Annotated in this window: 53 protein-coding genes (1 of these 53 only partly in view); 37 read left to right on the top strand and 16 right to left on the bottom strand. The window is 68.3% G+C overall.

Features of this window, described 5'->3' with window-relative positions:
• The 3 genes in view from gspD to gspF are tightly spaced (at most 20 nt apart) and all read left to right on the top strand, a layout consistent with a single transcriptional unit that may run on beyond the window.
• Positions 1-2040 carry the 3' portion of a type II secretion system secretin GspD gene (gspD, locus tag AC1RQF_RS04090; protein WP_273999798.1) on the top strand. Its footprint begins 261 nt before the window's first position, so the window shows 2040 of its 2301 coding nt (coding positions 262-2301); the start codon falls outside the window, past its left edge; the stop codon is at positions 2038-2040.
• Between the two features lie 20 nt (positions 2041-2060).
• On the top strand, positions 2061-3554 hold the full coding sequence (gene gspE / locus AC1RQF_RS04085; protein ID WP_274004406.1) for a type II secretion system ATPase GspE: 1494 nt from the start codon (positions 2061-2063) through the stop codon (positions 3552-3554).
• A gap of 4 nt (positions 3555-3558) precedes the next feature.
• The gene (gene gspF, locus AC1RQF_RS04080; RefSeq protein WP_273999797.1) at positions 3559-4776 is read left to right on the top strand and encodes a type II secretion system inner membrane protein GspF; all 1218 of its coding nucleotides are present in this window, start codon (positions 3559-3561) and stop codon (positions 4774-4776) included.
• 50 nt (positions 4777-4826) lie between these two features.
• Here the strand turns inward: gspF and AC1RQF_RS04075 are convergent, their stop codons facing one another.
• The gene (locus AC1RQF_RS04075; protein ID WP_273999795.1) at positions 4827-5237 is read right to left on the bottom strand and encodes a type II secretion system protein N; all 411 of its coding nucleotides are present in this window, start codon (positions 5235-5237) and stop codon (positions 4827-4829) included.
• Between the two features lie 162 nt (positions 5238-5399).
• Here AC1RQF_RS04075 and gspG point away from each other — a divergent pair, with 162 nt between their 5' ends.
• Genes gspG through AC1RQF_RS04035 form a run of 8 tightly spaced genes read left to right on the top strand, consistent with a single transcriptional unit; the run spans position 5400 to position 11336 of the window.
• A complete protein-coding gene (gene gspG, locus AC1RQF_RS04070) occupies positions 5400-5852 on the top strand; it encodes a type II secretion system major pseudopilin GspG (protein WP_273999794.1) in 453 nt (150 codons plus the stop codon).
• Positions 5853-5905: 53 nt separating this feature from the next.
• Entirely contained in the window at positions 5906-6397 is a 492-nt protein-coding gene (locus AC1RQF_RS04065) for a GspH/FimT family pseudopilin (protein ID WP_273999792.1), read from the top strand.
• A complete protein-coding gene (gspI, locus tag AC1RQF_RS04060; RefSeq protein ID WP_273999791.1) occupies positions 6397-6810 on the top strand; it encodes a type II secretion system minor pseudopilin GspI in 414 nt (137 codons plus the stop codon). Before AC1RQF_RS04065 ends, gspI begins: the two co-directional genes overlap by 1 nt.
• Complete coding sequence (locus tag AC1RQF_RS04055; protein ID WP_273999790.1) at positions 6788-7462, top strand: PulJ/GspJ family protein; 675 nt, start codon at positions 6788-6790, stop codon at positions 7460-7462. The genes gspI and AC1RQF_RS04055 overlap by 23 nt, the downstream gene beginning before the upstream one ends.
• Position 7463: 1 nt before the next feature.
• Positions 7464-8588 carry a type II secretion system minor pseudopilin GspK gene (gene gspK, locus AC1RQF_RS04050; RefSeq protein WP_492871362.1) on the top strand — a complete coding sequence of 375 codons (1125 nt, stop codon included), beginning with the start codon at positions 7464-7466 and terminating at the stop codon, positions 8586-8588.
• A 24-nt stretch (positions 8589-8612) separates the two neighbouring features.
• Positions 8613-10007 (top strand): type II secretion system protein GspL, encoded by a 1395-nt coding sequence (gspL, locus tag AC1RQF_RS04045; RefSeq protein ID WP_492871361.1) that lies wholly within the window; start codon positions 8613-8615, stop codon positions 10005-10007.
• A complete protein-coding gene (locus tag AC1RQF_RS04040) occupies positions 10004-10510 on the top strand; it encodes a type II secretion system protein M (RefSeq protein ID WP_273999787.1) in 507 nt (168 codons plus the stop codon). The genes gspL and AC1RQF_RS04040 overlap by 4 nt, the downstream gene beginning before the upstream one ends.
• A 43-nt stretch (positions 10511-10553) precedes the next feature.
• Complete coding sequence (locus AC1RQF_RS04035; protein ID WP_273999786.1) at positions 10554-11336, top strand: type II secretion system protein N; 783 nt, start codon at positions 10554-10556, stop codon at positions 11334-11336.
• Positions 11337-11485: 149 nt separating this feature from the next.
• Here AC1RQF_RS04035 and AC1RQF_RS04030 read toward each other — a convergent pair whose 3' ends face one another.
• Both AC1RQF_RS04030 and AC1RQF_RS04025 read right to left on the bottom strand, forming a co-directional pair.
• Positions 11486-13018, bottom strand: a complete 1533-nt coding sequence (locus tag AC1RQF_RS04030) for an efflux transporter outer membrane subunit (protein ID WP_273999785.1) — start codon at positions 13016-13018, stop codon at positions 11486-11488.
• A gap of 208 nt (positions 13019-13226) precedes the next feature.
• On the bottom strand, positions 13227-13487 hold the full coding sequence (locus tag AC1RQF_RS04025; protein ID WP_273999784.1) for a multidrug ABC transporter ATPase: 261 nt from the start codon (positions 13485-13487) through the stop codon (positions 13227-13229).
• 194 nt (positions 13488-13681) lie between these two features.
• Here AC1RQF_RS04025 and AC1RQF_RS04020 point away from each other — a divergent pair, with 194 nt between their 5' ends.
• Together AC1RQF_RS04020 and AC1RQF_RS04015 are read left to right on the top strand one after the other, a co-directional pair.
• Complete coding sequence (locus AC1RQF_RS04020; protein WP_273999782.1) at positions 13682-14173, top strand: MarR family winged helix-turn-helix transcriptional regulator; 492 nt, start codon at positions 13682-13684, stop codon at positions 14171-14173.
• 127 nt (positions 14174-14300) lie between these two features.
• On the top strand, positions 14301-15857 hold the full coding sequence (locus AC1RQF_RS04015) for a DHA2 family efflux MFS transporter permease subunit (RefSeq protein ID WP_273999780.1): 1557 nt from the start codon (positions 14301-14303) through the stop codon (positions 15855-15857).
• Between the two features lie 10 nt (positions 15858-15867).
• On the opposite strand, the gene AC1RQF_RS04010 is transcribed toward AC1RQF_RS04015, so the two are convergent.
• Positions 15868-16791, bottom strand: a complete 924-nt coding sequence (locus AC1RQF_RS04010; RefSeq protein ID WP_273999779.1) for a LysR family transcriptional regulator — start codon at positions 16789-16791, stop codon at positions 15868-15870.
• A gap of 119 nt (positions 16792-16910) precedes the next feature.
• Here AC1RQF_RS04010 and AC1RQF_RS04005 point away from each other — a divergent pair, with 119 nt between their 5' ends.
• The 13 genes from AC1RQF_RS04005 (at position 16911) to AC1RQF_RS03945 (ending at position 30698) form a co-directional block, all read left to right on the top strand.
• On the top strand, positions 16911-17378 hold the full coding sequence (locus tag AC1RQF_RS04005; RefSeq protein WP_273999778.1) for a CidA/LrgA family protein: 468 nt from the start codon (positions 16911-16913) through the stop codon (positions 17376-17378).
• A gap of 13 nt (positions 17379-17391) precedes the next feature.
• Entirely contained in the window at positions 17392-18114 is a 723-nt protein-coding gene (locus AC1RQF_RS04000; protein WP_273999777.1) for an LrgB family protein, read from the top strand.
• A 114-nt stretch (positions 18115-18228) separates the two neighbouring features.
• Positions 18229-18765 carry a flagellar basal body-associated protein FliL gene (fliL, locus tag AC1RQF_RS03995; protein WP_273999776.1) on the top strand — a complete coding sequence of 179 codons (537 nt, stop codon included), beginning with the start codon at positions 18229-18231 and terminating at the stop codon, positions 18763-18765.
• Between the two features lie 22 nt (positions 18766-18787).
• The gene (fliM, locus tag AC1RQF_RS03990; protein WP_273999775.1) at positions 18788-19786 is read left to right on the top strand and encodes a flagellar motor switch protein FliM; all 999 of its coding nucleotides are present in this window, start codon (positions 18788-18790) and stop codon (positions 19784-19786) included.
• A complete protein-coding gene (fliN, locus tag AC1RQF_RS03985) occupies positions 19779-20258 on the top strand; it encodes a flagellar motor switch protein FliN (protein ID WP_273999774.1) in 480 nt (159 codons plus the stop codon). Before fliM ends, fliN begins: the two co-directional genes overlap by 8 nt.
• The gene (gene fliO / locus AC1RQF_RS03980; RefSeq protein WP_492871360.1) at positions 20255-20767 is read left to right on the top strand and encodes a flagellar biosynthetic protein FliO; all 513 of its coding nucleotides are present in this window, start codon (positions 20255-20257) and stop codon (positions 20765-20767) included. Before fliN ends, fliO begins: the two co-directional genes overlap by 4 nt.
• 68 nt (positions 20768-20835) lie before the next feature.
• Positions 20836-21597: a flagellar type III secretion system pore protein FliP gene (gene fliP, locus AC1RQF_RS03975; protein ID WP_273999771.1), complete on the top strand. Its 762-nt coding sequence runs from the start codon at positions 20836-20838 to the stop codon at positions 21595-21597.
• A gap of 11 nt (positions 21598-21608) precedes the next feature.
• A complete protein-coding gene (gene fliQ, locus AC1RQF_RS03970) occupies positions 21609-21881 on the top strand; it encodes a flagellar biosynthesis protein FliQ (protein ID WP_273999769.1) in 273 nt (90 codons plus the stop codon).
• A 22-nt stretch (positions 21882-21903) separates the two neighbouring features.
• Positions 21904-22686, top strand: coding sequence for a flagellar biosynthetic protein FliR (fliR, locus tag AC1RQF_RS03965; RefSeq protein WP_273999767.1), 783 nt, complete (start codon positions 21904-21906; stop codon positions 22684-22686).
• 373 nt (positions 22687-23059) lie between these two features.
• Positions 23060-25072 (top strand): site-specific DNA-methyltransferase, encoded by a 2013-nt coding sequence (locus AC1RQF_RS03960; protein ID WP_273999765.1) that lies wholly within the window; start codon positions 23060-23062, stop codon positions 25070-25072.
• 57 nt (positions 25073-25129) lie between these two features.
• The gene (locus tag AC1RQF_RS03955; RefSeq protein ID WP_492871359.1) at positions 25130-28159 is read left to right on the top strand and encodes a type III restriction-modification system endonuclease; all 3030 of its coding nucleotides are present in this window, start codon (positions 25130-25132) and stop codon (positions 28157-28159) included.
• 216 nt (positions 28160-28375) lie between these two features.
• Complete coding sequence (locus AC1RQF_RS03950; protein WP_273999763.1) at positions 28376-29470, top strand: porin; 1095 nt, start codon at positions 28376-28378, stop codon at positions 29468-29470.
• A gap of 238 nt (positions 29471-29708) precedes the next feature.
• On the top strand, positions 29709-30698 hold the full coding sequence (locus AC1RQF_RS03945; RefSeq protein ID WP_492871358.1) for an AraC-like ligand-binding domain-containing protein: 990 nt from the start codon (positions 29709-29711) through the stop codon (positions 30696-30698).
• On the opposite strand, the gene AC1RQF_RS03940 is transcribed toward AC1RQF_RS03945, so the two are convergent.
• From AC1RQF_RS03940 to AC1RQF_RS03895, 10 genes are read right to left on the bottom strand one after another with little or no spacing between them, the layout of a single operon-like run.
• Complete coding sequence (locus AC1RQF_RS03940) at positions 30671-31390, bottom strand: ABC transporter ATP-binding protein (RefSeq protein ID WP_273999761.1); 720 nt, start codon at positions 31388-31390, stop codon at positions 30671-30673. The genes AC1RQF_RS03945 and AC1RQF_RS03940 overlap by 28 nt on opposite strands.
• A complete protein-coding gene (locus AC1RQF_RS03935) occupies positions 31380-32102 on the bottom strand; it encodes an ABC transporter ATP-binding protein (RefSeq protein WP_492871357.1) in 723 nt (240 codons plus the stop codon). The genes AC1RQF_RS03940 and AC1RQF_RS03935 overlap by 11 nt, the downstream gene beginning before the upstream one ends.
• A complete protein-coding gene (locus tag AC1RQF_RS03930) occupies positions 32099-33151 on the bottom strand; it encodes a branched-chain amino acid ABC transporter permease (RefSeq protein WP_492871356.1) in 1053 nt (350 codons plus the stop codon). Before AC1RQF_RS03930 ends, AC1RQF_RS03935 begins: the two co-directional genes overlap by 4 nt.
• Positions 33148-34026, bottom strand: a complete 879-nt coding sequence (locus AC1RQF_RS03925; protein ID WP_492871355.1) for a branched-chain amino acid ABC transporter permease — start codon at positions 34024-34026, stop codon at positions 33148-33150. The genes AC1RQF_RS03930 and AC1RQF_RS03925 overlap by 4 nt, the downstream gene beginning before the upstream one ends.
• 4 nt (positions 34027-34030) lie before the next feature.
• On the bottom strand, positions 34031-35290 hold the full coding sequence (locus AC1RQF_RS03920) for an ABC transporter substrate-binding protein (protein WP_492871354.1): 1260 nt from the start codon (positions 35288-35290) through the stop codon (positions 34031-34033).
• A 55-nt stretch (positions 35291-35345) separates the two neighbouring features.
• Positions 35346-36851 carry an aldehyde dehydrogenase family protein gene (locus tag AC1RQF_RS03915; protein ID WP_273999755.1) on the bottom strand — a complete coding sequence of 502 codons (1506 nt, stop codon included), beginning with the start codon at positions 36849-36851 and terminating at the stop codon, positions 35346-35348.
• 49 nt (positions 36852-36900) lie between these two features.
• Positions 36901-37293 carry a nuclear transport factor 2 family protein gene (locus AC1RQF_RS03910; RefSeq protein ID WP_273999754.1) on the bottom strand — a complete coding sequence of 131 codons (393 nt, stop codon included), beginning with the start codon at positions 37291-37293 and terminating at the stop codon, positions 36901-36903.
• Positions 37294-37303: 10 nt separating this feature from the next.
• Positions 37304-38086 carry a molybdenum cofactor biosynthesis F family protein gene (locus tag AC1RQF_RS03905; RefSeq protein WP_492871353.1) on the bottom strand — a complete coding sequence of 261 codons (783 nt, stop codon included), beginning with the start codon at positions 38084-38086 and terminating at the stop codon, positions 37304-37306.
• Positions 38087-38128: 42 nt separating this feature from the next.
• Positions 38129-38920: an SDR family NAD(P)-dependent oxidoreductase gene (locus AC1RQF_RS03900; protein ID WP_492871352.1), complete on the bottom strand. Its 792-nt coding sequence runs from the start codon at positions 38918-38920 to the stop codon at positions 38129-38131.
• A 3-nt stretch (positions 38921-38923) separates the two neighbouring features.
• Entirely contained in the window at positions 38924-40585 is a 1662-nt protein-coding gene (locus tag AC1RQF_RS03895; protein ID WP_273999751.1) for a GMC family oxidoreductase, read from the bottom strand.
• Between the two features lie 323 nt (positions 40586-40908).
• Between AC1RQF_RS03895 and AC1RQF_RS03890 the strand changes: the two genes are divergently transcribed.
• The 3 genes from AC1RQF_RS03890 (at position 40909) to AC1RQF_RS03880 (ending at position 43218) form a co-directional block, all read left to right on the top strand.
• Positions 40909-41250 (top strand): PadR family transcriptional regulator, encoded by a 342-nt coding sequence (locus AC1RQF_RS03890; protein ID WP_273999749.1) that lies wholly within the window; start codon positions 40909-40911, stop codon positions 41248-41250.
• Positions 41247-42404, top strand: coding sequence for a DUF1700 domain-containing protein (locus AC1RQF_RS03885; protein ID WP_273999748.1), 1158 nt, complete (start codon positions 41247-41249; stop codon positions 42402-42404). Before AC1RQF_RS03890 ends, AC1RQF_RS03885 begins: the two co-directional genes overlap by 4 nt.
• A 79-nt stretch (positions 42405-42483) precedes the next feature.
• Entirely contained in the window at positions 42484-43218 is a 735-nt protein-coding gene (locus AC1RQF_RS03880; protein ID WP_273999747.1) for a BPSS1780 family membrane protein, read from the top strand.
• 470 nt (positions 43219-43688) lie between these two features.
• Here AC1RQF_RS03880 and AC1RQF_RS03875 read toward each other — a convergent pair whose 3' ends face one another.
• On the bottom strand, positions 43689-44120 hold the full coding sequence (locus tag AC1RQF_RS03875; protein WP_273999746.1) for a GNAT family N-acetyltransferase: 432 nt from the start codon (positions 44118-44120) through the stop codon (positions 43689-43691).
• A gap of 435 nt (positions 44121-44555) precedes the next feature.
• On the opposite strand from AC1RQF_RS03875, the gene AC1RQF_RS03870 reads away from it, so the two are divergent.
• The 8 genes from AC1RQF_RS03870 to AC1RQF_RS03835 all read left to right on the top strand — a co-directional run bounded on the left by AC1RQF_RS03870 (position 44556) and on the right by AC1RQF_RS03835 (position 54504).
• Positions 44556-45800: an aromatic ring-hydroxylating dioxygenase subunit alpha gene (locus tag AC1RQF_RS03870; RefSeq protein WP_273999745.1), complete on the top strand. Its 1245-nt coding sequence runs from the start codon at positions 44556-44558 to the stop codon at positions 45798-45800.
• A complete protein-coding gene (locus tag AC1RQF_RS03865; RefSeq protein WP_273999743.1) occupies positions 45800-46276 on the top strand; it encodes an aromatic-ring-hydroxylating dioxygenase subunit beta in 477 nt (158 codons plus the stop codon). Before AC1RQF_RS03870 ends, AC1RQF_RS03865 begins: the two co-directional genes overlap by 1 nt.
• The gene (locus tag AC1RQF_RS03860) at positions 46273-46608 is read left to right on the top strand and encodes a non-heme iron oxygenase ferredoxin subunit (protein WP_273999742.1); all 336 of its coding nucleotides are present in this window, start codon (positions 46273-46275) and stop codon (positions 46606-46608) included. Before AC1RQF_RS03865 ends, AC1RQF_RS03860 begins: the two co-directional genes overlap by 4 nt.
• Positions 46609-46674: 66 nt before the next feature.
• Positions 46675-47880 (top strand): ABC transporter substrate-binding protein, encoded by a 1206-nt coding sequence (locus AC1RQF_RS03855; RefSeq protein WP_273999740.1) that lies wholly within the window; start codon positions 46675-46677, stop codon positions 47878-47880.
• Between the two features lie 463 nt (positions 47881-48343).
• Positions 48344-50896 carry a type VI secretion system Vgr family protein gene (locus tag AC1RQF_RS03850; RefSeq protein WP_492871351.1) on the top strand — a complete coding sequence of 851 codons (2553 nt, stop codon included), beginning with the start codon at positions 48344-48346 and terminating at the stop codon, positions 50894-50896.
• A complete protein-coding gene (locus AC1RQF_RS03845; protein WP_274004405.1) occupies positions 50896-51750 on the top strand; it encodes a DUF4123 domain-containing protein in 855 nt (284 codons plus the stop codon). The genes AC1RQF_RS03850 and AC1RQF_RS03845 overlap by 1 nt, the downstream gene beginning before the upstream one ends.
• A 150-nt stretch (positions 51751-51900) precedes the next feature.
• Positions 51901-52260, top strand: a complete 360-nt coding sequence (locus AC1RQF_RS03840) for a DUF3304 domain-containing protein (RefSeq protein ID WP_273999737.1) — start codon at positions 51901-51903, stop codon at positions 52258-52260.
• Positions 52261-52911: 651 nt separating this feature from the next.
• Positions 52912-54504: a T6SS phospholipase effector Tle1-like catalytic domain-containing protein gene (locus tag AC1RQF_RS03835; RefSeq protein WP_492871350.1), complete on the top strand. Its 1593-nt coding sequence runs from the start codon at positions 52912-52914 to the stop codon at positions 54502-54504.
• A 53-nt stretch (positions 54505-54557) separates the two neighbouring features.
• Here AC1RQF_RS03835 and AC1RQF_RS03830 read toward each other — a convergent pair whose 3' ends face one another.
• Complete coding sequence (locus tag AC1RQF_RS03830) at positions 54558-55001, bottom strand: acyl-CoA thioesterase (protein ID WP_273999735.1); 444 nt, start codon at positions 54999-55001, stop codon at positions 54558-54560.
• Between the last annotated feature and the right edge of the window lie 117 nt (positions 55002-55118).

The raw sequence follows: 55118 nt of genomic DNA, 5'->3' as shown, positions 1-55118 counted from the left end.
CAGGGCTTCTCGCTCGTCCAGGACCACGGCGTGCTCAAGGTCGTGCCGGAAGCCGACGCCAAGCTGCAGGGCGTGCCGACCTATGTCGGCAACAACCCGCAGGCGCGCGGCGACCAGGTCATCACGCAGGTGTTCGAACTGCGCAACGAGTCGGCCAACAACCTGCTGCCGGTGCTGCGGCCGCTGATCTCGCCGAACAACACGATCACCGCGTACCCGGCCAACAATACGATCGTCGTCACCGACTACGCCGACAATGTCCGCCGGATCGCGCAGATCATCGCCGGCGTGGACACCGCGGCGGGCGCGCAGGTGGTGGTCGTGCCGCTGCACAACGCCAACGCGATCGACATCGCCACCCAGCTCGGCAAGCTGCTCGACCCGGGTGCGATCGGCAACACCGACGCGACCCTCAAGGTCACGGTGACCGCCGACCCGCGGACCAACGCGGTGCTGCTGCGCGCGTCGAACGCGTCGCGCCTCGCCGCCGCGAAGAAGCTGATCCAGCAGCTCGACGCGCCGAGCGGCGTGCCCGGCAACATGCACGTCGTGCCGCTGCGCAACGCCGACGCGACGAAGCTCGCGAAGACGCTGCGCGGCATGCTCGGCAAGGGCAGCGGCGACAGCAATTCGTCGGCCAGCTCGAATGACGCCAATTCGTTCAACCAGAACGGCTCGTCGTCGAACAGCAGCAACTTCGGGACCGGTTCGTCGGGCACCCCGCCGCTGCCGTCGGGCGGCCTCGGCGGTTCGTCGTCGGGCAGCGGCGGTTCGTCGGGCGGCAGCAACGGCAGCCTCGGCAGCGGCGGCCTGCTCGGCGGCGACAAGGACAAGGGCGACGACAACCAGCCGGGCGGCATGATCCAGGCGGACCCGGCCACCAATTCGCTGATCATCACGGCGTCCGATCCGGTCTACCGGAACCTGCGCGCGGTGATCGACCAGCTCGACGCGCGGCGCGCGCAGGTGTACATCGAGGCGCTCGTCGTCGAACTGCAGGCGACCACGGCCGGCAACCTCGGGATCCAGTGGCAGGTCGCGAACAACGCGCTGTTCGCCGGGACGAACCTGCCGGGTGGGACGTCGATCGGCGGTGCAGCGCTCGGCAACAGCATCGTCGGCCTGGCGGCGACCAGCGCCGGCCTCTCCTCGGTCACGAGCGGGCTGAACATCGGCTGGCTGCACAACATGTTCGGCGTGCAGGGGCTGGGTGCGCTGCTGCAGTTCTTCGCCGGTTCGAGCGACGCGAACGTGCTGTCGACGCCGAACCTGATCACGCTCGACAACGAGGAAGCGAAGATCGTCGTCGGCCAGAACATCCCGATTCCGACGGGTTCGTACTCGAACCTCACGAACGGCACGACGCCGAGCGCGTTCAATACCTACGACCGTCGCGACGTCGGTCTCACGCTGCACGTGAAGCCGCAGATCACCGAGGGCGGCATCCTGAAGCTGCAGCTCTACACCGAAGATTCGTCCGTGCTTCAATCTCAATCGGCCAGCAGCACCGCGGCCAATTCGCCCGGACCGACGTTCAACAAGCGCTCGATCCAGTCGACCGTGCTCGCGGACAACGGCGAGATCATCGTGCTCGGCGGCTTGATGCAGGATCAATACAACGTCAGCAACAACAAGGTGCCGCTGCTGGGCGACATTCCCTGGATCGGCCAGCTGTTCCGCTCGGAAGCCAAATCCCGCCAGAAAACCAACCTGATGGTGTTCCTGCGCCCCGTGATCATCAACGATCGCGAAACCGCGCAGGCCGTCACCGCGAACCGCTACGACTACATCCAGGGCGTGACGGGCGCATACAAGTCGGACAACAACATCATCAAGGACAAGGACGACCCGGTGGTCCCGCCGATGCCGCTCGGCCCGAGCCAGGGCGGCTCGCCGGCGCTGAACCTGTTCGACATCGACAAGATGCGCCGTCAGCAGGCGACGCCGCCCACGCCGGCCAGCACCCCGGCCGCGGCGCCCGCCGGCGCCGTGCCGTTCGGCACCGTGCCGACCACCGCAGCGCCGGGAGCCCAGCCGTGATGCCGACGCTCGCCGCCCCGATGGGCAGCCAGTCCGGCGGCGCCGGCGGGCCGGCGGGCGAGCGCGCGGCGCCCTCGCCGCTGGCCGCGCGCCTGCTGCCCTACGGCTTCGCCAAGGCCGGCCAGATCCTGATCGCGCACCAGCACGCGGACACGCTCGAGGTGTGGATCAGCGAACGCACGAGCGGCGCGGCGCTCGCCGAGGTCGCGCGCAATTTCGGCGCGGTGTCGGTGCAGCGCCTGCCTGCCGACGAACTCGCGCTCGCGATCAATCATGCGTACGCGCGCCAGGACGGCAGCGCGGCGCAGGTGGTCGGCGAGGTCGAGGGCGAGGTCGACCTGTCGCGCCTGATGCAGGACATTCCCGAGGTCGAGGATCTGCTCGAATCGGAAGACGACGCGCCGATCATCCGCATGATCAACGCGCTGCTCACGCAGGCCGCGCGCGAGCAGGCCTCGGACATCCACATCGAGCCGTTCGAGAACGCCTCGGTCGTGCGCTTCCGGGTCGACGGCACGCTGCGCGACGTGGTGCGCCCGAAGAAGGCGCTGCACGGCGCGCTGATCTCGCGGATCAAGATCATGGCGCAGCTCGACATCGCCGAGAAGCGCCTGCCGCAGGACGGCCGGATCACGCTGCGGGTCGGCGGCCGGCCGGTCGACGTGCGGGTCTCGACGCTGCCGACCGGGCACGGCGAGCGCGCGGTGCTGCGTCTGCTCGAGAAGGACGCGCAGCGCCTCAATCTCGAAGCGCTCGGGATGGGCCGCGACACGCTCGTGGAATTCGACCAGCAGATCTCCAAGCCGCACGGCATCGTGCTCGTCACGGGGCCGACCGGCTCGGGCAAGACGACCACGCTGTATGCGGCGATGTCGCGGCTCGAAACCACCACGACCAACATCATGACGGTCGAGGATCCGATCGAGTACGACCTTGCCGGCATCGGCCAGACCCAGGTCAACGAACGGATCGGCATGACCTTCGCGCGCGCGCTGCGCTCGATCCTGCGCCAGGATCCCGACGTGATCATGATCGGCGAAATCCGCGACCTCGAAACCGCGCAGATCGCCGTGCAGGCGTCGCTGACGGGCCACCTGGTGCTCGCGACGCTGCACACGAACGACGCGTCGTCGGCCGTGACCCGCCTGACCGACATGGGCGTCGAGCCCTACCTGCTCGCATCGTCGCTGCTCGGCGTGCTCGCGCAGCGCCTGGTGCGGCAGCTGTGCCCGGCCTGCAAGGAAGAGCGTCACGAGGACGGGCGCGTCGTCTGGCATCCGGTCGGCTGCGACAGGTGCAGCCATTCGGGCTATACCGGCCGGCGCGGGGTCTACGAACTGCTGGTGATCGACGATTCGATCCGCGCGCTGGTTCACCGCAACGCGCCCGATTCGGAAATCCTCGCGGCCGGCCGCGCGAACGGGATGCGCACGCTGCGCGACGACGCCGAGCGCTGGCTCGCGGCGGGCGCGACCTCGCTCGAGGAAGTGCTGCGCGTGACGGGAGGCGCGTAGCGCGATGCCGGCATTCCGTTTCGAAGCGATCGATTCCGCGGGCCGCGCGCAGAAGGGCGTGATCGACGCCGACAGCGCGCGCGCCGCGCGCGGCCAGTTGCGCACCCAGGGGCTCACGCCGCTCGTGGTCGAGCCGGCGGCCAGCCGCACGCGCGGCGAGCGCAGCCAGCGTCTCGCGCTCGGCCGCAAGCTGTCGCAGCGCGAACAGGCGATCCTGACCCGTCAGCTCGCGAGCCTGCTGACGGCCGGCCTGCCGCTCGACGAGGCGCTCTCGGTGCTGACCGAGCAGGCCGAACGCGACTACATCCGCGAGCTGATGGCCGCGATCCGCGCCGAAGTGCTGGGCGGCCATTCGCTCGCGAACGCGCTCTCCGAACATCCGCGCGATTTCCCGGACATCTACCGCGCGCTGGTGTCGGCGGGCGAGCACACCGGCAAGCTCGGCGTGGTGCTGTCGCGGCTCGCCGACTACATCGAGCAGCGCAACGCGCTCAAGCAGAAGATCGTGCTGGCGTTCACCTATCCCGCGATCGTCACGCTGATCGCGCTCGGCATCGTCACGTTCCTGCTCAGCTACGTGGTGCCGCAGGTGGTCAACGTGTTCGCGAGCACCAAGCAGCAATTGCCGATGCTCACGATCGTGATGATGGCGCTGTCCGATTTCGTGCGTCACTGGTGGTGGGCGATGCTGATCGCGGTGGCGCTCGTCGCCTACCTCGTGAAGGCGACGCTGTCGCGCGACGGGCCGCGGCTCGCGTTCGACCGCTGGCTGCTCACCGCGCCGCTGCTCGGCAAGCTGGTGCGCGGCTACAACACCGTGCGCTTCGCGAGCACGCTCGGGATCCTGAGCGCGGCCGGCGTGCCGATCCTGCGCGCGCTGCAGGCGGCGGGCGAGACGCTGTCGAACCGCGCGATGCGGGTCAACATCGACGATGCGATCGTGCGGGTGCGCGAGGGTTCGGCGCTGTCGCGCGCGCTCAACAACGTGAAGACGTTTCCGCCGGTGCTCGTGCACCTGATCCGCTCGGGCGAGGCGACGGGCGACGTGACGACGATGCTCGACCGCGCGGCCGACGGCGAGGCGCGCGAGCTGGAGCGCCGCACGATGTTCCTGACGAGCCTGCTGGAACCGCTCCTGATCCTCGCGATGGGCGGCATCGTGCTCGTGATCGTGCTCGCGGTGATGCTGCCGATCATCGAACTGAACAACATGGTGCAGTAACAGGGAACGACGACAGGGAGCCGCCCCGGCCGAGGGGGCGGCGCCGGCATTCAGCGCACGTAGATCGCGGGCGACGGGGTGTTGGCGGGCAGGAAGATCTCGGAGCGGGCGCCGTTGCGTTCGACGATCACCGAGCGGTCGCGGACTTCGGCGAGCTTCGCGCCCTGCGCGACCTCGGCGCCGAGCGACACGGCGCGCGGGGCGTCGCCGCCGATGCCGATGATCGCGGCCGCGCCGCGCTGCAGCGCGAGGATGCCGAACAGGTGGATGTCCTGTATCGGGCTGCGCGTGAGCTGGCCGCCGAACAACGCGGCGGCCTCCTCGGTGCGCAGCGGCGCGTGGGCGGCGGCGGCCGGTAGCGGGGCCTGATGCGCGGATAGCGTGACGGTCCAATAAGTGGCCGTCGCGCACAGCGCCGCAAACAGGGCGAGGGAAAGGATCCGGATCGAGAGCGCGTTCATGCGCCCTATTGTACGGATGAATGTGAAATTTGCGTTGGGTGGAAGTCACCAGCCGCACGCGACTTACAATGCGGCTTCACGCGGGCGTGCGGATGATCCGGCGCGCGGCCCGCGACTTTCGCTCACCGGTCATTTATTTATTTGAAAAAAGAGGTTTCAGTCATGCAAACGTGGATCACTCGCCGCTCGCAACACGCGCGCCGCCAACGCGGTTTCACGCTGATCGAGATCATGGTGGTGGTGGCGATTCTCGGCATCCTCGCGGCGCTGATCGTGCCGAAGATCATGAGCCGTCCGGACCAGGCGCGCGCGGTCGCGGCCAAGCAGGACATCGGCACCATCATGCAGGCGCTCAAGCTGTATCGTCTCGACAACGGCCGCTACCCGAGCCAGGACCAGGGCCTCGGCGCGCTGATCGCGAAGCCGAGCACCGATCCGATCCCGAACAACTGGAAGGACGGCGGCTACCTCGAGCGCCTGCCGAACGACCCGTGGGGCAATGCGTACAAGTACCTGAACCCGGGCGTGCACGGCGAGATCGACGTGTTCAGCTACGGCGCGGACGGCAAGGAAGGCGGCGAAGGCAACGACTCCGACATCGGCTCGTGGCAATAAACGCGTGACGGCGTCCGCCGCCCCGCCCGCCCGACTCATACGTCCAGTCCTTCATGCACGGATACGGCACGACTTCCCTCCCCGGCGCGCGCGGCCGCGCGCGCGGCTTCACGCTGCTCGAGATGCTGGTCGTGCTCGTGATCGCGGGCCTGCTGGTGTCGCTCGCCTCGCTGTCGATGCGGCGCAATCCGCGCACCGACCTGCGCGAGGAGGCGCAGCGGCTCGCGCTCCTGTTCGAGAGCGCCGGCGACGAGGCCCAGGTGCGCGCGCGGCCGATCGCGTGGCAGCCGACCGAGCATGGCTTCCGCTTCGACGTGCGCACGGCCGACGGCTGGCGTCCGCTGCGCGACGACCTGCTGCGTCCGCGCGGCTGGGACGGCGGCGTGACGGGCGCGGCGATCGACTATCCCGGCTCGGACACCCAGCCCGAGCGCGTCGTGTTCGGCACCGAGGCGATCGATACGCCGGTGCGCGTCACGCTCTATTCGTCGGTCGGCAGCATCGCGATCGTCGGCACCGGCAACGGCCGGTACGAGGTGCGCTGATGCGGCGCGCCCGATGCCTGCCCGCCGTGCCGGGCCGCCGCCGCGTCGGCGGCTTCACGATGATCGAGGTGCTGGTCGCGCTCGCGATCATCGCGGTCGCGCTCGCCGCGTCGATCCGCGCGGTCGGCACCATGGCCAGCGATTCCTTGGAACTGCACGAGCGCCTGCTCGCGGGCTGGAGCGCCGACAACGCGCTGACCCAGCTGCGGCTCGCGCATGCCTGGCCCGAGATCGGCGAGCAGAGCTTCGATTGCTCGCAGGGCAACGTGCCGCTCACCTGCACGCAGCGCGTGAGCGCGACGCCGAATCCGGTGTTCCGGCGCGTCGAGGTGTCGGTGTCGATGAACGGCCGCAAGGGCATGCTCGCCCAAATGGTGACGGTGGTGGCGAATGAAACCAGCCGCTCGCTCTGAACACCTGCCGCGCGGCGTGCGCGGCTTCACGCTGATCGAGATGATGATCGCGATCACGATCCTCGCGGTCGTCGCGATCCTGTCTTGGCGCGGGCTCGACCAGGTGATGCGCGGTCGCGACAAGGTCGCGGGCGCGATGGAGGACGAGCGCGTGTTCGCGCAGATGTTCGACCAGATGCGCACCGATGCGCGCCGCGCCACGACCGACGACGAAGCCGGCGAACCGGCGATCCGGGTCGCGGGCGACACGCTGCAGATCGTGCGCGACCTCGACCCGCCCGGCGCGGCGCCGCGCCTGCAGGTGGTGCGCTACCGGATCTCGGGCGGGCGCGTCGTGCGCTATGCGTCGCCGCCGCTCGGCACGATCGGCGACCTGCGCAGCGCGCTGCACGGCGACAGCACCGAGGGCTGGAGTGCGGTGCCGCTGATGCGCGGCGTCGGCGCGATCACCGCGCGCCTCTACGTGCCGCGGGTCGGCTGGACCACCAGCATGCCCGACGCCGACGATGCGCTCGCGCAGAACAACAACGCGCTGAAGGTGCCGATGCTCGGCAATGCGCCGCCGCCGCGCGCGGTGACGGGCCTCGAGGTCAGCATCGGCGCGACCTCGCTGAAGGCGCCGATCGCGCGCGTCTTCCTGGTCGGAGAGTGACATGCGCGCCCCGCTTTCCTTCCCCTTCAAGCGCGCCGCGCGCCGCGCCGTCATCGCGCCGCAGCGCGGCGTTGCGATCATCAGTGCGCTGCTCGTGGTCGCGCTGGCCGCGATCCTGGTGTCGGGCATGCTGTGGCGCCAGCAGGTGCAGGTGCGGCGCATCGAGAACCAGCGGCTGATCGCGCAGGCGCAGTGGGTCGCGCGCGGCGCGCTCGACTGGACCCGCATGATCCTGCGCTCGGAAGGCGACACGTCGCCGACCGTCACCTACCTGGGCGGCATCTGGGCGGTGCCGATCGCGAAGACCAAGCTGTCCGAGTTCCTCGGGCGGATCGGCGCGCCCGGCGCGCAGGATGCGACGGACACCTATCTGTCGGGCTCGATCGAGGATGCGCAGGCGAAGTTCAACCTGCGCAACCTGGTGACCTCGCCCGCGCCCGGCAAGCTGCAGTTGAACGCGCTGCAGGTGCAGACGTTCCAGCGGCTGCTGACCTCGCTCGGGCTCGATTCGCAACTCGCGAAGACGGTCGCGCGCCATATGCGCAAGGCGCTGTCGCAGTCGGCGCTGCGCTTCCAGTCGGCGGCGCTGCCGGGCGCGACGAGCGCGCCCGTCGTGATGCCGGACGGCGGCGGCACGACCGGCAGCGAGAGTTTCAGCGACGACCCGGGCCTGTCCGACAGCAACGACAACCGCGGCGCGATCCCGCTGATGATGACGAGCGTCGATTCGCTGCTCGACGTCGACGGCGTCACGCCCGAGATGGTCGCGCGGCTGCGCCCGTTCGTCACGGTGCTGCCGACGACCACGCCCGTCAACCTGAACACCGCGCCCGCCGAGGTGATCGCGGCGCTGGTGCCGGGCCTGTCGGTGTCGAGCGCGCAGATGCTGGTGTCGCGCCGCGAGACCGTGTTCTTCCGCAACGTCGGCGACGTGCAGCTCGCGCTGCGCGCCGCCGGCGCGCCGAACGCGAACCTCGATTCGAGCCAGATCGACGTCACGACCAGTTATTTCATCGTGCGGGGCCGCATCGAGCACGATCGCGCGGAGGTGGATCGCACGTCGCTCGTGTATCGTGATCCGACCACGCACACGACGCGCATCGTGCGCATCCGCGACCAGCTATAACAACGCCATTCGGGAGAGGAGCTCTTGAGCACGTTGATCGTTTTACTGCCGCCGCGCGAGCCGGCCGCGTCCTTGCAGGAGTGGCAATGGCCCGAGCTGTCGTTCGCGCTCGTCGACAAGGCCGGCCACCTGCAGCGCGCGGGCCGCGCCGCGTTCACGCTGCTGCCGCAGGCCGCGTCGACGGTGCTCGTCGTCGCCGCGCGCGACCTGCTGATGCTCGCGGCCAGCGTGCCGCCGCTGAAGGGCCCGAAGCTGCGGCAGGCCTTGCCGAACATCATCGAGGATCAGCTGATCCAGGATCCGCAGGGCTGCCATATCGCGCTCGACCCCGCCGCGCTTGCCGACGGCCGCCGCGTGCTGGCCGTCATCGACCGCACCTGGTTCCGCTTCGTCATCGACGCGTTCGCGGGCGCGGGTCACCGCCACGTGCGCGCGGTGCCCGCGACCCGCTGCCTGCCGCTGCCGCGCGAGGTGACGGCGCCGCATGACGTGGCCGTGCTCGCGACGGCGGATGCCGCCGCCGCCCTCGCCGACGGTGAGGACGGCGCCGAGGCGGCCGGTGCGGACGAACGGCATGCGCCGTTCGTCGCGGCGGTGCTGGGCGTCGCGCTGACCAGCGCACCGTCGCTCGCGGAAGAAGCGACCGACGTGCCGGCCGCGCCGCTCGCGCCGCGGCTCGAACTCGCGCTCGTGCGCGGCCCGCTCGGCGAAGGCTTCGCCGCGCCGGCCCCGGCGGCGGGCGCGACGCTCGCCGCGCTCGCGGGCCCGCTGCCGTTCGACCTGTACGAACTGGGCGAACCGGGCGCGGAGCCGCAGCTGGCGTCGATCAAGCCGCGCGACGACGCGCGCCTGCTGCCGGGCGCGACGCTGCTGCCGTTCGATGCGTTCGCGCGCCGGGCGCTCGACGAATCGTTCGACCTGTGCCAGTTCGAGTTCGAGGTCACGCCGTGGCGCTTCGACCGCGCGACGCTGCGGCGGCTGCGGCTGCCCATCGGGCTCGCCGCGCTGACGCTCGTGGTCGCGGTGATCGGCATGAATCTCGACTGGTGGCGGCTCGCGCGCGAGCGCGATGCGCTGTCCGCGCAGATCACCGAGACGCTGCTGTCCGCCTTCCCGAAGACCACGACGGTGCTCGATCCGTCCGCGCAGATGTCGCGCCAGCTCGACCAGCTGCGGGTCGCGGCGGGCGAGCTGTCGCCGAACGACTTCCTCGCGCTCGCGAGCGGGGTGGCCCGCTCGCTCGGGCCGCTGCCGGCGAACGGCATCGCCTCGCTCGACTATCACGACCGTCGCCTCGACGTCGGCTTCAAGCCCGAGGTCAAGGTCGATCCCGATTTCAACCAGCGGCTTGCGCGCAACGGTCTCACGGGCGAGATCGACAGCAGCACGGGCAAGTGGACCATCCGGAGCCGCTCATGAACAAGACCGAGCTGAACGAAACCCTGACCCAGTTCTGGGACGAACGCACGAACCGCGAGAAGCAGCTGATCGGCTGGGGCGGCGGCGTGCTCGCGCTCGTGATCGCCTATTCCATGCTGTGGTCGCCCGCGCAGGAAGGCCGCGACAAGATCCGCCGCGCGCTGCCGGTGATGCAGCAGCAGCTCGCGCAGATGATGGCCCAGGCCAACGAGGCGCGCCCGCTCGTCGCGGCCGCGCAGGGCGTCGCGCCGACGGGCCTCGCGCTCAAGGATGCGCTGACCGCCTCGCTGTCCGACCACGGCTTCGTGGGCGCGCAGGTGCAGGTGGTGGGCAACGGCGTGCAGATCCAGCTGAAGAACGCCGCGTTCCCGCTGTGGACGCAGTGGCTCGACGACGTGCGCCGGCAGTTCAAGGCGCAGGTGGTCGAGGCGCACGCGACCGCGCTCAAGGAGGACGGCCAGGTCGACCTGACCGCGGTGCTGCAGCCGGCGGGGGCCAAGTGAGCACGACGGTCGAACGCCGGGCGCGGCGGGCGCGATCGCGCCGATGACCCGCCGGATACGCGTGCGGGCCGCGCTGCCGTGGCTTGCCGTCGGCGCGGTCGCGATGGGGATCACGCTCGTCACGCTGTTGCCCGCCGCCTGGGTCACTCCGCAATTCGCGCGGGCGACGGGCGGCCATGTGAATCTCGTCAATCCGTCCGGCTCGCTGTGGCAGGGCTCGGCGACGCTGCTGCTCGCGCCCGGCGCGGATCGCAGCGCGTCGACGCTGCTGCCGGGACGGGTCGAGTGGCATACCGAATTCTGGCCGCTGTTCGGCGGCCGGGTGCGGATGCGGATGCTGCAGACCGATGCGATGCCCGACGCGGTGACGCTCGATGCGACGCTGCGCGGCGCGACGCTGTCGGCGGGTGCGATGGCGGTGCCCGCGTCGCTGCTCGCGGGGCTCGGCACGCCGTTCAACACGCTCGACCTGCAGGGCGACGTGCGGATCGGCTGGACCGACTGGCGGTTGATCGGCAACGACGCGTTCGGCCAGCTGACCGTGACGATCACCGGGATGAGTTCGCGGGTGTCGCGCGTGAAGCCGCTCGGCGACTATCGTGCGGTGCTGCAGGCGCAGGGCGCGGCCTCGACGCTCGATCTCGCGACCCTCAAGGGGCCGCTGACGTTGACCGGGCGCGGCGACTTCGGTCCGAACCAGGCGTCGTTCCGCGGCAACGCGAGCGCGACGCCCGAGCAGCGCGACAATCTCGCCGGGCTGCTGAACCTGCTCGGCCACCCGGTCGGGGACGGCTCGGTGTCGCTGATCTACGGCGGCGCCCCCTGAGCGTGATGCGCCCGGGGGGCGCTCCCGGCGATTTACCCCTGGCGTCTCGCCGTGACGGTCTCGCCGTTACGGCGGGACCGTCATGTTTTCGCTCTCGGGGCCTTGCCCTCACAGAGCCGCGCGCCCAAGCCCCCGTATCCCTTGAGCACCTACTCCTGCGCGAGCGGCGTCGGCGCGGCGGCCGCGCCTGACGCGGGCGGGGCCTGCATGCCGCCCGTCTCGCGCGCCATCTGCGACGCATCCCAGCCGCCGCCCAGCGCCTTCACGAGGCCCACCGACGCCACCATCCGTTGGCCGGCGAGGCTCGCGAGCTTCTGCTTGGTGCTGAACGCGGTGGTCTGCGCGGTCAGCACGTTCAGGTAGGCGACGGTGCCCGCCTTGTACTGGTTCAGCGTGATGTCGAGCGCGTGCTGCGCGGAATCGACGGCCTGCCGCTGCACGACGACTTCGTTTTCGAGGATCCGCAGCGACGCGAGATTGTCCTCGACGTCCTGGAAGGCCGACAGCACGGTCGAGCGGTAGGTCGCGACGTCCTGGTCGTAGGTCGCGCGCGCGGCCTCGGTCTGCGCGCGGCGCAGGCCGGCGTCGAACAGCGTCGCGGCGAGCTGCGGGCCGACCGTCCAGAAGCGCGACGGCAGCGTGAACAGCGACGACCACACCGAACTCTGGAAGCCGCCCGTCGCGGACAGCGTGAGGGTCGGGAAGAACGCGGCGATGGCCACCCCGATCTGCTCGTTCGCGGCGGCCGCGCGGCGTTCCGCGGCGGCCACGTCCGGGCGTCGTTCGAGCAGCGCCGACGGCACGTCGGGCGGGGTGGTCGGCGGTTCGGCCGCGAGCGGCATCGGCGGCAGCGAGAAGGTCGACGCGGGTTCGCCGACGAGCGTCGCGATCGCGTGCTCGTATTGCGCGCGGGCCACGCCGTTGTCGATCGCGGCGGCCTGCGCCGATTGCAGCTGCGTCTGCGCCTGGATCACGTCCGAGCGCGCCGCGACGCCCTGCGCGTATTGGTTCTCGGTCAGTTGCAGCGACTTCTGGTACGACGCGACCGTGCCGTCGAGCAGCTGTTGCGTGGCGTCGGCCGCGCGCAGCTGGAAATAGGTCTGCGCGAGCGTCGCCTGCGCGGACAGCCGCGCGTTCGCGAGGTCGGCCGCGGCGGCCGATTCGCCCGCCTTCTGCGCGCTGACGGTGCGGCTCACCTTGCCCCACAGATCGGGCTCCCACGACGCGTCGAGGCCGACGTTGTAGCTGTTGCCGACGCTGCGCGGGGTGCCGGTCGAGACCGAACTGCCGCCCGACGACAGCGCGCTGCCCGCGCGGCTGCCGCTCGCGGTCAGGCCGACGGTCGGGAAGTAGGCGGCGCGCGCCTGGTCGACGAGTGCGCGGGCCTGCCGATAGGCGGCCGCGTACTGCGCGACGGTCTGGTTCGAGGTGTTCACGCGCGCGACCAGCGCGTCGAGCTGCGGATCGCCGTAGACCGCCCACCAGGCGCCGCGGTCGGTGCGGTCGGCCGGCTGCGCGACCTTCCAGCCGGCCGGCGCTTCCTTGAACGCGGCGGGAATCGCGGTGTCGGGGCGATGGTAGTCGGGGCCGACGGCGCAGCCGGCGAGCAGCACGGCGGTCGCGACGGCGACTGCGGCGGCGCTCAGCGTGCGGGCGGCGCGCGGAAAGGGGGCTTGCGGCATGGTCTGGATTCCTTCGGGGCGGCGCGTCTGCGACATGGGCAAACGGGCGGGGCGGCCGTGTTCGCGGCGTGTGGCCGGAATGGTAACTGACGGATACGGGAATGCGCAGACGGAAGGGTAAAGCGGGGACGGGGCGCGATGTGTTACCGGCGCGGCGGGCCGGTTTACCGTCCGTTACGCGCGCGGGCGCTACGGCGGCGGGAAGGCGTCAGTGGCAGTGCGCGGCGGCGGGCCATGTCGACGGCTCCTGCGCCGCCTCGCCCCCCTGTCCCGCGCCGGCCTGCGCGGCGCGATGCCGGCGGTGGTCGAACCACGCGAACCCGAGCGCCGCGAGCGAACCGCCGGGCACCACCAGCATCGCGACGTAGAGCGCGATCTTCCAGCCGCGGTGCGGGCCGGCGAACGCGTGGTGGGCGGTATCGGACAGGCTGCGGCGCAGCGCGCCGGCGGCATTTTTCAGGAACAGCATCGCGGCATCCTCGGGACGCGGCGCGGCGGCGGCGCGTCGATCACAGCAGTCGGAACATCGGGTCGGGCGGCATGGGCCGCGCGTAACTCATTGCCTGAAATAATATTGACTATGCAATTAGTTTTCAAGATACTGGCCGCGTCTTTCGCGGCAATGCACTGTTGCCGTCTCCGCAACCGACCCCGGCATGCCGGATGAGCGAACTCTACGATCCCCAGCACATCGAGCTTGAATCGAGCCTCGGCTATTACCTGACGAAGGCGCGCCAGGCGCTGTTCGAACGGATGGACCGCGCGCTCGGGCCGCTCGACCTGACGGCGCAGCAGATCGGCGTGATCCTGCTGCTCGCGCGCGGCAATGCGCGCACGCCGTTCGAGCTGTCGCGCAAGCTGTCGTACGACAGCGGCTCGATGACCCGCCTGCTGGACCGCCTCGAGAAGAAGGATTTCATCAGCCGCGCGCGCAGCGCGTCGGATCGGCGCGTGATCGAGCTGAGCCTGACCGCGCGCGGCGCGGATGCGGCGCGTGCGCTGCCGGGCGTGATCGCGGGCGAACTGAACGCGCAGCTCACGGGCTTTTCCGCCGACGAACTGAGCACCCTCACCGCGCTCCTGCAGCGCTTCATCGCCAACGGGCCGCCGGACGGCCGCGCGTGCGTCAAGCAGGAGGATCCGCCGGCGCGCTAGCCGCGCGGCGCAGTCATCGATTTATTCAGTGGACGCTTATTTATCTGTCTGGGCAGAAGCCGACTCTGCATGCATGATCCGGCCGCCCGAACCATGCCGGGGCGCGCGCGCTCCTTGGGAGAGACTCATGGCCGCGACGGCCCCCGCCACTGCTTCCGCCGAACCCGCGCCGCTATCGGGCGGCGTGCTCGCGCTGCTCACCGTCGGGCTCGCGCTCGGCACCTTCATGGAGGTGCTCGACACCTCGATCGCCAATGTCGCCGTGCCGACCATCTCCGGCAGCCTCGGCGTCGCGACGAGCGAAGGCACCTGGGTGATCTCGTCGTATTCGGTCGCCTCCGCGATCGCGGTGCCGCTGACCGGCTGGCTCGCGCGCCGGGTCGGCGAGGTGCGGCTCTTCACGCTGTCGGTGCTCGCGTTCACGATCGCGTCCGCGCTGTGCGGGTTCGCGACCAATTTCGAGTCGCTGATCGCGTTCCGGCTGTTGCAGGGGCTCGTGTCCGGCCCGATGGTGCCGCTCTCGCAGACCATCCTGATGCGCAGCTATCCGCCCGCGAAGCGCGGCCTCGCGCTCGGCCTGTGGGCGATGACGGTGATCGTCGCGCCGATCTTCGGCCCGGTGATGGGCGGCTGGATCACCGACAACTACACCTGGCCCTGGATCTTCTACATCAACCTGCCGATCGGGATCTTCTCGGCCGTGTGCGCATACTTCCTGCTGCGCGGCAGGGAGACGAAGACCACCCGGCAGCGGATCGACGCGATCGGGCTCGCGCTGCTCGTGATCGGCGTGTCCTGCCTGCAGATGATGCTCGACCTCGGCAAGGACCGCGACTGGTTCAATTCGCGCTTCATCGTCGCGCTCGCGCTGATCGCGGTCGTCGCGATCGCGTTCATGCTGGTGTGGGAGACCACCGAGAAGGAGCCGATCGTCGACCTGTCGCTGTTCAAGGACCGCAACTTCGCGCTCGGCGCGCTGATCATCTCGTTCGGCTTCATGGCCTTCTTCGGCTCGGTCGTGATCTTCCCGCTGTGGCTGCAGACCGTGATGGGCTACACGGCCGGGATCGCCGGCCTCGCGACCGCGCCCGTCGGCCTGCTCGCGCTCGTGCTGTCGCCGCTGATCGGCCGCAACCTGCACCGGCTCGACCTGCGGATGGTCGCGAGCTTCGCGTTCGTCGTGTTCGCGGGCGTGTCGTTCTGGAATTCCACCTTCACGCTCGACGTGCCGTTCAACCACGTGATCCTGCCGCGCCTCGTGCAGGGGATCGGCGTCGCGTGCTTCTTCGTGCCGATGACCACCATCACGCTGTCGAGCATCAGCGACGAGCGGCTCGCGAGCGCGTCCGGGCTGTCGAACTTCCTGCGCACGCTGTCGGGCGCGATCGGCACCGCCGTCAGCTCGACCTACTGGGAGAACGACGCGATCTACCACCACGCGGTGCTGTCGGAATCCGTCAACGTCTACGCGCAGAACACCACCGCCTACCAGGACGCGCTCGCGCAGCTCGGCGTCGTCGGCCAGGTGTCGAGCGCGCAGATCAACCAGCTCGTCACGCAGCAGGGCTTCATGATGGCGACCAACGATTTCTTCTACCTGTCGGGGCTCGCGTTCATCGGGCTCTCGCTGCTGGTCTGGGTGACCAAGCCGAAGAAGGGCTTGGGGCCCGCGCTCGGGCATTGAGCGCCGCGCCTCAGCGCGCGCGCAGGCCGCCGAACACGAGATCGTCGCCCGGGTCGACCGGCCGGGTCTCGCGCGCGACGTCGAGCCACGCGCGCGCCGCATGCGACAGGTAGCCCTTCCTGAGCCAGCCGACCGCGATCGCCCAGCTGATCTCGGGCTCGACGATCGGCCGGCAGCTGAACTCGGCCGAGTCGAGCCGCCGGCAGTACGGCTCCGGCAGCAGCGCGATGCCGACTCCCGCGTGCACCAGCGCCGCCATGAAATCCCAATGGCCGCTGCGGCTCACGATCGACGGCGTGAAGCCGGCCCGGCGGCATGCGTCGAGCACCGCGTCGTGCAGCGCGAGGCTTTCCCCGTAGAACACGAACGGTTCGCCCGCGAGGTCGGCGAGCGGCACCGCGGCCGCCTCGTCCCAGCGCGCGCCGCGCCGCGAGACCAGCCACAGCGGCGCGCGCACCATCGGCAGCACCTCGAACACGGCCGGGTCGACCGGCTCCAGCACACCGCCCAGCTCCAGCTCGCCCGCCATGAGCGCCGCCTCGATCGCGCGCGCGCCCTGCTCGAACAGCTTCAGCTCGATCTTCGGGTAGCGCCGGCGGAACGCCGCGATCGCCGGCGTGAACAGCGAGCCGCCGAGCGGCGGGATGCCGATCGTCAGCTCGCCGCGCCCGAGCGTGCCGAGATCGTTCAGCTCGGCCCGCAGCTGCGCTTGCGCGGCAAGCACGTCCTGGCCGCGCTGGAACACGATGCGCCCGGCATCCGTCAGCACCATCTGGCGACCGTCGCGCAGCAGCAGCGGCGAGCCGATCTCGTCCTCCAGCGATTTCACCATCTTGCTGATGGTCGGCTGGGTGACGAACATCAGCTCGGCCGCGGCCGTGAAGCTCTGTTGCCGGACCACCTCGACGAAATAACGCAGCGCCCGCAGTTCCATGGCCGTCTCCCCGGTCTCTGAATTCCAATATGGAATGATTTTAATAGATTCAAGTCATTTTATTTATGACGGGGTGAAATTTATACTGGGCCGGTCCGTTGAAACCGTCTGGAACCGTCATGTCGAAGCCGTTTGCCGCCGCCATCCCCACCGCCCGCGCCGGCCGGATCGTGCTGCAGACCGCCGCGCTCGGCGCGCTGTGGCTCGCGGTCGACTGGGCCGTGCGCGCGAGCGGGCTGCCGGTGCCGTCGGGCGTGATCGGGCTCGCCGTGCTGCTCGCGCTGCTGTGGAGCGGCGGCGTCGCGCCCGGCTGGATCCAGGACGGCGCGAACTGGCTGCTGTCCGACATGCTGCTGTTCTTCATCCCGGCCACCGTCGCGGCCGTCCAGTACGGCGGGCTGTTCCGCGTCGACGGCTGGCGGCTGGCGCTCGTCGTGGTCGCCGGCACCGCGTTCGTGATGCTGGCCGTGGCGGTCGCCGTCGACGTCGCGGCGGGCTTCGAGCGCCGCCTCGCGCTGCGGCGCCGGCGCGCCGACCGGCGCCGCGCCCGGCCGGGCGCGCCCACGCCCAAGGCCGCGGCCGCCTGAGCCGCCCGCCGCCATGCTCGCCTTCGCCGCCCTGCCCGCCACGCCCGTCGCCAGCGCCGCCTGGTCGGCCGGCTGCTTCGTCCTCACGATCGCGCTCTATTTCGCCTCGAAGCGGCTCTACGCGCGCCGCAAGACCCTGCTGTTCTCGCCGCTCGTGATGGTGCCCGCGGTGCTGGTCGCGCTCGTCGCGCTGACGGGCACCCCGTATGCCGTGTACTTCCACGACACCCGCTGGCTGATGTGGCTGCTCGGCCCGGCCACCCTGGCATTCGCCGTGCCGATCTACGAATACCGCGCGCTGATGCGGCGACACTGGCTGTCGCTGACGGTCGGCGTGGCGGTCGGGATCGCCGCCGCGCTGTGCGGCTCGCTGCTGCTCGCGAAGCTGCTGCACCTGTCGCCCGAGCTGCAGCGCAGCCTGATGACGCGCTCGATCTCCACGCCGTTCGCGCTCGCGGTGTCGGACCGGATCCACGCGCCGCGCGACCTCACGGCGCTGTTCGTGATCGCGACCGGCGTGTGCGGGATGCTGATCGGCGAGCTCGTGCTCGCGCTGCTGCCGCTGCGCAGCCGGCTCGCGCGCGGCGCGCTGTTCGGCGCCGCCGCGCACGCGGTCGGCACCGCCAAGGCGCGCGAGATCGGCAGTGAGGAGGGCGTCGTGTCGAGCCTCACCATGATGATCGCCGGGGTCGCGATGGTGCTGCTCGCGCCGCTCCTGACCCTGCTGCCGATCTAGCGCCCGGCGGCCGCCGAAGCTGTCATCCGCCTGACATCGGCACTGACAAACGGCTGAGATAGCCGGAATTCCCCCTTCTATTCCGCCCATCGCGCCGGGCCCGGATGCCGAACAATGCATGCTACGAGTCATCACGCACGCATCCACATGGCCACCACGACCGCAAACCAGCCCGCAGACAAACCCGCGCCGACCGGCAAGTTCAAGCGCCTCGCGCTTATCGTCCTGGTCGGGCTCGGCGCCGCGGCCGCGGCCGCCGGCGGCATGTACGTGTTCATGGGCAAGCAGGGCGCGCACCCGGGCGCCGCCGCGAGCGCGCCGGCGCCGCTGCCGGTGCCGACCTTCTTCGCGCTGGAGCCGCTCACCGTCAACCTGCAGTCGGACGACGGCGTGCAGCACTACCTGCGCGTCGGCCTGTCGCTGAAGCTCACCGATGCGAAGGCGCAGGAGCACCTGACCCAGCACATGCCGGAGATCCGCAGCCGGATCCTGCTCGCGCTGTCGGCCAAGCACCCGGAAGAACTGGCGACGATCGACGGCAAGCAGGCGCTCGCGGGCGAGCTGAAGAAGCTGATCGAGGAGCCGACCCAGCCGGGCAATCAGAGCGCACGCGTCGACGACGTGCTGTTCACCGAGTTCGTCGTCCAATAACGCCGCCGGCAAAGGAGCGCGCATGGGCCACGAAGAGTTCATGTCCCAGGAGGAGGTCGATGCACTCCTCAAGGGCGTTACAGGCGAGACCGATTCCGTATCCGAGCAGCGCGATGCGTCGGGCGTGCGCCCGTACAACATCGCGACGCAGGAACGGATCGTCCGCGGCCGGATGCCCGGCCTCGAGATCATCAACGACCGCTTCGCGCGACTCTTGCGGATCGGCATCTTCAACTTCATGCGGCGCACCGCGGAAATCTCGGTGAGCCAGGTGAAGGTGCAGAAGTACAGCGAGTTCACCCGCAACCTGCCGATCCCGACCAACCTGAACCTGGTGCACGTGAAGCCGCTGCGCGGCACCTCGCTGTTCGTGTTCGATCCGAACCTGGTGTTCTTCGTGGTCGACAACCTGTTCGGCGGCGACGGGCGCTTCCACACCCGGGTCGAGGGCCGCGACTTCACCGCGACCGAGCAGCGCATCATCGGCAAGCTGCTGAACCTGGTGTTCGAGCAGTACTCGAGCGCCTGGAAAAGCGTGCGGCCGCTGCAGTTCGAGCACGTGCGCTCGGAGATGCACACCCAGTTCGCGAACGTCGCGACGCCCAACGAGATCGTGATCGTCACCCAGTTCTCGATCGAGTTCGGGCCGACGGGCGGCACGCTGCACATCTGCATGCCCTACTCGATGATCGAGCCGATCCGCGACGTGCTGAGTTCGCCGATCCAGGGCGAGGCGCTCGAAGTCGACCGCCGCTGGGTGCGCGTGCTGTCGCAGCAGGTGCAGTCGGCCGAGGTCGAGCTGACCGCGAACCTCGCAGAAATTCCCACGACGTTCGAGCGGATCCTGAATCTGCGTACGGGCGACGTGCTGCCGCTCGACATCGCCGACACGATCACCGCGAAGGTCGACGGCGTGCCGGTGATGGAATGCGGCTACGGCATTTTCAATGGCCAATACGCGCTGCGCGTGCAGAAGATGATCGGCGCCAGCGACACGATGAAGGAAAGGGGATATGACTGAACTGAACGACACGACGGGCGCGGACGATCCGCAGGCGCTGGCCGATGCCGCGCTGGCCGATGCGGCGGCGCCGGCTGCCGCCTCGGGCGAGGCGAGCCTCGACGACTGGGCGGCGGCGCTCGCCGAGCAGAACGACCAGCCGATCGAGACCGGCGCATCGGGCGCGGGCGTGTTCCAGCCGCTGTCGAAGGCGGCCGCGACCTCGACCCACAACGACATCGAGATGATTCTCGACATCCCGGTCAAGATGACCGTCGAGCTGGGCCGCACCAAGATCGCGATCCGCAACCTGCTGCAGCTCGCGCAGGGTTCGGTGGTCGAGCTGGACGGCATGGCCGGCGAGCCGATGGACGTGCTCGTCAACGGCTGCCTGATCGCGCAGGGCGAGGTGGTGGTGGTCAACGACAAGTTCGGGATCCGGCTGACCGACATCATCACGCCGTCGGAACGGATCCGGAAGCTCAATCGATGATGCGACGGGTCGCGCTCGCGGGCGTCGCGCTGGCCGCCGCGCTGCAGTCCGGCGTCGGCTTCGCGGCCGACATGGATGCGGTCAACCATCCCGCGTCGGTCGCGTCCGGCGTGGTGGTCGGCTCGGCCGCGCCGTCGCTCGGCGTCGGCGCGGTGATGCAGACGCTGGTCGGGCTCGCGGTCGTGATCGGCCTCGTGTTCGGCTGCGCGTGGCTCGCGCGCCGGCTCGGCTTCCAGCCCACGCGCCGCGGCGGCGCGCTCAAGGTGGTCGCGAGCGTGGCGGTCGGCGGCAAGGAAAGCGCGACGGTCGTCGAGATCGGCGACACCTGGCTCGTGCTCGGCGTCGCGCCGGGCAACGTGCGGCTGCTGCACACGCTGCCCGCCGGCTCGACCGGCATCGCCGAGCCCGCCGAGCCCGCCGACGACCCGGCGCCGTCCGGCAGCTTCGGCCAGCGTTTCCGCGAGGCGCTGCGCGGCGAGGCCGGCAAGCGCCTCGGGCGCAACCGCTGACCATGCGCGGCGCTCCGTGCCGCCGCGCCGCGCGCGCGGCCGTGCTCCCCTCTCCCGACCGTAGTCCGATGATGATCACCGTGATGCGCCGCGCGGCGCGCTACCTCCCGCTCCTCGCGCTGGGCCTCGCGCCCGCGCTCGCGCTCGCCCAGACGGCGGGCCTGCCCGCGTTCAACACGAGCCCCGGCCCGAACGGCGGCACCACCTATTCGTTGAGCGTGCAGACCATGCTGCTGCTCACGATGCTGTCGTTCCTGCCGGCCATGGTGCTGATGATGACGAGCTTCACGCGCATCATCATCGTGCTGTCGCTGCTGCGCCAGGCGCTCGGCACCACGACCACCCCGCCCAATCAGGTGATGGTCGGCCTCGCGCTGTTCCTTACCCTGTTCGTGATGTCGCCCGTGCTCGACAAGGCCTACAACGACGGCTACAAGCCGTTCTCGGTCGGCGCGCTGGGCATGGACGACGCCGTGCAGCGCGGCGTCGCGCCGTTCAAGACCTTCATGCTCAAGCAGACCCGCGAGGCCGATCTCGCGCTGTTCGCGAAGATCTCGAAGGCCGCGCCGATGCAGGGCCCGGAGGACGTGCCGCTGTCGCTGCTGGTGCCCGCGTTCGTCACGAGCGAGCTGAAGACGGGCTTCCAGATCGGCTTCACGATCTTCATCCCGTTCCTGATCATCGACATGGTGGTCGCGAGCGTGCTGATGTCGATGGGGATGATGATGGTGTCGCCCGCCACCATCTCGCTGCCGTTCAAGCTGATGCTGTTCGTGCTGGTCGACGGCTGGCAGCTGCTGATCGGCTCGCTGGCGCAAAGCTTCACCTGAGGAGACGCGCGATGACGCCCGAAAACGTGATGACGCTCGCCCACCAGGCGATGTACGTCGGCCTGCTGCTCGCCGCGCCGCTGTTGCTCGTCGCGCTGTGCGTCGGCCTCGTCGTGAGCCTGTTCCAGGCGGCGACCCAGATCAACGAGACCACCCTGTCGTTCATCCCGAAGCTGCTCGCCGTCGCGGTCACGCTCGTGATCGCCGGCCCCTGGATGCTGTCGACCATGCTCGACTACACGCGCGAGATGCTGCTGCGCGTCGCGACGCTCGGCGCGGGCTGAGCCCGCCGCTGCGCCCCGCCCGATGTTCTCCGTCACCTACGCCCAGCTGAACGGCTGGCTCACCGCGTTCATGTGGCCGTTCGTGCGCTTCCTCGCGCTCGTCGCGACCGCGCCCGTGGTCGGCCACGCGAGCGTGCCGGCGCGCGTGAAGGTCGGCCTCGCGGCCTTCATCGCGATCATCGTCGCGCCGACCCTCGGGCCGCTGCCGAACGTGACGGTGTTCTCCGCGCAGGGCATCTGGATCCTCGTCAACCAGTTCCTGATCGGCGTGGCGCTCGGCTTCACGATGCAGGTCGTGTTCGCGGCGATCGAGGCCGCGGGCGACTTCATCGGGCTGCAGATGGGCCTCGGCTTCGCGACCTTCTTCGATCCGCACGCGAGCAGCGCGACGCCCGTGCTCGGCCGTTTCCTGAACGCGATCGCGCTGCTCGCGTTCCTCGCGTTCGACGGCCATCTCCAGGTGTTCGCCGCGCTCGCCGAATCGTTCCAGCTGCTGCCGGTGTCGGCGGACCTGCTGCACGCGCCCGGCTGGCGCGCCATCGCCGCGTTCGGCTCGGCCGTGTTCGCGATGGGCCTGCTGCTCGCGCTGCCGGTGGTCGCCGCGGTGCTGATCGCCAACCTCGCGCTCGGCATCCTGAACCGCGCCGCGCCGCAGATCGGCGTGTTCCAGGTCGGCTTCCCGGTCACGATGCTGGTCGGGCTGCTGCTCGTGCAGCTGATGCTGCCGAACATGATCCCGTTCTTCGGGCGGCTGTTCGACACCGGCATCGACATGATGGGGCGCGTCGCGGCCGGCTTGCGCTGAGCGACGCGGCCGTCCGTCCCTTGCTCCTTCGTCCGGACCCGGCCCGGCCCCGCCGGCGACGGCGCGCCGCACCGCCGGATCGGCCGCGGCCGGTCCGCCCGGTATACTTCGGCGCTTGACTTGAGGGGGCCCGGACGCGATCCCGGGCGCCGCATCCGGATCGGCCGGCGCGGGTTCGCGCGCGCACAGCCCGGCGGAAAAGTTATCCACATCTTTTCCCGCCCCGGTTCCCGGTTCGCCGCGCATGCCCCTTCTCAACCGGATCCATGCGGATCCGCTCCTTGACCTGCGCCGCGCGGATCGTTAGCGTTTCGCCTTCGCCGCCGCCGGGCCTCCCCGCGCGCGGCACGCAGACAGGCAATTGATGGGAAAGATGATGCAGAAAATCGAGGCGTCCAGTCCGGAAGCCCACTCCACGAATCTCGCGGCCGAGAACCTCGAGCGGCTCCGGGCGCTGTTTCCGGAATGCGTGACCGAAGGACCGGAGGGCGCGGCCCTCGATCTCGACGCGCTCAGGCAGCTGGTCGGCGAACGCGCCGTGAGCGAGGCCGACGAGAAATACGGGTTCCACTGGCACGGCAAGCGCCGCGCGCGCCAGCTCGCGCTCACGCCCTCGTCCGGCACGCTGCGTCCCTGCCCCGACGAGAGCGTCGCGTGGGCCGCCACCCGCAACCTGATGATCGAGGGCGACAACCTCGAAGTGCTGAAGCTGCTGCAGAAAAGCTGCGCGAACCGGGTCAAGCTCGTCTACATCGATCCGCCGTACAACACCGGCAAGGATTTCGTCTATCCCGACAACTTCACCGACAGCCTGCGCCACTATCTCGCGCTGACGGGCCAGGCCGCGGGCGGCCAGAAGCTGAGCAGCAACACCGAGGCCAACGGCCGGTTCCACACCGACTGGCTCAACATGATCTATCCGCGCCTGAAGCTCGCGCGCGACCTGCTCGCGGACGACGGCCTGATCGCCGTGCACATCGACGAGCACGAGGCGCACGCGCTCGTGCTCGTGATGCGCGAGATCTTCGGCGAGGAGAACGAGCTGGGCGTCGCGGTGTGGGACAAGCGCAATCCGAAGGGCGACGCGCGCGGCATCGCGTACCAGCACGAATCGATCGTGCTGTTCGCGCGCAACGCGGACCGGCTGTTCGACGACGCGCCGCTCAAGCGGCCCAAGCGCAACGCGCAGCGCATGCTCGACGCCGCGCGCGACGCGCTCGCGGCCAGCGCATCGGGCGCGGACGCGACCCTGGCCTACCGCGCCTGGCTGCGCGCGCAGACCACGCTGTCGGGCGGCGAGGCGATGTACGACCGGATCTCGGCCGACGGGCGCGTGTTCCGCCTGGTGTCGATGGCGTGGCCGAACAAGAAGAAGGCGCCCGACGACTATTTCATCCCGCTCGTCCACCCGGGCACGGGGCGGCCCTGCCCGGTGCCGGAGCGCGGCTGGCGCAATCCGCCCGCGACCATGCGCGAGCTGCTCGACAAGGGGCTGATCGCGTTCGGCGCGGACGAGACCACCCAGCCGCAGCGGATCTACTACCTCGACGAGAACATGTATGAGAACGTGCCGTCGATCCTGCCGTTCGGCGGCTCGGACGACGCACGCCTGAAGGAACTGGAGATTCCGTTCGACCAGCCGAAGCCGACCGATTTCGCGGCCTCGCTGATCGGCTGGTGCACGAGCGGCGACGACCTGGTGGTCGATTTCTTCGGCGGCTCGGGCACCACCGCGCACGCGGTGATGGCGCTCAACGCGGCCGACGGCGCGCGGCGCCGCTACGTGCTGGTGCAGCTGCCCGAGCCGCTCGACGCGGCGAGCAAGGACCAGAAGGCGGCGGCCGAGTTCTGCGCGAAGCTGAAGAAGCCGCGCAACCTCGCCGAGATCACCAAGGAGCGGCTGCGGCGCGCGGCGAAGCGGATCGACGCCGAGTATCCGGGGCATCGCGCGGATCTCGGCTTCCGCGTGTTCCGGCTCGATTCGACCAATGTCGTCGAGTGGGATCCGCACGGCGACGACGTGCAGCAGTCGCTGCTCGCCTCGGTCGAGCACATCAAGGACGGCCGCTCCGACCACGACCTGCTGTACGAGCTGATGCTCAAGCGCGGCCTCGACCTGTGCGCGCCGATCGATACGCTGACGGTGGCGGGCAAGTCGGTGCACGTGGTCGGCGATGCGCTGATCGCGTGCTTCGACGCGCGCATCACGCGCCACGACGCCGACGCGCTCGCCGACGGCATCGTCGCGCTGCTCGAGGCGCGCGGCATCGCGCCGCAGGAGGTGCGCTGCGTGTTCCGCGACAACGGCTTCATCGACGACGTCGCGAAGGTCAACCTGTCGGCGCTGCTCGAGCAGCACGGCGTCAAGCAGATCCGGAGCCTGTGATGCGCGCGCTCGTCTGCTTTGCCGCGTCGCGCGGCCACGGTGCGGGGGAACGCTGAGATGCAGCTGCACTTCGAACCCGATCTCGACTACCAGCTCGAAGCGATCGAGGCGGTCTGCGGGCTGTTCAGCGGGCAGGAAACCTGCCGCGCGGAATTCAGCGTCAACGCCGCGCGCGGCCGGCGCGGCGGCCCGGCGCGCCAGATCGCGCTCGGCATGAGCGCGTCCGACCTCGGCGTCGGCAACCGCGTGACGCTCGAACCGGACGCGCTCGCGGCCAATCTCGCGCGCGTCCAGCTGCACGGCGGCCTGCCGCCGACCGGCACGCCGTATGCGACCGACTTCACCATCGAGATGGAGACCGGCACCGGCAAGACCTATGTGTACCTGCGCACGATCTTCGAGCTGAACCGCCGCTACGGTTTCACCAAGTTCGTGATCGTGGTGCCGTCGGTGGCGATCAAGGAGGGGGTGTACAAGACCCTCGAGATCACCGAGCGGCATTTCCGCGGGCTCTACGGCGGCGTGCCGTTCGACTACTTCCTGTACGACTCCGCGCGGCTCGGCGAGGTGCGCAACTTCGCCGCGAGCGCGCACGTGCAGATCATGGTGGTGACGGTCGCCGCGATCAACAAGAAGGACGTCAACAACCTCTACAAGGACAGCGAGAAGACGGGCGGCGAGAAGCCGATCGACCTGATCCGCGCGACCCGTCCGATCGTGATCGTCGACGAGCCGCAGAGCGTCGACGGCGGCCTCGACGGGCGCGGCAAGGAGGCGCTCGACGCGATGCATCCGCTGTGCACGCTGCGCTATTCGGCGACCCACGCCGACAAGTATCAGATGGTGTACCGGCTCGATGCGGTCGACGCGTACGAACGCAAGCTCGTCAAGCAGATCGAGATCGCCTCGGCGACCGTCGAGGACGCGCACAACAAGCCGTACCTGCGGCTCGTGTCGGTCGCGAACCGGCGCGGCGCGATCTCCGCGCGCGTCGAGCTGGACCTCGCGACGCCCGCGGGCGTGGTGCGCCAGGCGGTCACGGTGGCCGACGGCGACGACCTCGAGCGGGTCGCGCAGCGCGCGGTCTACGCGGACTACCGGATCGGCGAGATCCACACGGCGCGCGGCGCGGAGTACATCGAGCTGCGCTATCCGGGCGGCGAGGCGTTCCTGTCGCTCGGCGACGCGCACGCGGACGTCGATGCGCTCGCGATCCAGCGCGAGATGATCCGCCGCACGATCCGCGAGCATCTCGACAAGGAGCGGCGGCTGCGGCCGTTCGGCGTGAAGGTGCTGTCGCTGTTCTTCATCGACACCGTCGACAAGTACCGGCGGTACGACGCGGCCGGCCGGCCCGCCAAGGGCGACTACGCGCAGATCTTCGAGGAGGAGTACGGCCGCGCGGCGAAGCTGCCCGCGTATCGCGCGCTGTTCGAGGGCGTGGACGTGGCGGCGGCCGCGCAGGACGCGCACGACGGCTATTTCTCGATCGACCGCAAGGGCGGCTGGACCGACACCAGCACCAGCAGCGCGAGCAGCCGCGAGGACGCCGAGCGCGCCTACAACCTGATCATGAGGGACAAGGAGCGGCTGCTGTCGTTCGACACGCCGCTGCGCTTCATCTTCTCGCACTCGGCGCTCAAGGAAGGCTGGGACAACCCGAACGTGTTCCAGATCTGCACGCTGCGCGACATCCACACCGAGCGCGAACGCCGCCAGACCATCGGGCGCGGCCTGCGCCTGTGCGTGAACCAGCACGGCGAGCGGGTGCGCGGCTTCGACATCAACACGCTGACGGTGATCGCGAACGAAAGCTACGAGCAGTTCGCCGACAACCTGCAGCGGGAGATCGAGGCCGACACCGGGATCCGCTTCGGGGTGGTCGAGCCGCACCAGTTCGCGGCGCTCACCGCCTGGTCGGCCGACGGCGAGCCGCGCCTGCTCGGCGTCGACGCGTCGCAGGCGCTGTGGGCGCATCTGCGCGCGCACGGCTACCTCGACGCCCACGGCAAGGTGCAGGACACGCTGAAGTTCGCGCTGAAGAGCGGCGCGCTCGTGCTGCCGCCCGAGTTCGACGCGCAGCGCAGCCAGATCGTCGACGTGCTGCGCAAGCTGTCGGGGCGGCTCGAAGTGCGCAACGCCGACGACCGCCGGCAGATCGCGCCGCGCCGCGACGGCGAGGGCAAGGCCGTCTATCTCGGCGAGGCGTTCCGCGCGTTGTGGGACAAGATCCGCCATCGCACCACCTACTGCGTGCAGTTCGACAGCGCGCAGCTCGCGCGCGACTGCGTGGCGGCGCTGCAGGCCGCGCCCGAGATCGCGCGCGCGCGGCTGCAATGGCGCAAGGCGGACATCTCGATCGGCAAGGCGGGCGTCGAGGCGACCGAGACCGACGGCGCGGGCACCGTGGTGATCGACGAAGGCGAGATCGCCCTGCCCGACCTGCTGACCGAACTGCAGGACCGCACCCAGCTCACGCGCCGCACGATCGCGACGATCCTGCTCGAAAGCGGCCGCCTCGACGCGTTCCGGCACAACCCGCAGCAGTTCATCGCGCTGGTCGCCGATACCGTGAACCGCTGCAAGCGCCAGGCGCTCGTCGACGGCATCACGTACCGGCGGCTCGGCGAGAAGCATGCGTACGCGCTGTCGCTGTTCGACGACGAGAAGCTGACGGGCTACCTGAAGAACCTGCGGCGCGACGCGCGCAAGTCGATCCACGAGGACGTGGTGTGCGAATCGAACGTCGAGCTGGCGTTCGCGAACGCGCTTGAGGAAGCCGCGGCGGTGAAGCTGTACGCGAAGCTGCCGGGCTGGTTCAAGATCGCGACGCCGCTCGGCCCGTACAAGCCCGACTGGGCCGTGTTGGTCGAGGAGGGCGGCGCGCAGCAGCTGTGCTTCGTCGTCGAGACCCGGGTCGGCCGCCTCGACGAGGCCCAGCGCGGTCGCGAGCAGCGCAAGATCCAGTGCGCCGACGCCCACTTCCGCGCGATCGCGGACGACGATCAGCCCGCGCGCTATCTGCGCGCGCGCAGCGTCGACGAACTGCTGGCCGCGGCGGACGCCGCGCGCGTCATCCCGGGCTGAGGCCCGCCGCGGGCGGCGCGACGCGCGTCGCCCGCCCGGTCCCCCACCGTTTCCCCTCCCCTTCCGTTGCGATGCGCCATCGCGCCGTGTGCGCGGTGGGAACAGTCTTTGTGCGTCGTCGGTGAAGATTGCCGCCGCGTCGTGTTTCACACTCCGTCCCGGAGATCGGTCGAGTCGATCCGCAGGACCACAAAACAAATGACGGACGGAGACGCAATGAAAAAGTTAACGGTGGCGATGGCCGGCCTGGCTGTCGCGGCGGGCGCGCACGCGTCCGATGGCGTGACGCTGTTCGGGTTGATCGACGCGGGCGTGTCCTACGTCAGCAACGAGGGCGGCAAGCGCAGCCTCTACTTCGACGACGGCATCGCCGTGCCGAACCTGTGGGGCCTGAAAGGCACGGAGGATCTCGGCGGCGGCACCAAGGCGGTGTTCGAGCTGACCTCGCAGTACGCGCTCGGCACGGGCGCGGCGCTGCCGGCCGCGGGCGCGATGTTCTCGCGCACGGCGATGGTCGGCCTGTCGAACGAACGGCTCGGCAGCGTCACGTTCGGCCAGCAATACGACTTCATGACCGACACGCTGAACTTCGGCTCGTTCGACGGTGCGTTCCAGTACGGCGGCCTGTACAACTTCCGGCAAGGCCCGTTCGCGAAGCTCGGCATCCCCGACAACCCGACGGGCTCGTTCGACTTCGACCGGATGGCGGGCTCGTCGCGCGTGGCGAACTCGGTGAAGTACACGAGCGCGAACCTCAGCGGGGTCGTGTTCGGTGCGCTGTACGGCTTCAGCAACCAGCCGGGCGGTCTGGCCGCGAACAGCACGATCAGCGCGGGCGTGAAGTACGAGGGCGACCACTTTGGGCTCGGCGCGGCCTATGTCGAGGTCAAGTATCCGCAGATGAACAACGGCCACGATGGGATCCGCAACTGGGGCCTCGGCGCGCGCTACTCGTTCACGCTGGTCGATCTCAACCTGCTCTACACCAACACGAAGAACACGCTGACGGGCGCCGCGATCAACGTGGTGCAGGTCGGCGGGCGCTACGTGGGCGCACCGTGGACGATCGGCGCGAATTACCAGTACATGAAGGGCAACGCGCAGCTCGACCACAACTACGCGCACCAGCTCACGGGGGCCGTGCAGTACGCGCTGTCCAAGCGCACCTCCGTGTATGTCGAGGCCGTCTACCAGCTCGCGGGCGGCAGCGTCGGCGCGGATGCCTGGATCAACGGCGTGATGGGGCCGAATGCGCAGTCGAGTTCGCGCACGCAGTTCCTCGGGCGGCTCGGCATGCTGACGCGCTTCTAGACGGCCCTGCCCGGTTTATCGGCGGCCCGGTCCCGCGCGATGCGCGGCCGGGCCGCGCGCCGTTTGCTTCGGGATTCTGACGATCGCCCGACGCGCGGCGCGCGGATTCGCATCCGGCGCGGTTCGGGAGTAAACCGGATTTTCCAGTCGATTGATATTTAATATGCTAACTATATCCGGCATGCATGCCGGATGCCGCTGTCCCGATCCGGCCCCGTCGGATTCTCGCAAGGAGCAGATGGTGAATGGCAGATTCTTCACGACGGCGGGCGAATCGCCCGCGTCCCGCGGCCGCGCCTGGGGCCGCGTCGTCACGCAGTATTTCGGCGGGCTCGATGCGCGCTGCGACGACACCGATGCGTTCGACGCGCAGCTCGGCCAGTACGAGATCGGCCCGATGCGCGTCTTCACGATCGCCGCGCCCGCGCACCAGATCGTGCGGCCGCTCGCGGCGCTGCACGACCACGGCTCCGATTACTTCAAGCTGATCCTGCAGCTGAGCGGCACGAGCGAGATCGAACAGCGCGGCCGCGTGTTCAGGCTGCACGCGGGCGACTGGAGCCTCTACGACCCCAAGGTGCCCTACAGCATCTCGAACCTGACGCGGGTCCGCCAGCTCGCGATCCAGATCCCGCGTCGCCAGCTCGGCGGCTTCGCGGTGCCCGACCTGCACACCTCCGAGGCGCGCGAGTTCGAGTTGAAGGGCCTGTTCTCGCTGCTCTCGTCGTTCCTCGTCTCGCTGTCGGAACAGCTGCCGTCGCTGCCCGGCGCGACCGGCAACGCGCTGTCCGAAACCATCCTGGGGTTGATCGTGTCGACGCTGACTGCCCAGAAAGACGCGCAGGGCGCGCCCGTCACCCTGCCCGCCGTGCTGCGCGTGCGCGTGAAGCAGTACATCCACGGCCACCTCGCCGACGCCGACCTGTCGCTCGACCAGATCGCGGCCGCGCTGCGCTGCTCGAAGCGCTACCTGCACCGGATCTTCGAGGACGAGGGCGTGACGATCGACCGCTACATCTGGCTCAGCCGCCTCGAACGCTGCAAGGAGGCGCTCGACCACGCGCGCGGCGCGAAGCCCGCCATCTCCGACATCGCGTTCAGCTGGGGCTTCAGCAGCAGCGCGCACTTCTGCCGGAGCTTCAAGTCGCGCTACGGCATGACGCCGCGCGAATTCGTGCGGCAGCGCGCGGCGCGCGACGCTCACGCCGCGGGCTTCGACGCGAGGTAGCTGCCGTGCAGGATCTCGGGCCGCTCGCGCAGCGTGCGCGCCGCGCCCGCGAACGCGACCCGGCCGCGTTCGAGCACGTAGGCATCGGTCGCGAGCGCCAGCGCGATCGTCGTGAACTGCTCGATCAGCAGCACCCCGACCCCTTCCTCGGCAATCCGCGCGACGACCTGCGCGAGCCGCTTCGTCACCGCCGGCGCGAGCCCGAGCGACAGTTCGTCGATCAACAGCGTGTGCGGCGCGCCGACGAGCGCCTGCGAGACGCACACCATCTGCTTCTGCCCGCCCGACAGGTCGCGGCTGCGCGCGCCGAGTTTCGCCTTCAGTTCGGGGAAGATCGCGAGCACGCGTTCGATCCCGTCGTCGAGGCGTCGCGCGGGCAGGAACGCCCCCGCCGCGCGCAGGTTGTCGAGCACCGACAGCTCGCCGAGCACGCGGTGCCCTTCCGGCACCACCGCGACGCCGCGCCGGCGCACCGTCTCGGGCCGCGCGGCGCCGAGCGGCGCGCCGTCGAGGCGCACCTCGCCCGCGCTCACCGGCAGCGCGCCCACGAGGCTCATCACGAGCGTCGACTTGCCCGCGCCGTTCGCGCCGACGAGCGCCGTCACCCGCCCCGGCGCGACCTGCACCGACACGCCGTGCAGCACCGGCTTGCCCGCGCGGTGCACGACCAGATCCTTCGCTTCAAGCCGCATGTTCGTCGTACTCCTTGCCGAGATAGGCGCTGCGCACCTGCGGGTCGTCGAGCACCGCGCGCGTCGGGCCGAGCGCGAGCCGCCGGCCGAAATCCAGCACCAGGGTTTCCGTGCAGGTCGCCGCGATCAGGTCGACGTCGTGGTCGATCAGCAGCACCTGCGCGCCGTTCGTGTCGGGAATCGCGCACACCAGCTCGCGCAGGCGGCCCGCCTCGGCCTCGGTGAGGCCCGCGCCCGGCTCGTCGAGCAGCAGCAGGCGCGGCGCGCCGACGAGCGCCTTGGCCAGCTCCAGCAGGCGTCGCTGATACAGGTTCAGCGCGGCGCCCGGCAGCGCCGCGACGTCCGCCAGGCCGACCTGTTCGAGCGCGCGCGCGGCGTCGTCGCGCGCGGCGGCGAGCGGCATCACGTGCTCGGCGAGCGCCAGCACGTTGTCGTGCACGCTCAGGTCCTCGACGATCTGCTCGGTCTGGAAGGTGCGGCGCACGCCGGCGCGCACGCGCTGCGTGACGCTCAGGTCGAGCAGCGGCCGGCCGTCGAGCGCGATGCGGCCCGCGCGCGGCCGCAGGAAGCCGCTCAGCACGTTGAGCAGGGTCGTCTTGCCCGCGCCGTTCGGGCCGATCAGCCCGCACACGGGCGCGGCGAGCGTCGCGTCGAGCGCGTCGAGCACACGCGTGCCGCCGAACTGCACGGTCAGGTTCGAGATCTCGATCATCGCGCGCCTCCGTGCCCGCGCGCGCTCCGCCATGCGCCGACGCGCGCGGCGAGCCCCGCGAGCTGGCCCGCGATGCCGGCCGGTGCGGTGACGAACGCATGCAGCAGCGCCGCACCGAAGAAGATCATCGCAAGATAGCCGTTCACGCCGAAATCGGTGAGCAGCGCCGGCACCGCGCGCAGCAGCAGGCCCGCCAGCAGCGCGCCGAACCAGTGATAGACCCCGCCCACCACCGTCAGCGCGAACAGCAGCACGGATTCGGACGCGGCGAACGCGCGCCCGTCGAGCTGGCCGACGCTGCCGGCGAGCAGGCCGCCCGCCAGGCCCGCGAGCAGGCCCGCGAGGCCGAAGGCCCAGGTCTGGTAGAGCACGATGTTGACCCCGGCGGCGAGCGCCGCGGTCTCGCCGCGCCGGATCAGCGCCCACGAGCGCCCCGCCTTCGCGCGCCGGTGCAGTTCGAGCAGCGCGAAGGCGAGCGCGGCCCAGGCGGCGACGTAGCGGAAGTACGCGGCGTCGCCCTGGCCGAGCGGCGGGCGCGCCATCATCTGACGCGCGCCGAACGCGAGATGGCCGGTGAAGCCGTCGCCGCCGTCCGGAAAGCCGATCGCGCTGACCATCACCTGAAAGCCGCCCGCCATCATCAGCGTGACGAGCGCGAGATAGAGGCCGCGCAGACGCAGCGCCGGGAGCCCCGCGATCATGCCGAGCACGCTGCCCGCGAGGCCGCCCGCCAGCACGCACAGCTCGAACGGCGCGCCGAGATGCGCGAGGCGCAGCGCGACCCAGCCGCCGACGCCGAGCAGCGCGTACTGCGACAGGCACACGAGCCCGAGCTGGCGGTACAGCATCGCGACGCCGGCTGCGGCGATGCCGAGGATCAGCGCGGAGGTCAGGGTCTTGAGCCAGTAGGCGTCGGCCAGCAGCGGCACGGCGAGCGCCAGCAGCGCGAGCGTGCCGAGCATCGCGACGAGCGGCCGCCGGTTGCCCGCCGGACGCGGCGCGGCAGCGGCGGCCTGCGTGGGGCCCGGTAACACGGAGGACAGTTTCATGATGCGTTCGCGGCCGAGCCGCCCGAGGTGGAACCGATGAACAGCATCGCGACGAGCGCGATCAGGAACGGCGTCGCGCTGCGGTATTCGGCGAAGCCCGGCACCGTGATCGCGAGCGCCTCGGCGAGCCCGATCGCGACGCCGGCCGCGACGGTCGCCGGCAGCGACGACAGCCGGCCGACGATGGCCGCCGCGAAGGCCGGGATCACGAGGAAGGTCAGCACGGCCGCCTGCAGGCGCACGAGGTTCGCGAGCAGCAGACCGGTGATGCCCGCGAACACGCCGGAGATCACCCAGGCGGCGGCGTCGACGCGCAGCACGCGGATCCCGAGCAGCGCGCTCAGGTCGCGCTGGTTCGCGAGCGCGCGCATCTGCAGGCCGAGCCGGGTGCGCGCGAGCAGCACGCCGATCGCGGCCATCATCGCGAACGCGAGCGCGAGGCCGACGAGGCGCGTGTAGGTGAAGCGCACGTCGCCGAAGTCGAGCGCCTGCGCGTCGGTCGGCAGCACCAGGCGGCGCGGCGTGTCGCCCCAGTACCACTCGCAAAAGCCGAGCAGCATCAGCGCGAAGCCGAGCGTCGCGACGCTGCGCACCACCCGGTCGCGCGCCGCGAGGCGCGGCGCGAACACGAGGCCGTAGACGAGCGAGGTCGCGGTCGCCGCGGCGACCGCCGCGCACCACGCGAGCACCTGCGGATAGCCGGCGTCGAGACAGGCGGCCGCGACATAAGCGCCCGTCGCGCCCATCGCGCCGAACGCGAAGTTCAGCACGCCGGACGCGCGGTACAGCACGACGAGGCCCACGCCCGACAGCGCGTAGACCGCGCCCACGCCGAGCCCGGACACGAGGTAGGGAACGAAGTCGAGGAAGCTCATGGCATCAATGCGCCTTCGGTTCGGTCGCGCGGAGGTCGGCCAGTTGCGGATCGTCGACGGACTGGCAGGTCGACACCGTCTTCCAGCCCGAGCCGGTCGACTGCGCGACCCGTCCCGCGTGGTTCGCGTTGTGGCGCGCGCCCGCGCCGACATAGAACGGCTCGCACAGGATGTCGCTGCGGAAGTCCTTCACGTCGCGCAGCGCGGCGCTCACGTGGGCGCGGTCGAGCTGGTCGGCGGGCAGCTTGAGCAGCGTGTCGGCGACGAGCCGCGCGGCGAGGTAGCCGGCCTGCGAGAAGGTGTCGCGCGGGTTCTTCGGGTCGCCGTAGCGGTTCATCACCGCGAGCCAGTTGCGGTTGTCGGGCGTGGTCGCGTCGAGCGGCTGGAATTCGAGGTTGACGTCGAAATTGCCCTGCCAGTACGGCCCGATCGCCTTCGGCACGCCGAGGTCGTAGCCGGACGCCGCCGACACGAAATGGATCCGCTTGCCGAGGTTCTGCTGCTCGGCCGCCGCGAGGATCGGCACCATGAGCCCCTTCGGCAGGCCGAGCAGGATCGCCTGCGGGTTCTTCGAGGCCGCCTGCAGCACGACCGAGGTCGGATCGGCGGAATCCGGATCCATCACGATCGTGTCGACCGTCACGCCGTTCTGCTTGCCCCACAGCGTCGGGCCCTCGCAGGACCAGCGGCCGAGGCTCGGGATGTTCGGCGCGATGCAGACCATGCGGGTCGCCTTGTACTGCTGCTTCGCGTACAGCGCCACCTGGGTCATCGACAGGCGCGGCCCCATGTTGAGCGGCACGTAGTTGCGCGCGAAATAGCATTCGCGCGGCACGCCCACGCCGGCGATCGCGATCACGTTCTCCTGCTCGTAGAACTTCGCGTTCGCGCCGCATTCGACGAAGCTCGCGTTGCCCGCGAGCGCGAGCACCTTGCGGTCGCGCACGAGCTTCGACGCGACCTGCGAGGCGGTTTCCGGGTTCCACTGGTCGTCCTCGACCAGGTACTGGATCGGCCGGCCGTGAATCCCGCCGTTCGCGTTCACGCACTTGAAATACGCGGCGGCCGCCTGCGCGGACGAACTGAAATCGTCCGGACCGGTCTTGCCGACGATCGCGCCGATCGGGATCGGCGCGCCGCCGGCCGGCTTGCCGGTCGACTGGCCGCAACTCTGCGCGTGCGCGGCCGGCAGCGCGAGCAGCCCGGCCGCGCCGGCCAGCGCGAGCGCGAGCCGGCGTGTCGTGAGGGGGGAAAACGGCTTCATGGTGTCTCCTGATGGACGTTGTTGTCGGCGGCGGGATGCGTGCCCGCCGCGTGCGTCAGTGCGCGATGCAGACCGACTTCAGTTCGGTGAACTGATCGAGCGCGGCACGGCCCAGCTCGCGTCCGTAGCCGGACTGCCGGACCCCGCCGAACGGCAGGTTGCTGTCGAGCATGTTGTGGGTGTTGACCCACACGATGCCCGCCTTCAGGCGCGGCACGATGCGGTGCACGCGCGACAGGTCGCGCGACCACACGCTCGCCGCGAGCCCGAAGTCCGAGCCGTTCGCGAGCCGCACCGCATCGTCGGCGTCCTCGAACGGCATCACGGTCACCACCGGGCCGAACACCTCCTCGCGCACGATGCGCATCGACGCGTCGGTGTCGACGAACACGGTCGGCTTCACGAAATAGCCGCCCGCGAGCGCGCGTTCGCCGCCCGTGACGAGTGTCGCGCCCTCTTCCCGGGCCTGCGCGATATGGGCGAGCACGCGCTCGAAATGGCCCTTCGAGACGAGCGGGCCGAGCTGCGCGAGCGGATCGAAGCCCGAGCCGATGCGCAGCCGCTCGGCCGCCGCCGCGAGTTCCGCGACCACCCGCTCGAAGCTGCGCTTTTGCACGTAGACCCGCGAGCCCGCGGTGCACACCTGCCCCTGGTTGAAGAAGATGCCTTGCGCGGCGCCCTGCGCGGCTGCTTCGGGATCGGCATCGTCGAAGATGATCAGCGGCGACTTGCCGCCCAGTTCGAGCGTGAAGCGCGCCATCCGGTCGACCGCGACATGGCCGATGCGCTTGCCGACCTCGACCGAGCCCGTGAAAGTGATCTTGTCGACGCCCGGGTGCGCGACGAGCGCCGCGCCCGCCTCCCCGCCGCTGCCCGTGACGATGTTGAGCACGCCGGGCGGCAGGCCCGCCTGCTGCGCGAGCTGGCCGAGCCGCAGCGCGGTCAGCGGGGTTTCCTCCGACGGCTTGAGCACCACGGTGCAGCCGCACGCGAGCGCCGACGCGACCTTCCACAGCGCGATCGCGAGCGGGAAATTCCACGGCACGATCGCGCCGACCACGCCGACCGCCTCGCGCTTCGTGTAGGCGAAGTATTCCGTGCCCGGCGGGACGGGGATCGAGGTGTCGAGCGTCGAGCCTTCGATCTTGGTGGTCCAGCCCGCCATGTAGCGCACGAACTCGGCGCCGCCGAACACGTCGATCGCGCGCGCGACGTCGAGGAGCTTGCCGGTTTCGAGCGTTTCCAGCGCGGCCAGCTCGTCCGCGTGCCGCTCGATCTGCTCGGCGAGCGCGTGCAGCAGCCGCTCGCGGTCGGCCGGGCGCAGCTTCGCCCAGCTGTCGGCCTCGAAGGCGCGGCGTGCGGCGCGCACCGCCGCGTCGATGTCGTGCGCGTCGCTGTCGGCGACGTCCGCGATCGTCATCTCGGTGGCCGGATCGATGACGCTCAGATGGCGCGCCGAGTGCGGCGCGACCTCGCGTCCGTCGATCCAGTTGCCGAAGGAGCGGCGCGCGAGAAAGTCCGATTGACGCTGGTGCTGGGTCGAGAGTTCGGCCAGTTGCATGAAGAGGTCCTTGCTTGCGGAAGTGCGGAAAATGAACGGCGCGCGGCGCTCACGGCTCCGTCGCGCGCGCGACGAGCAGCGTGTCGGTGAACTGCTCGAAGCGCACGATGCGGCCCGCCTCGACGCGCCACACGTGCGCGACCCGGCAGCGGAACGCCTTGCCGGTCAGCTTGTGCGCGCCCGCGTACCAGCCGACGCCGAGCACGGTGTCGCCCGCGTCGTGCAGCGATTCGAGCGTGAAGGCGTAGCCGTCCCACTCGGCGCCGAGCCGCGCGAACACGTTGCGGACGATCTCGTCCGCGCTGCGGTAGGTGCCCGCGCACGGAAAACCCGCCATCTCGATCCATTCGATGTCCGGCGCGAGGTCAGCCATCATCGCCGCAAGGTCGCGGCGGTCGGACGCCGCGTAGTGTTCGGCGATGATCTGGTAAGGCGTGCGCATCACATGCTCCTCAGACGGGTTGGGCATCGGTCGGGTAGACGGTGTGGGACAGCTTGTGGATGAACGAGCCGGCCGGATTGTTCGCGATCGCGCCGTCGCCCGTCTCGCCGAGGAACTTGCCGGTCGAACGGCCGGCCTGGAAGTTGAAGACGAACACCGACGCGACCGGAATCAGGAATTCGCGGAACGTGAACAGGTAGAGGTCGTCCGCGAACTTCCAGGTGGTCGCGAGATCGACGTCGCCGTGCCCGCGCTGCTCGCCGACGAGGCACTGCCAGCAGTAGCGCGTGCTGCTCAGATAGGTATGCTCGTAGGTGTGGTTCGGGCTGTACACGTTGAGCGTGCGCACGCCGATCAGGTCGCGCGTCTCGGCGGGCGCCGCGCCCTGCGCGGGCTGGCCCGCCAGCGTGCCGGCCAGGAAGGTCTGCGCCACGCGCGGCGCGGCGCCCGCGACCTCGCGGCTGCGGATCGTCGACAGCACGGCCAGCACGCGCGCGCTCGCGGTGCTGAACACCAGCGTCAGCGCGTCGGGCGGGCGGCCGCGGAACGTGATGTCGACGAAATAGGTCGACGCGGCAACCTCGATCGCCTCGTACCAGTCGGTGTCGCTCGCGTCGCCGCGACGCCAGGCGAGTGCATGGCCGTCGATGAAGCGCGCGTGGAAATCGCCGTCGGGCAGCGCGAACGTGAACGCGCGGCCGACGAGCGCCTGGGTCGGCGGCAGCCGGTTGGCGTCGATGCCGGCCGCGAAATCCTCGTAGTTTTTCCAGTCCTGTGGGCGGTTGTGGTCCATGGGAATGATCCTCGGTATCAGGGAAAGGGAGACGCGCCCGGCTCAGCGCGCGAAGGCGACCGTAGGCAGATCGACGGCGGAAGCGCCGCCATCGACCATCAGCGACGTGCCGGTGATCATCGCGGCCTGCGGCGAAGCGAGGAACAGCGTCGCGTCGGCCACCTCGTCGGGCTCGGCCGGCCGGCCGAGCGGCACGTCGCGCGTGACGAGGCGATACGCGTCCTCGCGCGTCGCGAGGCCCTGGCTCGCGCTCAGCGCGTCCATCTGCTCGTCGGCCATCGCGGTGCGCACCCAGCCCGGGCAGATCGCGTTCACGCGCACGCCGGCGCGCCCGTAGTCGCGCGCAAGCGAGCGCGTGAGGCCGAGCAGCGCGTGCTTCATGGTCACGTAGCCGACCACCTCCGGGCCGGCGAAATGGCCGGCCAGCGACGACACGATCACGATGTTGCCGCGCCGCTCGATCAACTCCGGCAGCAGCTCGCGCGCGCAGACGAAGGCGGTGTCGAGATTGAGGCGGGTCGCCTGCGCCCAGGCGTCGTCGTCAGTGTCGAGCGCGCTGCCGACGCCGTGGCCGCCCGCGTTCGCGATCAGCACGTCGACGCCGCCGAACGCGTCGCGCGCGGCGGCGAGCGCGCGCCGGACATCGTCGCGCGCGGCGGCGTCGCCCGCGACCGCGAGGCCGCCGAGCGGCCGCGCCACGGCGTCGAGCGGTTCGCGGCGGCGGCCGAGCAGCACGACCTTGCCGCCCGCCTCGGTGAACTTGCGGGCGACGGCGGCGCCGATCCCGGTGCCGCCGCCCGTGATCAGCGCGACGCGGTTTGCGAAGGATTGCATGGTTCAGGTCTCCTCATGAGTGAAGCGCGGGCCGGCGACAGCACCCGCCCGCGCGGTCGGGTCGGCCGCGTGCGGCGCGGACGCGAGCAGGAACGCCGCGCAGCGCTCGGCGATCATGATCGTCGGCGCATTGGTGTTGCCGGACACGAGCGACGGCATCACCGACGCGTCGCAGATGCGCAGCCCGCGCACGCCGCGCACACGCAGCTCGGGATCGACGACCGCGTCGGCGTCGCCGCCCATCCGACAGGTGCCGGCCGGGTGATACACCGTCTTCGCGTGCTCGCGCACGTAGGCGTCGAGATCGGTCCGGGTGCCGGCGGGCAGCAGCTCGGCCGAGATCAGCTTCGTCATCGACGGCGCACGCAGGATCTCGCGCGCGAGATCGAGGCCGCGCCGCAGCGTCGCGAAATCGTCGGGATGGCTCAGGAACTGGCCGTCGAAGCGGATCGGCGCCTGCGGGTCGGCGCTGCGCAACCGCACGACGCCGCGCGATTTCGGTCGCAGGAAGCATGGGTTCAGCGAGATGCCGTGGCCGTCGAGCGGGGCGCGGCCGACGTCGCCGACCAGCACGGGCAGCACGTGGAACTGCACGTCGGGCCGGCCGCTGCCGCGGGTGTCGAAGAAGCCGCCGCTCTCGACCACGTTCGAGGTCAGCAGCCCGGTGTGGAACAGCCCGTACTGCGCGCCGTGGCGCAGCGCGTTCCAGCCGCGGTCCTGGCCGAGCAGGCTGATCGGCCGGCGCGCGCGGCCGTACAGCGACACTTCGAGGTGGTCCTGGAAGTGCCGGCCCACGTCGGGCGCGTCGTGCACGACCGGGACGCCGTGCTCGAGCAGCTGCCCGGCCGGCCCGACGCCGGACAGCATCAGCAGCTTCGGGCTCGCGAGCGCGCCCGCGCTCAGCACGATCTCGCGCTGCGCGCGCACCGTGCGCTCGACGCCGCCGCGCCGATACTGCACGCCCACCGCCGCGCCGTGCTCGAACACGATGCGCGTCACGCACGCGTCCGTTTCGACGGTCAGCTTCGGATCGCCGCGCACCGCGGCCAGATAGGTCGCGGCGGTGCTGCCGCGCCGGCCGTCGAAGGTGGTGGTCTGGTAGAAGCCGACGCCCGCCTGCCCGGCGCCGTTGAAATCGTCGTTGTACGCGAAGCCCAGCTCCTGCGCGCCGCGCACGAAGGCCTGGCTGAGCGGATGGCGGTACGGCGTGTCGCTGACCGCGAGCGGCCCGTCGACGCCGTGCAGCGGGCCGGCGAGCCGCTGGTTGCGCTCGGCGCGGCGGAAGAACGGCAGCACGTCGGCCCAGCCCCAGCCGGCGCAGCCGGCGTCGCGCCAGCCGTCGTAGTCGGCCGGGGTGCCGCGGATGTAGACCATCGCGTTGACCGAGCTGCCGCCGCCCAGCGTGCGGCCCTGCGGCACCGACATCCGGCGGCCCGCCGCGTGCGCCTGCGGCTCGGTCTCGTAGATCCAGGTGCGCCGCGTGCCGATCACGCGCACGAAGGTCGCGGGCGTGTGGATGAAGAGCGAATTGTCGGGCGGCCCGGCTTCGAGCAGCAGCACCCGGTGGCCCGCCTCGACCAGCCGGTGGGTCACGACGCAGCCGGCGGAGCCGCCGCCGATCACGATGTAGTCGTACGCCTTGCCGTCGCCGTGGTGCACTGCCATGCCGGACCTCGCTGAGTGAACTGGTGTGACTATGCGGCGAATCGCCGGGCGCGCGCGCCGGTGTGCGCTCTCAGTCAATTCAAACTGCGTTCTGGGCGGACCGGCGCGCCGGCCGGCGGAAGCGGCGTCCGCCGCCCCGCCACGCGGCCCGTCCCCGTCAGCACTCAACCTGACCCGATTTATTGATTGCCGTGCATAGAACAGTACCTTGCATAAAACAATAGCCGCTGCTATAGTCCGCACATGTCAACGGGCTCCGTGACGCGGCCGCGTGCAGTACATAACACGGTACCTTGCAACACACACTACGTAAGTGACATGGCATGAAAACCCAACTGAAGAAAGGAACACTCGACATGTGCGTGCTCGCGGTGCTGGCGCGCGGCGACAGCTACGCCTACGAGCTGGTGTCGACGCTCTCCGCGACGATGGAAATCAGCGAGGGCACGATCTACCCGCTGATGCGGCGCTTGCAGACCGAGGCGTGGGTGTCGACCTACCTGGTCGAATCCACCTCGGGCCCGCCGCGCAAGTACTACTCGATGACCGATGCAGGCCGGCGCAGTCTGCGGGAGATGGAAGGCGAATGGCGCAGTTTCGTCGACGAAGTGAACGGAGTGCTGGGACTACCCAGCTTGGCAGCGGACAGAGGGGAAACACAATGAAGCAGGAAGCATTCATCCAGGCGTTGCGGGACGAACTCAGCAACTTGCCGAAACAGGCGGTCGACGAAATCGTCGCCGACTACCACGAGTACATCAGCGACGGGCTCGCCGCGGGCCGCAGCGAAGAAGACGTGATCGCGGCGCTCGGCGATCCCGTGAAGCTCGCCCGCGAGCTGAAGGCGCAGGCCAACTACAAGCAATGGCAGGACCGCCGCTCGTTCGGCAACCTGCTGCGGGTGGTCAGCTCGGTGGCCGGGCTCGGGCTGCTGAACATGCTGCTGCTCGTGCCGTTCATGATCTACCTGCTCGTGCTCACGGCGGGCTACGTGATCTCGGGCGCGCTGACCGTCGCGGGGCTGGTCGCGCTCGTCGTGTTCGGCGGCCATCACCTGTTCGGCACGCCGTCGCTCGACGGGCATCCGATCAACATCGTCATCGGCGATCGGGGCGGCAGCGCGGCGAGCGCGGCCGCCGCGCCCGGCACCGTCCTCAATGCGGACGGCACCAACGCCAACCTCACCAAGGCGCTCGACGGGATCCACGAGCTGCGCATCGTCGGCGACCGTTACGTGATCGATCTCGCCGAGGATTCGAAGCTGTCGATGGTCACCACGCACGGCGCGGTCGAGATGCGCAAGGAAGACGGCAACCTGACGCTCGAGACGGTCGGGCTCGACACCAAGAACGTGCTCGTGAAGGCCAACGACGGCAGCTACAGCATCGCACGCGACGACGTGATCGCGCTCGACCTCAAGAGCGACGAAGGCGCGCGTGTGTCGCTCGCGCGCACCGGCAAGGATGCGAAGTCGGTCGTGTGGGACATCAAGGACAACGACGGCGATCGCGTGAAGATCACCCAGGGCGAACACGGCAAGGGCCGCATGATCATCAACAGCGGCGGCAGCATGGTGTCGATCGATGACGGCCAGATCTCGGTCAACGGCGAAAAGCAACACGTCGAGGTGTCGGCGAACGACGGCGTCGTGGTATCGAACGTCAAATCCAGCCTCGGCGTGCTGCTGCTGCCCATCGGTCTCGCGGGCCTGCTGCTGTGCGTATGGCTCACCCGTCTGACGTGGCGCGGGCTCGCGCGCTATGTGAAGCAACAGATCGATCGCGTGTCGTCGAGCCTCGATCGCGACAGCAGCACCTGATCCCCGCCGCCGGGCGCGGCTCGCGCGACCGGCGGCTTCTTCCGCACGTGCAGGACTCGCTACCAGAAAGGACATAATCATGAACCTCGAATATCTGAGCGGTACCCAACGATCAGCCCGGGCGCGCCAAGCGCTGCCGTACGCGCGGGAAGTCGACCTCGCCCGCCCCTTCGCGTGGCTCGCGAGCGGCTGGGACGCCGCGCGCGAACATCCGCTGATGTGGCTCGGCGCGATCCTCGCGTATGCGGACTTCATCACGCTGCTCGAACTCGCACCGGCGCTGCGCCCGCTCGCCGTGTTCTTCGCGCCGTGGCTCGCCGGGGCGCTGATGTATGCGGCGGGACGCGCGCAGGCAGGCCGCGCGGTGAGCCTGCGCGACACGTTCGACGCACTGCGCGCGCGCCGCAGTGCGCTGATCGCGGTCGGCCTGTACGGCGCGGTGATGGTGCTGATTGCCTACGTCTTCACCTTCGGTCTGCGCGACGTGCTGATGATGACGCCGGGCGTGAGCTTCGCGGCCGACTGGCTGGTCGCTACGCCGGTTTTCACGTTGGCGGTGGCGCTCGCCTGGTTCGCACCGGCGCTCGTGATGCTCGACAACGTGTCGGCGACCCACGCGATCGCGGCCAGCGCGCTGGCGGCACTGCGCAACTGGAAGATCCTCGTGCCCGGCATCGCCGCGATCACGGCCGGCGCGTATGCGGTGTCGTTCGCGGATACGCCGCTCAAGGCGCTGGTGCTGACGCCGCTGCTGGTCGCCGCACCGTTGCTGGCGATGCACGCCGCGTATCGGGACGTGTTCGGCAAGCGGTGAGTCGTGGAGGAATGTGCGCCGCACCTCACCGTGCGGCGCGCGCAGTGGAAAACTCGAACAGCCCGAATCGGCCTTGGCCGGTTCGGGCTGTTTCGCTATGGCGCTGCGATAGCGTGGAAACCCGGTTCGCCCGGGCGCACTGCCCGATTTCAGGCGCTGCGCGTGCGTTCCCCAGAGGTTTTCTATAGATCTGTATGTATACGTAGGTAATAGTTAACAACACAGGCCCGCGCCTGTGGATAAGCGGCAAATATGCAACGCGTTCAACGCTGTGCGGTTTGCGTAACTGTGCGGACTGAATGTGGGGCACAGGCCGCGGCCTGGGATAACTTTTCCCTGTTTTGCTGTGCGGCGCAGCTTATCCCCAATCGCCACACAGAAAAATAGCGCGATTGTCCACGGCTTATCCAGGCGGGCGTGTGGATAACCGCTCGATCGCGCTGTGGTGTGCGGGCTGTGTGGAACGGCGCTCAGAGTGCCATGTGGATCAGCGGGAACGGACGGCCCGCCGAATCCGTCGGCGAGCGGCCGACCTCGTTGAAGCCGTAGCGGCGATAGAACGCATGCGCGCCGGGATTCTGCTCGTTCACGTCGACCGTCAACCGCGCGTGCCGCGCGCGGACATGGTCGAGCAGCGCGGTGCCGACCCGCCGGCCGAACCAGTCCGGATCGACGAACAGCATCTCGACCTGCGCGCCTTGCGTGCCGATGAAGCCGGCGATTGCGCCGTCGTCGGCCTGCGCGGCCCACACGTCGACATTCGGCAAGTACAGGTCCCGCACCTGCGGATAGAGCGCCGCGATGTCCTGTTCGCTCAGGAACGCATGAGTCGCCTTGACCGCGCGATGCCAGATGTCCACCAGCACCACGTTGTCGGCCGGGAGTCGGTCTCGGATGAGCATGTCGTCGGGGGGAGTAAGTGTGCAACGGGTGTGATTCTAATCGCGAGGGTGAGGCGATGGTCGATCGCGACTCACCGTCGTGCCGCCGCCCGCGCGCAACGCGGTCCGCCTCGCGATTGATTCAGCCGGTTTCCATTTCCCCGGTCACTGTTACACAGACGTAAATAATCATGCGTAATCAGCTTTCTATTTGATTATCGACAGTCGAATCGGATCGATGGCATTCGCGATCTAAAAATCTCCATTGTGTCTCTTCTCGCTATCGATCATCTGCCATATACTTCGCGGGTTGTGCTGTCTCGCGTAATAGAAATAAAAGTTTCCGATTAAAGGCTGGCCCGTTCTCCGTCCGTGCCGCGCGTCGCGCGGCACGGCGCGCCCGTTCGCGTGCGCCGGCCCGAAGCCGCAGCATTCCTTCCGATCGAGGGCTATTCCATGTCTCCGCATGTAGCAAACCTGTTGCCAGAAGGCGTCACACGCACGCCATATCCGGTATATACCGATATGGACTTATATCGGCGCGAACTGGAAAGATTTTTCTATAAGAAGCATTGGTGCTATGTCGGCCTGGAAGCGGAAATTCCGAATCCGGGCGATTATCGGCTCAGCAATGTCGGCGAACGCCAGGTGATCATGGTGCGCGCCGAAGACGACACGGTTCAGGTGGTCGAAAACGTCTGCGCGCACAAGGGCATGCGCTTTTGCCGCAAGAATGCGGGCAATGCGACGGAATTCCGCTGCCCGTACCACCAGTGGAGCTACAGCCTCAAGGGCGACCTCGAGGGCGTGCCGTTCCGGCGCGGCGTGAAGCAGGACGGACGCGTGAACGGCGGGATGCCGCCCGACTTCCGCGTCGAGGATCACGGGCTCGTCAAGCTCAAGGTCGCGACGCGCGGCGGCGTGATCTTCGCGAGCTTCGACCACGACGTCGAATCGCTCGAAGACTTCCTCGGGCCGGAGATCCTCAAGTACTTCGACCGCCTGTTCCACGGCCCGAAGCTCACGCTGCTCGGCTACACGCGGCAGCGCATTCCCGGCAACTGGAAGCTGATGCAGGAGAACATCAAGGATCCGTACCACGGCGGCCTGCTGCACACCTGGTTCGTGAACTTCGGGCTGTGGCGCGTCGATAACAAGGGCGAGATGGTGATGGACGCGCAGCACCGGCACGCGGCGATGGTGTCGAAGCGCAGCCGTGGCGGGCAGGGCGAGGCGACGAGCGGCATCACGAGCTTCAAGACCACGATGGAACTCAACGACCGCCGCCTGCTCGACGTGCAGGACGAGCCGTGGTGGGGCGATCCGACCGTGGTGATGCTGACGCTGATGCCGAGCGTGATCATCCAGCAGAACGTCAACACGCTCGCGACGCGCCGCATCCTGCCGGCGGGCCCGGGCATGTTCGACTACGTGTGGACGCATTTCGGCTTCGAGACCGACGACGAGGAAATGACCCAGCGCCGGCTGCGGCAGGCCAACCTGGTCGGGCCGGCGGGCTACGTGTCGGCCGACGACGGCGAGGTGGTCGAGTGTCTGCAGCAGACCTTCGATGCGAATCCGTATGGTTCGGCGGTGAACGAACTGGGCGGCCGCGGGCTCGACGAGCGCACGGACCACATGGTGACGGAAACGCTGGTGCGCGGCATGTACGACTACTGGCGCCGCGTGATGGAGGGTTGATGATGGTGGGTTTCGACGATTACTACGCGCTGGTGCAACTGTATGCCGACTACAGCGCGGTGCTCGACGGCGGGCAATGGGACAACTGGCCGGAATTTTTCGTGGACGACTGTGAGTACCGGATCGTGCCGCGCGAGAACCACGAGCAGAACCTGCCGCTCGCGCTGCTGCATCTCGAGAACAAGGCGATGCTCAAGGATCGCGCGTTCGGCGTGCAGGAGACATTCTTTTACGACCCGTACTATCAGCGTCACATCGTGGACAACCCGCTGATCCGCAAGGTCGACGGCGACGTCTGGCATGTGGAGGCGAACTACGCGGTGCTGCGCACCAAGACCGGCCAGATCAGCGACGTGTACAACACCGGCCGCTACTTCGACCGCATCCGCAAGACGCCGGAAGGCCTGCGGTTCGAATCGCGGGTCTGCGTGTACGACAGCGAACTGATTCCGAACTCGATCATCTACCCGCTATGACCGCATCCGCTCAAACCACCTGGCATCCGGTCGCGCGCTTCGACGACCTGTGGGACGACAACGTGCTGGCGTTCGAGGTCGCCGGCCGCGAGGTCGCGCTGTACCGGCTCGGCGACGAGGTGTTCGCGACCGACAACGGCTGCACCCACGGCCTTGCGCGCCTGTGCGACGGCTTCGTCGAGAACGGCGAGATCGAGTGCCCGCTGCACCAGGGGCGTTTCGACATCCGCACCGGCAAGGCGATGTGCCGGCCGCTGACCGAAGACCTGCGCACCTATCCGGTCCGGATCGAGGACGGGCAGGTGCAGGTGAACGTCGACGCCGCCGGGTGAGGCCGATCATCGCCAGTGCGTCACCTTGTCCATCACCGTGTTACTGAGAGAGTCGCTAACTTCACCATGAACCCATTGCAACGGATCACCACCCTGTGCGCGCTGGCGGCGGGGCTCGTCGTCGCGGGCGCCGCCTATGCGCAGGACACCATCAAGATCGGCGAGATCAACAGCTACAAGGCACAGCCGGCGTTCCTCGAACCCTACCGCCAGGGCTGGCAGATGGCGCTCGACGAGATCAACGCGTCGGGCGGCGTGCTCGGCAAGAAGCTCGAGGTCGTCACGCGCGACGACAACGGCAATCCCGGCGATTCGATCCGCGTGGCCGAGGATCTCGTGTCGCGCGAGCGCGTGTCGCTGCTGTTCGGCGGCTTCCTGTCGAACACCGGGCTCGCGCTGACCGACTTCGCGAAGCAGCGCAAGGTGTTCTTCCTCGCGGCCGAGCCGCTGACCGACAAGATCGTCTGGGAAGACGGCAACCGCTACACGTATCGCCTGCGGCCGTCGACCTACATGTTCGTGTCGATGCTCGTCAACGAGGCGGTGAAGCTGCACAAGAAGCGTTGGGCGCTCGTCTATCCGAACTACGAGTACGGACAGTCGGCGGCCGCGACCTTCAAGCGGCTCATGAAGGCGGCGCAGCCCGACGTCGAGTTCGTCACCGAACAGGCGCCGCCGCTCGGCAAGGTCGATGCGGGCGCGGTCGTGCAGGCGCTCGCCGACGCGAAGCCGGACGCGATCTTCAACGCGCTGTTCGCGACCGATCTCGCGAAGTTCGTGCGCGAGGGCAATACGCGCCATCTGTTCGACGGCCGCGAGGTGGTGTCGCTGCTGACGGGCGAGCCGGAGTATCTGAGCCCGCTGCAGGCCGAGGCGCCGGTGAACTGGGTGGTCACGGGCTATCCGTGGTACGCGGTGAAGACGGCCGAGAACCAGCGCTTCGTCGATGCGTTCCGCAAGCGCTACAACGACTGGCCGCGCATGGGCTCGGTGGTGGGCTACACCGCGATGATGTCGATCGCGGAAGGGCTGAAGAAGGCGGGCAGCACCGACACCGACAAGGTGGTCGGCGCATTCAGCGGCCTCGGGCTCGATACGCCGTTCGGGCCGATCCGCTATCGCGCGCAGGATCATCAGTCGACGATGGGCGCGTATGTCGGCCGCACCGCGCTGAAGGACGGCAAGGGCGTGATGACGAACTTCGCCTATGTGGACGGCGCGTCGGTGCAGCCGTCGGACGCGGAGGTGAAGAAGCTGCGGCGCGCTGAGTGAGGGAGAGAGGGCGGCGCGATGCCGCCCGGGTTGGAAAGCCAGGAGCCGTGCGCGAGCACGGCTTTTTTTCGTCCTGACTTTTTGCCATCCTGCTTATTTCCGGTTTCGTCGCGCGCGCGACGGCATGCGGTTTTCGTCAGGCAAGAGAAATTGCCTTGGGCTGACGCGCTACGCCACGATGTGACGGTTTGCCACAATGTTCACCGCCGCTTTTTTCCCTGTTTGGGCGGGCTGATTATTTTCGGTCATCGATCGATGAGGCGCCGCCTACCCGCTATCCAGTGATCGGAACCGTTCAGATGCGCTCGTATCGGACGGAGATTTTCGCGTGGCGGCGAGCGAGACGGCGTCACCCTGATCGACCTCCACTCGGCACAACGTTTGTAGAATTTTGTGCGAGGGCCCAGTGGAGAGAGAAGGATCCGCTGGCAATGCAGGAGCGGATCGAGAGAAGGGAATATCGATGGATGCGCATCGTCTGGCGCGAAGCATCAGCAGTGCTCAGCTTCAACAGGATCGTCTCATGAAGCTGGATGTTCCAGTGGGAACCGCTGCCTTGCTGCCCCAGCGCGCGAGCGGCCGGGCACGGCTCGGGCGGCACTACGAATTCACGATCGACGTCGTGTCTGCGGACGACAGTGTGGAACTCAAGGCGTTGATCGCTCAGCCCGTGACGCTATGGATTCAGCAATCGGACCGATCCTATCGGCCGCATCATGGCTATGTTCATACGGCGAGACGCCTTGGTGCCGACGGGGGCCTTGCCTATTACCAAATTACCTTCGCCTCGTGGATGCACTTCCTGAAGTTCCGTCGTGACCAACGTATCTGGCAGGATCGGCCGGTCGACGAGATCGTCACCGATGTGTTCAACCGGCATCCGCAGGCGCGCGGCGCATTCGAATTCAACCTCGCCAAGGCGCTGCCGTCACGTTCGTTCTGCCGTCAGGATGAAAGCGACTGGAATTTCGTGCACCGATTGCTCGAGGACGAGGGGCTTTATGGTTTTTGGGAGCAGGCGTCGGATGGACGCTCGCACAGCCTGACCATCACCGATCGACTGTCCGCCCTCAAGCCGCTGGGCACCGTACGCTTCTACCGATCCGGCACGGATGGCGAAGTGGATGCGCTGACCCAATGGTCAGGAACCCGGGCGCTCCAGAGCACGACGTATACGACTCGAACGTTCGACTACAAGCGTCCCGCCGCCGCCCGCCATCCCAAGGAGACGAGTTTGCCGACGCAGCCGGGTCAAGGCGCACTGCCGGAGCAGGCGGAGGTGTACGAATATACCGGAGCCTATACCTACCTGGCGCAGTCGCGCGGGGATGCACTTACGCGGTTTCGAATGGAGGAGTGGGAGTCGCGCGCCGAGCGGTTCGAGGGCGAAGGCGGTTGGCGAGCGATTGATGCCGGTCAGCGCTTCATGCTCGCCGACCATCCCGGGCATGAGCGCGATTCGGTCGAGCAGCGCGAATTCGCCACTGTCGAAGCAGGCTGGCTGATCGCGAACAACATTCCGATCGGGGCGAACGATGCGCGCTTTCCGCATAGCCTTCGGGCCAGGTTCAACGACGCGCGCTCCGGCCGATCGGATAGCTCGGCGTTCGCTGTGCCGCATGTCGACGGCTCTGCCGGCTATTACCGGGTCACGATCGAGGCGCAGCGCACTGCCGTGCCGTTCCGCAGCCCGTTCGAGCACCGGAAACCCGCTACCCATCTTGAAACGGCGATCGTTGTCGGGCGGAAGGGGGAAGAGGTCCATACCGACGAACTCAACCGGATCAAGGTGCGCTTCGTGTGGGACCGTCAGAACCCGGGTGACGAAGGCGCATCTTGCTGGATTCGCATCGTGCAATCCGATACGGGCGGCGGCTATGGTGCCGTTCATCCTCCGCGTGTCGGCGAGGAGGTGCTGATCGACTACATCGGTGGAGATTGTGATCGTCCGGTTGCCGTTGCGCGCGTATACAACGGTGCGACGCAGCCGCAATGGCACTCGAACGGAATTTTGTCCGGCAATCGATCGAAGGAATACGGAGGCCGTGGTTATAACCAACTGGTGTTTGACGATGCGACCGGGCAGAACCGGGTGCAGTTGCATAGCAGTCCAGGCAACTCGCAACTGCACCTCGGTTACCTGATCCAGCAGACGGGCAATACGCGCGGCGAATATCTCGGCTCGGGTTTCGATTTGCGCACCGATGCCTATGGTGCGTTGCGTGCGACGCGTGGCCTGTATCTGGGCACACATTCCACGAGCGCCCGCAGTCAATCCCTCGACGTGCGCGAAGCGCGGCAACAACTGGTGAATGCCGAGAGCGTGATCGAGGCGCTGTCGCAGGCGAGTGCGGCACATCTGGCCGAGTCCCTTGCACCGGGCTTCGAAGCGATGAAGCAGTACACCGATGCCACCCGGAATACCGTAGGCGGCGACGCCTCGGGCGGCCGGACGGCCGGAGGCGGCACCGGCAACGCGAATGCATTCAAGCAACCGTTGATGCTGTTTGCCAGCCCCGCGGGAATTGGATTGTCGACCCGGCAGACGGTCCACGTGAGCGCCGAGCAACACGTCAACATGGTGAGCGGCGAGAGCGTTCATGTGGCCGCAGGCAGGTCCGTGGTCGCCAGCATTGCCGACAGGATCAGCATTTTCGTGCAGAAGGCCGGCATGAAGTTGTTCGCGGGGAAGGGCAAGATCGAGATCCAGGCGCATGCCGACAATATCGAGCTGACGGCGCAGAAATCGGTAAAAGTCCTGTCTGCGACCGAGAGGATCGAGGTGGCCGCGAAGCAAGAGATCCTTCTCACATCCGGTGGTGCCTATATTCGGCTATCCGGCGGCAACATCGAGATCCACGCCCCAGGCAAGATCGGTATCAAAGGAGGTACGCACAACTTTAGCGGTCCCGTCAGTTTGCCTTACCCGATGCCGCTGCCGCCGGATGCGGTATGCGCGCCATGCCTGATGAAGCAGGCCGCTGCCCGTAGTGCTTTTGTGACGCAGGGAGCGTGATGGGGCTGCAGGCGATCTTCTCCGAGGGTTGCGCGCTGGATGCACACGCGTACGTGCTTGCAGTTCCTTTGCATAACGACAGCCTGCCGGGCGCACTGTCGGGCTCACCGGACCATCTCGTCTGCTTGATGGATGGCGGATCGGAGGTGCAGGCTGTATCGCCGTATCTCATCTATATCCCGCCGGCTCGGTTCGAATCGATGAGGGATTGGTTGGAGCGAAACGGACCGGCGTCGCCGTGTGCGACGGTGATCGTGTCACCGTTATCGTTGGCAGAGCTTGCTGCACACGTGAAGCAGTTCTTGCGTGTCCGTTTGCCCGACGATACCCCGATCGTGCTGGCCTATTGGGACCCATCCATTCTTGCGACCCTGGCCGGCTCATTGAATGACGAGACACTGTTCGTGAAGGGGCCCGTGTTATCCGACGACCAGCGTCGGGCGTTTTTTGCACCGGTGCTGCGATGGGGGTATTGGGATCGCCATGGAGTGTTGCGCCGGCTCGATTGGGAGCAAAACGAAATTTCTACGGAGGCGCCAGCGTTGCGGCCGCCGTTTCAGCTGACGCAGGCGCAAGTCGACGATTTGATCGAGGCAAGTGTGCCGGATAGCTTGCTGTTGCATTTGACCGAGCTTGATCCTTCGATGTTCGCCGACATGCCTGATCGTGAGCGCTATGGGCTGGTGTGCCGTCAGATCGAACGCGCGCGGCAGAGAGGCATCGAAGGGGGCGGTGCGCTAATGGAATACTGTGTGCTTGCTGCGCGGCATGGAGAAGCGTTCGATGCTTCGCAAGAAGGTACCGCATTGTTGAAGCGACTGCTGCCTGCCGCGAGCGGGCAGCGCAGAACGTAGTCATGGCATTCGCTGGAAGGAACGCACAAGATGAGTTTTGCTAAATTCCGGCGTATGGCCTTGATGGCAGGATTTGTGGTCTTCGGGTTAGCCGCTTGCGCTCGCTCCACGCCTGACGATCCATTGGCCGGGGGATGACCCGCACTTGCGATGGCGCCGGTGAACCATACCGATCGCTATGCGGTAAATATCTTCGTTAGCAAGTATTGGGCGGGCGATGTGACCGCACCAGCAGGAGGTACAAAGGCCGCATGCTGTTTTCTGGGCACGAAGGATTGGAGTAAGCCCGTTACCGTGACGTGGGAGTGGGGACGGGAAGAAGATCCGAAAACCGAGGGGGTTACGATGCCAGACGAAAAGCATAGCCTTCAGGTGAGCTTCCCAGTGAGCGGCCCGCACCAGGATCCAGACTGGCACAAGACGGACGCATACCTTTGCGTTATTTTACGAGACCGCAATACTGCCGCTCTCGCATTCTCACCGAGCGGGACTGGATGCCTATCCAAGTGAGATGGCATATCAGAGAGCCATCATGGCAGTTCGGCAGGCTGGTCAACTGGTTACCAATGAAGCACTCAAGCGCGCGGCACTCAACGGGGCGACGAAACGGATATCAGCACCAAACATCATCACGGCATTTGCCGTTAGGAACGTACAAGATGACTTTTTCTAGATTTCGGCCCCCGATCTTTGCGGCGGGACTTGCGGTCTTCGGGTTAGCCGCTTGCGCCAGTTCCATGCCTGACGATCCATTGGCCGGAGGAGGACCCGCACTTGCGATGGTGCCGATAAGCCATGCCAGCCGTTATGCCGTGAATATATTTGTTGAGAAGTATTGGGCAGGCGATGCTGACGCGAACGGACGTGGAGGGGGAGCAGCAGCATGCTGCTTTCCAGGCATGAAAGACTGGAGCAAGCCAGTTACTGTGACGTGGGAATGGGGACGCGAGGAAGACCCAAAAACCGGAGCAATTACGATGCCGGACGAAAAGCATAGCGTTCAAGTGAATTTCCCTGAGGGCGGTCCGCATCGAGACGCTGACTGGCACAAAACAGATGCCTACCTGTGCGTCATTTTGCGAGATCGCAATACTGCCTCACTGGGGTTTTCGCCTAGCCGGTCAGGGTGCGTCGGAAAATAACGAATCTATGGGAGAGCGTATGGCTGTTCGACAAGCTGGCTCACCAGCTACTGATGACGAACTCAAACGAGCCGCGATCGACGGCGCAACGAAGCGAATCCTATGTCAACAGCCTGTTGATAGTGAGGATGTAATCGCATGTCGGCTCCACCCATCGCTATCGTTTTTTTTCGACGGGACGAACAACAACATGGATCGGGACTTGCGGCAGAACAAGCACTCGAATGTGGCAAAACTATCTCGTGTTGCCAAGAGGTCTTTAGATGAAGATGCGATGTTGACCTACCTGCCCGGCGTCGGGACGCCATTCAAGTTCGACAAGGTAGTCGGCTACACCGATCATCTCAAAGACGATGAAGGCGAGGCGCTTGGACTCGGATTCGGTGCGGGCGGCGATCTACGGATCCAGTTCGCCCTTGGGGAATTTTCCCGGCTGCTGGAGCTTGATTGGGGGCCGGGCTCGTGGAAGCACATGCGCGAAATCACCGTGGCAATCTTTGGATTTTCGCGTGGGGCGACGCAGGCGCGTGCCTTTGCGCGCCGCTTCGTCGAGCAGAAGTGCATCAAAGAGGGCAGCAAGCTGCACTGGCAAGCGCCGAGTGGCGTACGCGTACCGGTACGCATCAGCTTCATGGGTATCTTCGATACGGTCGCCTCGGTTGGCGGTCCTGCCTTGCATCTCGACTGGGCATCGGAACTGGCGGTTCCGGCCGAAGTGGAGCGTTGCCTGCACTACGTCTCGGCACACGAAGTAAGAAGAGCATTTCCGCTCGATTCGGTGCGAGTCGACAAGACTTACCCGGCCAATTGCGAGGAAGTCGTCTACCCGGGCGTGCATTCCGATGTAGGCGGAGGCTACGGACCGGACGACCAGGGCCGTGATCAAGATCTGTCGTTGATCCCGCTAAGACATATGTTTGCCGAAGCATTGCGAGCCGGTGTGCCGTTGACGCCGCTCGATCAAATGGAGCCGAGATTCAGGGACGATTTCAAGCTGCCGGATGACGCTCGAATCACCAAGCTGTACAACGAATACATGGCTGCGCTCCCGGCGGCATCCGGCAACGACCTGGAAGCATTGATGCAACCTCATCGTTACCTGAATTTCCGTTGGCGCGGCATCCTGGCCCGCCATCAGGCAGACGAACGCGTGCTCGGGCATTTGTACGAGAAGGTCGGTGCTGCCTTTTGCGCCACTGTGTCGGCGGGAACGGTCGACGACCACCCAGCCTGCCAACCGAATGAATGGGTGTACGACGTTCCGAAGAGTCCGGAGGAGCAGGCGATGCAATTGCTGCGCGAGCAACGACGCCTGAAACGACATATCGGGTTTCTTCGAAACCCGGTTGAACCGCGCGCAGGTAAACACAAGTATCCGCCGGAGCCGCGCGAGTTGCGCCCTTACGAGAAAATGATCCTATCGGCTTGGGACGAGCTCGGCACGATACCGTTGGCGGTGGATCAGTTACTGGCGGAATGCATTCACGAATCCGTTGCCGCTTTCACGTCGTGGCCATGCGCATTGTGGGAGCAGCGTGGGATTTACTGCGACGGCACGCGCTATCTGGCGCAAAACGATCCGGTCGGGACGAGCGCCACCGCAGTTGCATAAGTACGCGAGCGAGGCATGCGCAGGCGCAACAAGCGCCTGTCCGCCGCCATCCCCTAATCCACCAGCTCCGCATAATCCTCCGCGCGCGGCAGGCTCTGCATCAGTTCGAGCAGGCCCGGCGGCGGCGGCGAGAGCCGCCGCTCCGTGATGTTCATCCACGCGCCCTTGACCTCGTGGCGCGCGCACACCAGATTGCGCCGCGTGAAATGCTGGCGCAGAAAGAAGCGCGATGCATTGTGGTTGATCCCGACGAGCGTGAGATCGACCGTGATCGATTCGCCGAGATAGATCTCCCAGATGTATTGCGTGCGCTCCTCGGTCAGGAACGGCACGATCTTGAACTCCATGAGCCGCTTCAGCGTGAAGCCGTTGCCGTTCATCCATTCGGTTCGCATGTGCGTCGCCCAGTCCGAATAGGCGCTGTGGCGCAGATGATGGGTGGCGTCGATGTCGGCCCAGCGAGGGACGATGGTGTGCGTGATCGGCGTGTTGCTCATGTCGGTGGCCCTGATTGCGGGAATGAAGAAAACGTCGCGGGGCGGGCCCGCGGGGGGGGGGGGGGGGGGGGGGGGGGGGGGGGGGGGGGGGGGGGGGGGGGGGGGGGGGGGAGGAAG

The organism is Burkholderia sp. GW821-FHT14F03 (assembly GCF_058803765.1).
Note: the sequence above shows the minus strand (reverse complement) of the source record. Positions and strands in the feature narration are given on the sequence as shown.

Excerpts from the sequence above, each read along its gene's own strand:
- gspE (WP_274004406.1), top strand. The coding sequence starts at position 2,061 with ATGGGCAGCCAGTCCGGCGGCGCCGGCGGGCCGGCGGGCGAGCGCGCG.
- gspF (WP_273999797.1), top strand. The coding sequence starts at position 3,559 with ATGCCGGCATTCCGTTTCGAAGCGATCGATTCCGCGGGCCGCGCGCAG.
- AC1RQF_RS04075 (WP_273999795.1), bottom strand. The coding sequence starts at position 5,237 with ATGAACGCGCTCTCGATCCGGATCCTTTCCCTCGCCCTGTTTGCGGCG.
- gspG (WP_273999794.1), top strand. The coding sequence starts at position 5,400 with ATGCAAACGTGGATCACTCGCCGCTCGCAACACGCGCGCCGCCAACGC.
- AC1RQF_RS04065 (WP_273999792.1), top strand. The coding sequence starts at position 5,906 with ATGCACGGATACGGCACGACTTCCCTCCCCGGCGCGCGCGGCCGCGCG.
- gspI (WP_273999791.1), top strand. The coding sequence starts at position 6,397 with ATGCGGCGCGCCCGATGCCTGCCCGCCGTGCCGGGCCGCCGCCGCGTC.
- AC1RQF_RS04055 (WP_273999790.1), top strand. The coding sequence starts at position 6,788 with ATGAAACCAGCCGCTCGCTCTGAACACCTGCCGCGCGGCGTGCGCGGC.
- gspK (WP_492871362.1), top strand. The coding sequence starts at position 7,464 with ATGCGCGCCCCGCTTTCCTTCCCCTTCAAGCGCGCCGCGCGCCGCGCC.
- AC1RQF_RS04040 (WP_273999787.1), top strand. The coding sequence starts at position 10,004 with ATGAACAAGACCGAGCTGAACGAAACCCTGACCCAGTTCTGGGACGAA.
- AC1RQF_RS04035 (WP_273999786.1), top strand. The coding sequence starts at position 10,554 with ATGACCCGCCGGATACGCGTGCGGGCCGCGCTGCCGTGGCTTGCCGTC.
- AC1RQF_RS04030 (WP_273999785.1), bottom strand. The coding sequence starts at position 13,018 with ATGCCGCAAGCCCCCTTTCCGCGCGCCGCCCGCACGCTGAGCGCCGCC.
- AC1RQF_RS04025 (WP_273999784.1), bottom strand. The coding sequence starts at position 13,487 with ATGCTGTTCCTGAAAAATGCCGCCGGCGCGCTGCGCCGCAGCCTGTCC.
- AC1RQF_RS04020 (WP_273999782.1), top strand. The coding sequence starts at position 13,682 with ATGAGCGAACTCTACGATCCCCAGCACATCGAGCTTGAATCGAGCCTC.
- AC1RQF_RS04015 (WP_273999780.1), top strand. The coding sequence starts at position 14,301 with ATGGCCGCGACGGCCCCCGCCACTGCTTCCGCCGAACCCGCGCCGCTA.
- AC1RQF_RS04010 (WP_273999779.1), bottom strand. The coding sequence starts at position 16,791 with ATGGAACTGCGGGCGCTGCGTTATTTCGTCGAGGTGGTCCGGCAACAG.
- AC1RQF_RS04005 (WP_273999778.1), top strand. The coding sequence starts at position 16,911 with ATGTCGAAGCCGTTTGCCGCCGCCATCCCCACCGCCCGCGCCGGCCGG.
- AC1RQF_RS04000 (WP_273999777.1), top strand. The coding sequence starts at position 17,392 with ATGCTCGCCTTCGCCGCCCTGCCCGCCACGCCCGTCGCCAGCGCCGCC.
- fliL (WP_273999776.1), top strand. The coding sequence starts at position 18,229 with ATGCATGCTACGAGTCATCACGCACGCATCCACATGGCCACCACGACC.
- fliM (WP_273999775.1), top strand. The coding sequence starts at position 18,788 with ATGGGCCACGAAGAGTTCATGTCCCAGGAGGAGGTCGATGCACTCCTC.
- fliN (WP_273999774.1), top strand. The coding sequence starts at position 19,779 with ATGACTGAACTGAACGACACGACGGGCGCGGACGATCCGCAGGCGCTG.
- fliO (WP_492871360.1), top strand. The coding sequence starts at position 20,255 with ATGATGCGACGGGTCGCGCTCGCGGGCGTCGCGCTGGCCGCCGCGCTG.
- fliP (WP_273999771.1), top strand. The coding sequence starts at position 20,836 with ATGATGATCACCGTGATGCGCCGCGCGGCGCGCTACCTCCCGCTCCTC.
- fliQ (WP_273999769.1), top strand. The coding sequence starts at position 21,609 with ATGACGCCCGAAAACGTGATGACGCTCGCCCACCAGGCGATGTACGTC.
- fliR (WP_273999767.1), top strand. The coding sequence starts at position 21,904 with ATGTTCTCCGTCACCTACGCCCAGCTGAACGGCTGGCTCACCGCGTTC.
- AC1RQF_RS03960 (WP_273999765.1), top strand. The coding sequence starts at position 23,060 with ATGATGCAGAAAATCGAGGCGTCCAGTCCGGAAGCCCACTCCACGAAT.
- AC1RQF_RS03955 (WP_492871359.1), top strand. The coding sequence starts at position 25,130 with ATGCAGCTGCACTTCGAACCCGATCTCGACTACCAGCTCGAAGCGATC.
- AC1RQF_RS03950 (WP_273999763.1), top strand. The coding sequence starts at position 28,376 with ATGAAAAAGTTAACGGTGGCGATGGCCGGCCTGGCTGTCGCGGCGGGC.
- AC1RQF_RS03945 (WP_492871358.1), top strand. The coding sequence starts at position 29,709 with ATGGTGAATGGCAGATTCTTCACGACGGCGGGCGAATCGCCCGCGTCC.
- AC1RQF_RS03940 (WP_273999761.1), bottom strand. The coding sequence starts at position 31,390 with ATGCGGCTTGAAGCGAAGGATCTGGTCGTGCACCGCGCGGGCAAGCCG.
- AC1RQF_RS03935 (WP_492871357.1), bottom strand. The coding sequence starts at position 32,102 with ATGATCGAGATCTCGAACCTGACCGTGCAGTTCGGCGGCACGCGTGTG.
- AC1RQF_RS03930 (WP_492871356.1), bottom strand. The coding sequence starts at position 33,151 with ATGAAACTGTCCTCCGTGTTACCGGGCCCCACGCAGGCCGCCGCTGCC.
- AC1RQF_RS03925 (WP_492871355.1), bottom strand. The coding sequence starts at position 34,026 with ATGAGCTTCCTCGACTTCGTTCCCTACCTCGTGTCCGGGCTCGGCGTG.
- AC1RQF_RS03920 (WP_492871354.1), bottom strand. The coding sequence starts at position 35,290 with ATGAAGCCGTTTTCCCCCCTCACGACACGCCGGCTCGCGCTCGCGCTG.
- AC1RQF_RS03915 (WP_273999755.1), bottom strand. The coding sequence starts at position 36,851 with ATGCAACTGGCCGAACTCTCGACCCAGCACCAGCGTCAATCGGACTTT.
- AC1RQF_RS03910 (WP_273999754.1), bottom strand. The coding sequence starts at position 37,293 with ATGCGCACGCCTTACCAGATCATCGCCGAACACTACGCGGCGTCCGAC.
- AC1RQF_RS03905 (WP_492871353.1), bottom strand. The coding sequence starts at position 38,086 with ATGGACCACAACCGCCCACAGGACTGGAAAAACTACGAGGATTTCGCG.
- AC1RQF_RS03900 (WP_492871352.1), bottom strand. The coding sequence starts at position 38,920 with ATGCAATCCTTCGCAAACCGCGTCGCGCTGATCACGGGCGGCGGCACC.
- AC1RQF_RS03895 (WP_273999751.1), bottom strand. The coding sequence starts at position 40,585 with ATGGCAGTGCACCACGGCGACGGCAAGGCGTACGACTACATCGTGATC.
- AC1RQF_RS03890 (WP_273999749.1), top strand. The coding sequence starts at position 40,909 with ATGAAAACCCAACTGAAGAAAGGAACACTCGACATGTGCGTGCTCGCG.
- AC1RQF_RS03885 (WP_273999748.1), top strand. The coding sequence starts at position 41,247 with ATGAAGCAGGAAGCATTCATCCAGGCGTTGCGGGACGAACTCAGCAAC.
- AC1RQF_RS03880 (WP_273999747.1), top strand. The coding sequence starts at position 42,484 with ATGAACCTCGAATATCTGAGCGGTACCCAACGATCAGCCCGGGCGCGC.
- AC1RQF_RS03875 (WP_273999746.1), bottom strand. The coding sequence starts at position 44,120 with ATGCTCATCCGAGACCGACTCCCGGCCGACAACGTGGTGCTGGTGGAC.
- AC1RQF_RS03870 (WP_273999745.1), top strand. The coding sequence starts at position 44,556 with ATGTCTCCGCATGTAGCAAACCTGTTGCCAGAAGGCGTCACACGCACG.
- AC1RQF_RS03865 (WP_273999743.1), top strand. The coding sequence starts at position 45,800 with ATGATGGTGGGTTTCGACGATTACTACGCGCTGGTGCAACTGTATGCC.
- AC1RQF_RS03860 (WP_273999742.1), top strand. The coding sequence starts at position 46,273 with ATGACCGCATCCGCTCAAACCACCTGGCATCCGGTCGCGCGCTTCGAC.
- AC1RQF_RS03855 (WP_273999740.1), top strand. The coding sequence starts at position 46,675 with ATGAACCCATTGCAACGGATCACCACCCTGTGCGCGCTGGCGGCGGGG.
- AC1RQF_RS03850 (WP_492871351.1), top strand. The coding sequence starts at position 48,344 with ATGGATGCGCATCGTCTGGCGCGAAGCATCAGCAGTGCTCAGCTTCAA.
- AC1RQF_RS03845 (WP_274004405.1), top strand. The coding sequence starts at position 50,896 with ATGGGGCTGCAGGCGATCTTCTCCGAGGGTTGCGCGCTGGATGCACAC.
- AC1RQF_RS03840 (WP_273999737.1), top strand. The coding sequence starts at position 51,901 with ATGGCGCCGGTGAACCATACCGATCGCTATGCGGTAAATATCTTCGTT.
- AC1RQF_RS03835 (WP_492871350.1), top strand. The coding sequence starts at position 52,912 with ATGGCTGTTCGACAAGCTGGCTCACCAGCTACTGATGACGAACTCAAA.
- AC1RQF_RS03830 (WP_273999735.1), bottom strand. The coding sequence starts at position 55,001 with ATGAGCAACACGCCGATCACGCACACCATCGTCCCTCGCTGGGCCGAC.